The 57671-nt window shown below is 56.1% G+C and carries 41 protein-coding genes (2 of these 41 cut by a window edge); 17 read left to right on the forward strand and 24 right to left on the reverse strand.

The genetic code is table 11. The features are described from left to right. Positions 1 to 452, reverse strand: the 5' portion of a protein-coding gene (locus ABLQ08_RS29775; protein ID WP_352950128.1) for an MFS transporter. It extends 826 nt beyond the left edge of the window; the window shows 452 of its 1278 coding nt (coding positions 1–452); it begins with the start codon at positions 450 to 452; its stop codon lies off the left edge, out of view. Positions 453 to 890: 438 nt separating this feature from the next. On the opposite strand from ABLQ08_RS29775, the gene ABLQ08_RS29780 reads away from it, so the two are divergent. The 9 genes from ABLQ08_RS29780 (at position 891) to ABLQ08_RS29820 (ending at position 9928) form a co-directional block, all read left to right on the forward strand. Next, positions 891 to 1667: a helix-turn-helix transcriptional regulator gene (locus ABLQ08_RS29780; RefSeq protein ID WP_352950130.1), complete on the forward strand. Its 777-nt coding sequence runs from the start codon at positions 891 to 893 to the stop codon at positions 1665 to 1667. Positions 1668 to 1726: 59 nt separating this feature from the next. Then, entirely contained in the window at positions 1727 to 2296 is a 570-nt protein-coding gene (locus ABLQ08_RS29785; protein WP_417714969.1) for a YbhB/YbcL family Raf kinase inhibitor-like protein, read from the forward strand. Between the two features lie 288 nt (positions 2297 to 2584). Next, positions 2585 to 3781, forward strand: a complete 1197-nt coding sequence (locus ABLQ08_RS29790) for a CaiB/BaiF CoA transferase family protein (RefSeq protein ID WP_352950132.1) — start codon at positions 2585 to 2587, stop codon at positions 3779 to 3781. Between the two features lie 49 nt (positions 3782 to 3830). Then, positions 3831 to 5126 (forward strand): TRAP transporter large permease, encoded by a 1296-nt coding sequence (locus ABLQ08_RS29795; protein ID WP_352950134.1) that lies wholly within the window; start codon positions 3831 to 3833, stop codon positions 5124 to 5126. Between the two features lie 28 nt (positions 5127 to 5154). Further along, the gene (locus tag ABLQ08_RS29800; RefSeq protein WP_352950136.1) at positions 5155 to 6186 is read left to right on the forward strand and encodes a TRAP transporter substrate-binding protein; all 1032 of its coding nucleotides are present in this window, start codon (positions 5155 to 5157) and stop codon (positions 6184 to 6186) included. Positions 6187 to 6199: 13 nt separating this feature from the next. Continuing rightward, entirely contained in the window at positions 6200 to 6712 is a 513-nt protein-coding gene (locus tag ABLQ08_RS29805; RefSeq protein ID WP_352950138.1) for a TRAP transporter small permease, read from the forward strand. Between the two features lie 2 nt (positions 6713 to 6714). Then, complete coding sequence (locus ABLQ08_RS29810) at positions 6715 to 7626, forward strand: hydroxymethylglutaryl-CoA lyase (protein WP_352950140.1); 912 nt, start codon at positions 6715 to 6717, stop codon at positions 7624 to 7626. A 430-nt stretch (positions 7627 to 8056) separates the two neighbouring features. Further along, positions 8057 to 9181, forward strand: a complete 1125-nt coding sequence (locus ABLQ08_RS29815) for a helix-turn-helix transcriptional regulator (protein ID WP_352950142.1) — start codon at positions 8057 to 8059, stop codon at positions 9179 to 9181. 198 nt (positions 9182 to 9379) lie between these two features. Continuing rightward, positions 9380 to 9928 carry a peptidoglycan-binding domain-containing protein gene (locus tag ABLQ08_RS29820; RefSeq protein WP_352950144.1) on the forward strand — a complete coding sequence of 183 codons (549 nt, stop codon included), beginning with the start codon at positions 9380 to 9382 and terminating at the stop codon, positions 9926 to 9928. 63 nt (positions 9929 to 9991) lie between these two features. On the opposite strand, the gene ABLQ08_RS29825 is transcribed toward ABLQ08_RS29820, so the two are convergent. From ABLQ08_RS29825 to ABLQ08_RS29845, 5 genes are all read right to left on the reverse strand, one after another. Next, entirely contained in the window at positions 9992 to 11293 is a 1302-nt protein-coding gene (locus ABLQ08_RS29825; RefSeq protein ID WP_352950146.1) for an HlyD family type I secretion periplasmic adaptor subunit, read from the reverse strand. Then, the gene (locus ABLQ08_RS29830) at positions 11290 to 13107 is read right to left on the reverse strand and encodes a type I secretion system permease/ATPase (protein WP_352950148.1); all 1818 of its coding nucleotides are present in this window, start codon (positions 13105 to 13107) and stop codon (positions 11290 to 11292) included. Before ABLQ08_RS29830 ends, ABLQ08_RS29825 begins: the two co-directional genes overlap by 4 nt. A gap of 90 nt (positions 13108 to 13197) precedes the next feature. Then, the gene (locus ABLQ08_RS29835) at positions 13198 to 21051 is read right to left on the reverse strand and encodes a VCBS domain-containing protein (protein WP_352950149.1); all 7854 of its coding nucleotides are present in this window, start codon (positions 21049 to 21051) and stop codon (positions 13198 to 13200) included. A 1010-nt stretch (positions 21052 to 22061) separates the two neighbouring features. Next, a complete protein-coding gene (locus tag ABLQ08_RS29840; RefSeq protein ID WP_352950151.1) occupies positions 22062 to 22736 on the reverse strand; it encodes a cysteine hydrolase in 675 nt (224 codons plus the stop codon). A 374-nt stretch (positions 22737 to 23110) separates the two neighbouring features. Further along, positions 23111 to 27307, reverse strand: coding sequence for a beta strand repeat-containing protein (locus ABLQ08_RS29845; protein WP_352950152.1), 4197 nt, complete (start codon positions 27305 to 27307; stop codon positions 23111 to 23113). A gap of 420 nt (positions 27308 to 27727) precedes the next feature. Between ABLQ08_RS29845 and ABLQ08_RS29850 the strand changes: the two genes are divergently transcribed. Together ABLQ08_RS29850 and ABLQ08_RS29855 are read left to right on the forward strand one after the other, a co-directional pair. Next, positions 27728 to 28579, forward strand: coding sequence for an alpha/beta fold hydrolase (locus ABLQ08_RS29850; protein ID WP_352950154.1), 852 nt, complete (start codon positions 27728 to 27730; stop codon positions 28577 to 28579). Positions 28580 to 28861: 282 nt separating this feature from the next. Next, complete coding sequence (locus ABLQ08_RS29855) at positions 28862 to 30943, forward strand: S9 family peptidase (protein ID WP_352950155.1); 2082 nt, start codon at positions 28862 to 28864, stop codon at positions 30941 to 30943. A 110-nt stretch (positions 30944 to 31053) separates the two neighbouring features. Here the strand turns inward: ABLQ08_RS29855 and ABLQ08_RS29860 are convergent, their stop codons facing one another. From ABLQ08_RS29860 to ABLQ08_RS29885, 6 genes are all read right to left on the reverse strand, one after another. Further along, a complete protein-coding gene (locus ABLQ08_RS29860) occupies positions 31054 to 32802 on the reverse strand; it encodes an ABC transporter ATP-binding protein (protein WP_352950157.1) in 1749 nt (582 codons plus the stop codon). A gap of 6 nt (positions 32803 to 32808) precedes the next feature. Beyond that, on the reverse strand, positions 32809 to 33642 hold the full coding sequence (locus ABLQ08_RS29865) for an ABC transporter permease (RefSeq protein ID WP_352950159.1): 834 nt from the start codon (positions 33640 to 33642) through the stop codon (positions 32809 to 32811). Further along, positions 33639 to 34583, reverse strand: coding sequence for an ABC transporter permease (locus ABLQ08_RS29870; RefSeq protein ID WP_352950161.1), 945 nt, complete (start codon positions 34581 to 34583; stop codon positions 33639 to 33641). The genes ABLQ08_RS29865 and ABLQ08_RS29870 overlap by 4 nt, the downstream gene beginning before the upstream one ends. Positions 34584 to 34696: 113 nt before the next feature. Continuing rightward, a complete protein-coding gene (locus ABLQ08_RS29875; protein WP_352950163.1) occupies positions 34697 to 36247 on the reverse strand; it encodes an ABC transporter substrate-binding protein in 1551 nt (516 codons plus the stop codon). Positions 36248 to 36273: 26 nt separating this feature from the next. Continuing rightward, a complete protein-coding gene (locus ABLQ08_RS29880; protein WP_352950165.1) occupies positions 36274 to 37380 on the reverse strand; it encodes a C45 family peptidase in 1107 nt (368 codons plus the stop codon). Position 37381: 1 nt separating this feature from the next. Continuing rightward, a complete protein-coding gene (locus tag ABLQ08_RS29885; protein ID WP_352950167.1) occupies positions 37382 to 38242 on the reverse strand; it encodes an alpha/beta hydrolase in 861 nt (286 codons plus the stop codon). A 172-nt stretch (positions 38243 to 38414) separates the two neighbouring features. Here ABLQ08_RS29885 and ABLQ08_RS29890 point away from each other — a divergent pair, with 172 nt between their 5' ends. Next, positions 38415 to 39059, forward strand: a complete 645-nt coding sequence (locus tag ABLQ08_RS29890) for a GntR family transcriptional regulator (RefSeq protein ID WP_352950169.1) — start codon at positions 38415 to 38417, stop codon at positions 39057 to 39059. A 178-nt stretch (positions 39060 to 39237) separates the two neighbouring features. On the opposite strand, the gene ABLQ08_RS29895 is transcribed toward ABLQ08_RS29890, so the two are convergent. The 12 genes from ABLQ08_RS29895 to ABLQ08_RS29950 form a co-directional block, all read right to left on the reverse strand. Beyond that, positions 39238 to 39990 (reverse strand): DUF1028 domain-containing protein, encoded by a 753-nt coding sequence (locus tag ABLQ08_RS29895; RefSeq protein ID WP_352950171.1) that lies wholly within the window; start codon positions 39988 to 39990, stop codon positions 39238 to 39240. Between the two features lie 15 nt (positions 39991 to 40005). After that, positions 40006 to 41793 carry a gamma-glutamyltransferase family protein gene (locus tag ABLQ08_RS29900; RefSeq protein WP_352950172.1) on the reverse strand — a complete coding sequence of 596 codons (1788 nt, stop codon included), beginning with the start codon at positions 41791 to 41793 and terminating at the stop codon, positions 40006 to 40008. Between the two features lie 33 nt (positions 41794 to 41826). Continuing rightward, positions 41827 to 42690, reverse strand: a complete 864-nt coding sequence (locus ABLQ08_RS29905) for an ABC transporter permease (RefSeq protein WP_352950298.1) — start codon at positions 42688 to 42690, stop codon at positions 41827 to 41829. 14 nt (positions 42691 to 42704) lie between these two features. Beyond that, entirely contained in the window at positions 42705 to 43652 is a 948-nt protein-coding gene (locus ABLQ08_RS29910) for an ABC transporter permease (protein WP_352950174.1), read from the reverse strand. A gap of 60 nt (positions 43653 to 43712) precedes the next feature. Further along, positions 43713 to 45218 carry an ABC transporter substrate-binding protein gene (locus tag ABLQ08_RS29915; protein WP_352950176.1) on the reverse strand — a complete coding sequence of 502 codons (1506 nt, stop codon included), beginning with the start codon at positions 45216 to 45218 and terminating at the stop codon, positions 43713 to 43715. Beyond that, a complete protein-coding gene (locus ABLQ08_RS29920; protein ID WP_352950178.1) occupies positions 45211 to 46350 on the reverse strand; it encodes an ABC transporter ATP-binding protein in 1140 nt (379 codons plus the stop codon). Before ABLQ08_RS29920 ends, ABLQ08_RS29915 begins: the two co-directional genes overlap by 8 nt. Then, positions 46347 to 47372 (reverse strand): ABC transporter ATP-binding protein, encoded by a 1026-nt coding sequence (locus tag ABLQ08_RS29925; protein ID WP_352950180.1) that lies wholly within the window; start codon positions 47370 to 47372, stop codon positions 46347 to 46349. The genes ABLQ08_RS29920 and ABLQ08_RS29925 overlap by 4 nt, the downstream gene beginning before the upstream one ends. Then, positions 47365 to 48075, reverse strand: a complete 711-nt coding sequence (locus ABLQ08_RS29930; RefSeq protein ID WP_352950182.1) for a FadR/GntR family transcriptional regulator — start codon at positions 48073 to 48075, stop codon at positions 47365 to 47367. The genes ABLQ08_RS29925 and ABLQ08_RS29930 overlap by 8 nt, the downstream gene beginning before the upstream one ends. 411 nt (positions 48076 to 48486) lie before the next feature. Beyond that, on the reverse strand, positions 48487 to 50244 hold the full coding sequence (locus ABLQ08_RS29935; protein WP_352950184.1) for a SulP family inorganic anion transporter: 1758 nt from the start codon (positions 50242 to 50244) through the stop codon (positions 48487 to 48489). A gap of 21 nt (positions 50245 to 50265) precedes the next feature. Then, positions 50266 to 51438: a M20 aminoacylase family protein gene (locus tag ABLQ08_RS29940; protein WP_352950186.1), complete on the reverse strand. Its 1173-nt coding sequence runs from the start codon at positions 51436 to 51438 to the stop codon at positions 50266 to 50268. A 14-nt stretch (positions 51439 to 51452) separates the two neighbouring features. Next, entirely contained in the window at positions 51453 to 53069 is a 1617-nt protein-coding gene (locus tag ABLQ08_RS29945) for a sulfatase-like hydrolase/transferase (protein ID WP_352950188.1), read from the reverse strand. Positions 53070 to 53078: 9 nt separating this feature from the next. Continuing rightward, on the reverse strand, positions 53079 to 53912 hold the full coding sequence (locus ABLQ08_RS29950; protein WP_352950190.1) for a universal stress protein: 834 nt from the start codon (positions 53910 to 53912) through the stop codon (positions 53079 to 53081). 155 nt (positions 53913 to 54067) lie between these two features. On the opposite strand from ABLQ08_RS29950, the gene ABLQ08_RS29955 reads away from it, so the two are divergent. The 5 genes in view from ABLQ08_RS29955 to ABLQ08_RS29975 are tightly spaced (at most 59 nt apart) and all read left to right on the forward strand, a layout consistent with a single transcriptional unit that may run on beyond the window. Next, positions 54068 to 54616, forward strand: coding sequence for a MarR family winged helix-turn-helix transcriptional regulator (locus ABLQ08_RS29955; RefSeq protein ID WP_352950192.1), 549 nt, complete (start codon positions 54068 to 54070; stop codon positions 54614 to 54616). Continuing rightward, a complete protein-coding gene (locus tag ABLQ08_RS29960; RefSeq protein WP_352950194.1) occupies positions 54613 to 55560 on the forward strand; it encodes a tripartite tricarboxylate transporter substrate binding protein in 948 nt (315 codons plus the stop codon). The genes ABLQ08_RS29955 and ABLQ08_RS29960 overlap by 4 nt, the downstream gene beginning before the upstream one ends. 58 nt (positions 55561 to 55618) lie before the next feature. Continuing rightward, entirely contained in the window at positions 55619 to 56044 is a 426-nt protein-coding gene (locus tag ABLQ08_RS29965) for a tripartite tricarboxylate transporter TctB family protein (protein ID WP_352950196.1), read from the forward strand. 10 nt (positions 56045 to 56054) lie between these two features. Further along, on the forward strand, positions 56055 to 57581 hold the full coding sequence (locus ABLQ08_RS29970; RefSeq protein WP_352950198.1) for a tripartite tricarboxylate transporter permease: 1527 nt from the start codon (positions 56055 to 56057) through the stop codon (positions 57579 to 57581). 59 nt (positions 57582 to 57640) lie between these two features. Then, on the forward strand, positions 57641 to 57671 hold the start of the coding sequence (locus ABLQ08_RS29975) for an alpha-hydroxy acid oxidase (protein WP_352950200.1). It continues 1127 nt past the right edge of the window; 31 of the gene's 1158 nt are visible here — the first part of the coding sequence; its start codon is at positions 57641 to 57643; its stop codon lies off the right edge, out of view.

Genomic DNA, 57671 nt, shown 5'->3' on the forward strand with positions numbered 1-57671 from the left:
AAAGCACGGCGATTGCGCGGCGCGTATTCCACGATGAACGTCGTGGAACCGGTATATTCACCACCGACCGAGAAGCCTTGCAGGATCCTGAGCGCAATCAGAAACACTGCGGCCAACGGTCCGATCTGTCCGACGTCCGGCAGAAGTCCGATCGAAACCGTCGTAATGCCCATCAGCGAAACCGACAGTATCAGCACCAGCTTGCGCCCCACCTTGTCGCCGATGTGACCAAATACGAGTGCCCCCAGTGGCCGCGAAAGATAGCCGACTGCGAAGGTGCCATACGTGGCCAGGAGCGAGGTGAAGTCGTCGTTCGATGGAAAGAATAGCTGACCGATGACTGGCGCCATATAGGCATAGACGGCGAAGTCGTACCATTCCATGACGTTGCCGATCGCCCCGGCAAAAGCGTTCTTGCGCACCTTCCCGATCGACACATCGCTATCTGCCATCAAGACATCCTCCTAACACACACGCAGTGCTAACCGTCTCAGGCAGTAGACAGTAAACTTTATCGGGCGCTTGTGAAGTCGTGCCCCTATTGCGGGTGGTTGCCGGGTCGGCTGCAAGCAGCGGGTACTACCGAAGCAGACACGCGGCATAGACCTCGCATCAAGGGCCAGCCGTTCTAAAGCGATGTTGAATTTGTGCTTGAGGATAGCAGTCCGGGTTCCTTGCAAGACTTTGCTGAGGAAATCATGAGGCCTGTCTGCGACATGTCCTGACGTCAGCGGTGGGCGTAGCTGATCACCCAATATCCTGAAATGGGGCGCACTTTCAAAGACACGAACGGTCGAGAACGGGTTCGTTGATCTGCGGCAGCAGTGGCAGATTGTTCTCCGGCACCCTCGCGCAATGACTCTGAGTGCGATTTCGTTTAGCTTGCCACCATGACAAATGCCATCGCAACTCGCATTCATCAACGAACCGAGGCTGTCTTTCGTAGTCTGGTTACGACCTCTCCCATGGTGATCCTGGTGAGAGAGGGCGTAAAACACATGGCCACTCGTCACGGCACTTACACCGCGCGTACGGGAGAGGTCTTTTTGTTTCCCGAGCGCACACCGTACGAAATTCGTAACAAGCTCGGGCCGACAGGTCTCTACAACGCAACCGCGATCACGATCCCAAGAGCAGTTATTCCGATCACAGGGGAGCGAGCTTACCTGCGGGCGACCAATGACAGTCGCGTTGTCGGAGCTTTTGAAAGAGCTGTGATCGCGGCCTCCGACCCACTTGTTCCCGAACCGCTTCGTGCGCACTACGTCCAGGAAGTGCTGCTGTGGCTCTCGGAATTGGGCATCAGTTTTCCGTCTCAACAGAAGGAAAGCGTCGAGGACCGCGTTCGCGATCTGGTGTGCAAGTCGCTTGATCACCATTGGAAAGCTGAGAACGTGGCAAAGCAACTTGGGCTGTCGGAGGCTTCACTAAGACGGCATTTGGCGCGCTGCGGTACAAGTTTCAGTGCTGTGCTTTCCGATGCGCGGATGACCCGGGCCCTGGCATTGCTTCACTCCACCGATCTGTCGATCAATCGCATTGCACTTGAAGTGGGATATGCGTCTCCGTCTCAATTCGCGGCCCGTTTTCGCGACCGTTTTGAGGTGACACCGTCAGCCATTCGAGGCGGAGCTTTGATCGAATCCGGACAAGAATTGATCGAATGAGGTGCGAGGGAACTGAGCGCAAAGCCTAGCATCGTTTCATCTCAAAAAGGAGAAGAACGATGCCAAACGCTCTCAGGTATTTTGCCCTCACATCAGCCGCCTTTCTCGTCGCTGCACCGCTGACGGTTGGAACGGCCCGTGCAGAAATGTCGTTGCAATCAAGCGATATCGCCGATGGCCAGCTCATGGAGATGGAGCAAGTCTTTTCCGGGTTTGGCTGCGATGGTGCCAATCTGTCACCGGCATTGTCATGGTCGGGTGCGCCTGAAGGTACCAAAAGCTTTGTGGTGACTGCTTATGACCCTGACGCGCCGACAGGTTCCGGCTGGTGGCACTGGGCGCTCGTCAATCTCCCGGCCGACACGACCGAATTGCCCAAAAGCGCTGGCGCGATAGATTTCGATCTTCCGGGCAAAGCGTTCAATGCGCGCAATGATTATTCGCAAAACGCGTTTGGTGGTGCGTGTCCGCCACAAGGCGATGCACCTCATCGCTATGTATTCACAGTCTTTGCAATGCCTCAAGAAACCTTGCCAATTGACGAGACTGCATCAGGTGCACTTGTTGGGTTTTACGCCAACAACACGGCGCTCGACAGAGTTTCAATCACCGCAAAATACGGCCGGTAACAACGTCGGCATGGCCGAACTCGCAGGCCCGCCTGGATGATGGCTCTCTGGGATCCAGCTCTCCTGGATAGCGAGAAGCACCGAAGTGCTGCCTGCGGCTTTTACATGTTTCCAGGTGATGGGCCGCGTGGCCGGGGTCCGTCTTGTTGACGGGAGAGGGGATAGCTGCGCCTTGACGACCGCTTCGGATGACCGTGTCGGCCGGGCTGAGGCTCAGCATTAACTGCAAATGTCATTTCCCGGCATTTCCGCTTCATCGGCAAGTCTTTGAATTCAAAGGTTGAAAATATGACCGCTCCACTTTCATCCATTCGGGTCATTGAACTCGGTCAGCTTATCGCCGGTCCCTATTGCGGTCAGCTTCTGGCAGATTTCGGTGCTGAGGTAATCAAGGTGGAGCCGCCGAAGGTTGGCGATGCCATGCGTCAATGGGGACGGCCGGACGTCAATGGTGATCCCGTCTGGTGGGACGTGATTGCACGCGGAAAACGCTCGATTACAGTCGATTTGCGCTCGGGCGACGGACAGAGTGTCCTGCGTGACCTCGTCGCCGAGGCCGATGTGCTGATCGAAAATTTCCGGCCCGGAACGATGGAGCGTTGGGGCCTCGCATACGAAACGTTGTCAGAGATCAACCCGCGACTGATCATGGCTCGCGTATCAGGCTACGGTCAGGACGGCCCCTATTCAGGCCGTGCGGGATTTGCTTCGGTTTGCGAAGCAATGGGAGGGCTTCGGGCCATTTCGGGTTATCCCGACCGGCCACCCGTCCGGGTCGGTCTCTCCTTAGGCGACACAATGGCCGGCATCAATGCCGCAATGGGCGTTCTGCTGGCACTTGAGCACAGGCACAAGACCGGCAGAGGACAGGTCGTCGACAGCGCCATTTATGAAAGTGTGCTCTCGCTGACCGAGGCTCTTGTGTCCGAGTTTGACGCCGGAGGACACATTCGGCAGCGACACGGTTCAGCGTTGCCTGGCATTGCGCCGTCGAATGCCTATTCGACGGGTGACGGCCGGGAGATGATTATCGGAGCCAATCAGGACTCGGTGTTTCGACATTTCTGCAATGTCATCGGACAACCGGCTCTTGCTGACGATCCTCGCTTTGCAAACCATCGGTCACGTGGCGAAAACGCCCAGGAACTTGATGCGGTCATTACCGAATGGACGCGTCAAAGGCCCTCTTTGGAAATGCTGGATGAGCTTGCAGCCGCAGGTGTGCCGGCTGGCTTGGCATATACGGCCGAGGAAATGGTCGAGGACCCGCATTTTTCCGCGCGCGAGAGCGTCGTCCGCATCGTCGATCCCAAACGCGGCGGCACGCTCGCCATGCAGAATGTCTTTCCCCGCTTGTCTGAAAGTCCAGGCTTCGTTCGAGGTCTCGGCCCTGAGTTGGGCGAAGACACGCAGGACGTGCTTTCAGAAATCCTTGGATACGGAGCCACGCGGATCCGCGCGTTGAAAGAGGCGTGCGCGACCTGACGCACGTCGGGAGGAAAAACATGAACCAGAATTTTGAAGGAAGACCAGCGTGATAGAACCTATCATCGTCGTCTCCGTACTGATCTTCATGATCGGTGTCGGAGCACCGATATTTCTCGCGCTTGGCACGAGCGGCCTTGTCGGCCTGTGGATGGCACGGGGACCCCTTGCGTTCTTTTTTGCACCGACCTCGTTTTTCGGTCAGCTCAATTCGTTCGAACTGATCGCTCTGCCGCTCTTTATCCTCATGGGCAATCTGCTCGCCGCAACGCCGGTTGGCAAAAATCTGTTCCGGGCGGCGGCTCTCTGGCTGCAATGGTTGCGTGGCGGGCTTGCGATTGCAACCGTCGGCGCTTCCGCGATCTTCGGTGCTGTCTCGGGAGTTTCGGTTGCAGGGGTCGCGGCGGTGGGATCGATTGCGGTCCCGCAAATGCTGGAACGCGGTTACTCGAGAGGCCTGGCCGCCGGTTCGGTTGCCTCGTCGGGTGCGCTCGCCATGCTCATCCCGCCGTCTGTGCCGTTCATCATCTATGGCGCCGTTTCGGGTGTGAGCGTCGGCGCCTTGTTCATCGGCGGCATCCTTCCCGGAATAGCGCTGGCGCTGGCGCTGTCGATATACATTTCCATCCGCGTTTTCCTGAACCCGTCGGAAGCTCCGAAGGAAGAAGGTCCAACACCGCCCCTCACTGAACGCATCAGAGCCCTAGGCGGTGTCTGGCATGCGCTCTTGCTGGTGTTCATCGTTCTCGGTGCGATCTATTCCGGAATTGCCACCCCTTCCGAAGCGGCCGCGTTTGGTGCCGCCGGAGCGTTTCTGATCGCGGCACTCATTTTTCGAGTGCTGGATGTTCGAAAAACGATGCAGATCTTCGCGAGCTCCGTGAAGGTCTCCGGGGCGATCCTGCTTATCATCGGCTGTGCCAAGATCTTCGGCGACTATCTCAACCTCGTCCGTGTTCCCGAGACCGTCAGTACCATGTTGACGGCAACGGACCTGCCTCCCTGGGGAATTCTGGTCGTGCTGATGATCGCGCTGGTTCTTCTCGGAATGTTGGTCGACGCCGTTTCACTCATCGTGGTGACCACGCCGATCCTTTTACCGCTTGTTCAAACGCTTGGCTACGACCCGCTCTGGTTCGGCATCATCCTTGTAATGAACCTTGAAATCGCAGTTGTCACGCCACCGGTGGGGCTCAACCTCTACGCGCTCAGGGGCGTCTGTCCCATGCTGTCTGTCGAAGAGATCATCCGCTCTGTCATCCCCTTCGTCTTCGTACAGTTTCTCATGCTGATGATCTTCGTTTTGTTCCCCGAACTGAGCCTGTGGCTACCAAGCCTTGTTTAACCGTCATTATCTAAAGAGGAGTAGACCAATGACCCAGACCCGTCGCAGTTTTCTGCAATCAGCCGCCGCGCTTGCCGGATCGACAGCATTTCTTGGCTCGTATTCCGGTCTCGCACGGGCTGAAACCGCGATCACCGGCGTGAATTATCTTCCCCCCAGCTACAAGGCACTGTCCTTCGGGGCAGCCGGTTTTGTCGAGCGCCTGAACGCTGCAGATGCCGTTTCCGTCGACTACTACGACAGCGGCAAACTATTGAAGGCCGACGAACAGCTCCCAGCCCTTCGTGCGGGCACGATCGACTTCATGTTTCACACATCCAGCTATATCACCCGTTCGATCCCGATCCTCGGGATCACCGGAATGCCGGGGGTCGTTGAAGCGCTTCATAAAAATCCGGACCGGTTGAAAAAAGGCAGTCCTCTCTTCAACCTCATCAACGAGGAGCTGGCCAAAGAAGGCCTTCACATGGTCTCGATGATGGGGAATGTTCTCGAACCGGAATATATCTGGTCGACTGCAGCCGCCCCTGTGAAGTCGATCGCGGATATCGACGGCAAGAAGATACGTGTCGTGAGTTTTGAAGCGACACAGGTGATCGAGAATCTTGGTGGCGCAGCCGTTCGCATCCCGTCTTCGGAGCTTTATCTCGCGCTTCAACGCAACACTGTCGATGCCGCTGTGGCAAATATCTCAACGATTATCGGGCGTTCGCTCCAGGAACAGCTGGCCTATGTCTACAAGCTGCCGCTCACAGCTTACGGTATCGGGCTTTTTGTAACCACCAGCAGGTGGGCTGACATGGCCGACAATGAAAAGGTGGCCTTTGAGGACGCCAGCGCCTGGTTCGATGAAAATGGTGCCGCAGAGGCCAACAATAAGATCTATCCCGATGAGTTCTGGCCGGCAATCAAAGCGGCCGGGATCGAAGTGATCGAGCCCACCGCCGAAGACCTACTGGCGCTCGAGGAGGCATCGGTCAGCGTGCGCGATGAATGGATCGCACAAGTCGGACCGGAAGTTGGTGAACGTGCAATCGCGTTGGCGCTCGGCGCGAATTGACGGGGAGGGTGCCATGAGAACGATCCTGACGCGTCTGTTTCAGACCACCGAAACGATCGGGCAGCTCGTGCTCGGCTTCATGGTCGTGACGATCTGTTACGATGCGATGATGCGCTACGTTTTTATGGCGCCCACGTCCTGGTCTCTTGAGGTCAACACCTTCCTTATCGTCTATGTCGCAGTGATGACGGCGGCAAACGTTCAGCGCGATGACGGCCATATCCGGATCACTTTCTTTGCGGACATGGCAGGACCGGGCACCCAGCGGCTGTTGCGCATATTCACGGCTCTCGCCGGAATAGGCTTCTCTTCAATCATGGCCTGGCGCGGGTGGCTTATCGCCTATCAGGCCTGGGAGTATGGCGAGAGGGTCTCGTCGAGTTTCGGCACGCCAATGGTTGTTCCCTACGCTCTTCTGCCGCTCGGTTTTGGAACCCTGGCCATCCAGTTCCTGATCGATTTGTTCGATGCGCTCTTTTGGCCTGACCGGCACGGACCCCACAGCTCAACCATGCAGGAAATCTGACGATGACACCGCGCCGCCCTGTGATTTGCGAGGTTGCTCCTCGCGATGGATTTCAATCCATATCCAAACCGCTGCCGACGGCAGACAAAATCGCCATTATTCGTGAACTTTCGGACGCCGGATGCCCGCGGATCGAAATCGGCAGCTTTGTCAGCCCAAAAGCTGTCCCTCAGATGGCTGATATGAAAAAGATTGTTGCAGAGGTTCGCGATCTTCCCGCGCGGCTGTCCGTTCTTGTACCGAACGTGCGTGGCGCGGAGCTGGCGCTTGAAACCGGGATGGAAGAAGTCGTGTACGTTTTCTCCGTATCAGAGGCTCACAATCGCAGCAACGTTCAGCAAAGTGTGGCGGAATCACTGGACGGTCTCTCTCGAATTGCGCGTATTCTGCCACACGAAATACGTCTCCGGGTAGATCTCGCCACGGCTTTCGACTGCCCGTTTGAACACACAGTCCACGAAAACGCTATTCTTTCTGCCGTTCGCCGTGTTGGTGAGATCGTACCGACCGCGGAGATCGCGCTTTGCGACACTACCGGGCGTGCGCCTCCTTTCGTCGTTCGAAGCCGATTTTCCGCGGTGATGGCCGAGCCGATGGTTCAACAGAACGCCTGGGCGTTTCATGGACACGATACGTTCGGGCAGGGCATCGCAAACGCGCTTGCGGCATGGGGCGCCGGTGTGGATGTTTTCGACACTGCCGCCGCAGGACTTGGTGGATGTCCTTTCGCTCCCGGCGCGACCGGAAACACAGCGACAGAAGATCTTGTCTATGCGTTCAACTCCGGTGGGGCCGCGACCGGCATCAATCTGATGGCGCTACTGAACGTAGCTGATCGGATCGCTGATCTCCCTGAGGCAGTGTCCGAGAGCCACATTCGGCGTGTTCCCCGAAAGAGTTTGCGAGCGGCCTGACCGGCATCACGAGTGACTGGAAATCAATACCAGGAAGGAAAACATTGGGCGAGATTGCGCGTCCAAATATGCAACATCCCGTGTAAGTATTATCGAAACCGAATGCCGCATCCCGCATTGGGTTGCGGACCGCCGGCTCAGGAAACCGTAATTTCCATGAGCAGAATTCCGCTCCGGCACCAACAAGAAAACGGATCACTCGGCCGGGGCGGATCAACTGATCAGCCAAAGAGGTGTGTTGCACGCCTTTCCGATGCCAGCCTGCTCTGCCCCAGTCTTCACGCTCTAAACGAGAACAAGAGGATGTATCGCGCTCGAATTGATAGATTCAACAAGTGCGAGAAGTAAATGCAAGCTGAACTGCTCGCAAAAATTGAATAAATATGTCACTATTTGAGTGCAACCTTACGTCATTTTGATCGAGGTAGGGATGAAAAATATCAGTATTGCTCAACATGTCTCGGATTCAACTCGTTATTTGGAAAATGAATTTGGTGATGTCGACTTCTGGCCGGGCGCTTGTGACATCATTTCGGATGTCGTTTCAGGAACCGGGGCGGTGCTCCTTCCTCTTGATCCAAATATCAGAGATACGAATATCATTACGTCGCCAAGAATGGAGGAGCTTACACGCGTCTATCTGAAGGACGGGTGGTTCAAGCGTGATCTCAGGCAGGCATCAATCCCGCTGCTTCTGACGCGCGGGTATGCCCAGGACGGAGAGTTTATTGATCCGTCGGTCGTTCGCAAGGCGCCCTACTATCAGGAACTGCTGGCTCCATTCGACGTCGGAAACGCGCTGATACTCCTTTTGTCGATTTGCGGGAGACGCTGGGCGCTTTCAATCCAGAGGGATGGTCGCAAAGGGGAGTTTACCACCGAGCAAATTCGAGGGGTAATGCAGTTGAAGGCACTGATCGAGCGCGCGGCGGCGATCACGGCTCAAAACACGGTCCTTAGCATTTCAAGTCATTTCAGTGCGTTTCATGCTCCCGACGAATTCATGGTCTGTCTGAGCCGCGACAACTCGGTGCTAAAAACAGAAGGCTGCCCCGAACTGCTGAAGCGGTGGAATGCACAAATTATTGCAGATCGTCTTGTGTTCGACAGCACGGACATCAGTCGAAGATGGAAAGCGTTCCTTGAACGGACAAAGCCGAACATGCGGTTTGTGTGGGAGCTTCAGCGCGCACCGGCCTGTATCGCCAGATCGAAACACGTCAGGCTCTTCGCGAAGTCCTCGAAGTTGTACCGGGACGATTACGGATTGATCTTGGCGGACCGGATCATTTCCTTCAAGGAGACGACTTCCGACAAGAGTTTTCACGGCTTGATCGCCAATACCCTCAAAGTGTCAGAACGTCAGGGTGAAATCGCCTATCTGATTGCAGGCGGCCTGTCGACGCTTGAGATTGCAAAGATGCTGGGCATATCTGCCGAAACAGTCCGTCATCACGTCAAGTACATCTCGGCAAGAACCGGCCTTAGATCAATGGTTCGTATTGCCGTCGCCGTAAACGAGATTGTTCCGGTTGATGCGCCGGACATCAACTGAAAGGCGCTCGACGGTTCAATTGATTCCAGAGCATTCCAGTCGTTGCTCCTGAAAGCGGTATCCCTTGATCGTGGGATGCGGGCAAAGCGCATTTGTTCTTAGATGTTCACGCAAAAACACAATGCAATTCAGTTGAAGAGCGCTTCTGCGCCGGACTGCATTTCCCTTCCACAGTCTGTAGAAATATTGAGGGACATTATGAAACAGCGAGTTTTCAGTATTGCGGCCTTTTCCATTTTCACATTGTTATGTGCCGGGGCGGCTCACGCGGATGTCGCCTGTGTTCAGTCCGAGCTGAAGTCGGCCGGTTACAATCCGGGACCAGTCGATGGGGCTCTGGGCAAGAGAACCGTAAGTGCTTCTCAGCAGATGGGAACCGACTACGGTATGCCTTTGCCGACGCTTGATGACGCCAGCTCGGCAAAGTGGTGCACGGCTCTGAAGGAAACAAATGCGGCCGCTCGCATAGATACGAAAGAAAAGCTTCTGAGCGAAATCGCCGGACGAAAGCTCACACTTGACGGTAACTGGGTAGTGATCAATGCCGACGGCACGCTCGAAGGGGTTTTCGGAAAGAAAACCGTGAAGGGAACCTGGGAAGTCAAGGACGGCTACTGGTGCCGGACGCTTACATCCCCCGCCAGTAACACCGATTGCCAGGTCTACAGGCTCACACCCAAGGGCCTCGTCATCACGCGCAAGAAGGGCAAAGGCAAGTCAGTCACATACCAGGTCGCGGGTTCATAAGCCGATCTCAGACAGTTGCGGGTCGCATATTGATGCCGACGGCCTGCGCTTCGCACAGACGCACTATTCCTCGCGCATGCTGGTGCGGAGCGCCTGGGTGAGCGGATCGATCAGATATTCCGCGACGGTGCGCTCGGTGGTTGGAATGATGACTTCGGCGGGCATTCCAGGCGACAAACGTTTGCGTTTGCTTTCCGATATTGCTCCTTCGGCGACGATGACACGGACAAGATAGTAGGGTTCTTCTTCAGCTTCCGGCTCGATGGTATCAGGCGACAGAAACGCCACCTTGCCGGAGACGACCGGCATCTCACGGTGCGGAAAAGCCGGAAAGCGAACCTGGGCCGCCATACCGGGCATCAGACTATCGATATCGATCGGGCGGACACGGGCGTTGATGATGAGATTATCGTGCAGCGGCACCAGCTCCATGATCGGATCACCGGAACGAACGATCCCGCCAACAGTGTGAACGGCCAGATTCTGAACAGTGCCGTCAATGGGTGCACGGATTTCGGTGCGGGTGAGGACATCGGCAGCGACTGCGACGCGTTCCTCGATCTCGGTGATGTCGTCTCGCACCCCCTTCAACTCGGAGACCGCACGTTCGCGGAACCGGTTGGCAACCTGGATGATTTCAAGTTCCGTTTCCGCGCGCATCTGCCCGACACGCGCAATTTCCGATACGGTCGCGCCGATCTCGCCGGCCAGCCGCGCGCCTTCGCGTTCCATGGCCGCAAGGCGGTTGATGGCCACTGCGCCGAGTTCCCTGCCTTCGCGCAGCCTCTTGATCTCTTCGCTCATGAAAATCCGTTGCAGCTTAAGTGAAGATGCGCGCTCCTGCTGACCTTCGATCTGCTTGTCGATCTGGTCCAGGCGGCGTTCGAGAATCCGCGTCTGACTTGCGAAGACGGCACGGCGGTCGGAAAAAAGATCGATCTGCCCCTGAACCGATCTGACGAGATCAGTGTCGCTTTCGTTCGCAACGGCTGGCGGGAATACGATTTCGGTTTCGTCGAGTTGCTCTGCTATCAGTCTGGCCTCCGCCGCCTTGGCGATCAGAAGCTGCTTGCGGAGAATTTCCAGATTGGCAATCGCCTCGACGGTCTTCAGCGTCACGAGAACATCACCTTTCCTGACGCGTTGTGCTTCCTTCACACGAATGCGCTCGATGATGCCGCCCTCCAGATGCTGGATCGCCTTGCGATGACTTTCGACCGCCACAGAGGCCGGAGCGACGATCGCGCTCGCAAGAGGTGCAGTCAACGCCCATCCGCCAATGGCGCCAAAGGTAGCCAGGATGGTCGCCATGCCGGCAATGACGAAAGGTTTCGGGGAGTATCTGCGGGAACACTGAGTTTTCATGACGTTTCCGATCGAAACGTTCCTGGGGTGCCGTTTCCAACATGAGCCGGCGACGACGCTTTTGCATCAGGTCCTGAAGCGGCTGTCTTGCGAAGGGTGCTTGCACCGCCGTTTACAGCGGGCTTTGCCGGGTCGGGTGCGATCGAAGGCGCCATCAGTTCGGATGCCGGACCAAATCCTTGCTGCCGCCCCTCATTCAGCACCAACGCCTTGTCGGCCAGCGCCAACAGGTTCGGTTTGTGGGTGACGAAAACAACCGTCTGCTTGCTTTTCTTGGCCCGCCGGATCGCGGTTGCCAGGGCTTCGTCACCGGCACTGTCGAGGTTGGAGTTCGGCTCGTCGAGCACGATCAGCACCGGATTGCCATAAAGCGCGCGCGCCAATGCAACGCGCTGTCGCTGCCCGGCAGACAGATGGCGCCCGGCTTCGCCGATCTGAGTGTCGTAACCCTCCGGAAATGACTGGATGAGTCCGTGCACGCCTGCCTGCCTGGCCGCATCCTGGATCATCTCGGCGTGCTGTTCGCCGAAGCGGGCAATGTTCTCGGCAACCGTACCCTCGAATAACTCGACGTCCTGAGGCACATAGCCAAGCAGCTTGCCGAGCCGCTCCCGGTCCCAGTGTCGGAATTCAGAACCGTCGAAACGCACGTAACCGGCGCGCGGGCGCCAGACGCCGATCAGATGGCGCACAAGGCTCGACTTGCCTGCGCCACTCGGCCCGACGACCGCGCAGACTTCTCCCGCATCGAGTGCGAAGTTGAGACCTGCGAGCACCGTCGTCTCGCTGCCCGGAACCCGCCCGACGAGACCTTCGACAGATATCCGTCCCGACGGACGCGACAGAGGCATGCGTTCGGGGATCTCGGGCATGTCTTCAAACAGCGCCTTCAGCCGACCATAGGCATCTCGCGCAGCAACAAAGGCCTTCCAGTGGGCGACCGATTGTTCGACCGGCGCAAGTGCCCGGCCCATCATGATCGAGGCTGTGATCATGACGCCCGGGGTGATCGCGTCGTGAAGCACGAGCCAGGCACCTGTACCCAGAATGCCGACCTGAAGGGCGGTGCGCAGGAACTTTGACAGCGACAGGATGGCGCTGCCCCTGTCGCTCGCTGCCGTGTGCCGGTCGAGCAGGTGGCTGCGGCGCTCCAGCCAGCGTTCGCAGATCGCTCGTTCCATGCCGAGCGCCTGGACGACTTCGGCATTGACCAGTGTCCCGCTGGCATAATCATTCGTCTCGCGCGCCGCCTGCGAGGCGGAACGGAGCGCCTTGCGCGTCAGAAGCTCGTTCATCAGAGCGAGGAAAAACAGGAGCACCGCACCGGAGGTGGCGACCATTCCAAGCAGGGGGTGAAACAGAAAACAGATGGCGAGAAACACCGGCACCCAGGGCGCGTCGCAGAAGGTCAGCAGGCCTTGCCCGGCAAGAAACTCGCGCAGGCGGTCGACATCCACCAGTGCCATGCGGCTTTGCGCTTGCGGCACATGAGGAGCCCTGTCCACCACACGGCGGAACAGAGGTTGCGCAAGATCGGTGTCGAAGCGCATCCCCGCCCGTGCCAGCACGCGCGAGCGGATGAATTCCATCGTGCCGTAGAGCGCCAGCAGACCGCCGGCGATCAGGGTAAGCATCAGCAGCGTGGTCTCGTTCCGACTCTGCAAAACGCGGTCGTATATCTGCAGCATGTAGAGCGGACCGACGAACAGCAGCACATTCGTGAAAAAGCTGAAGAACACCGTCATCAGCAGGGCGGGCCTGTAACGGGCAAAAGCTGTCTGAAATGGCTGGTCCGTGGCCTTCACGATGTGCACTCACCTGTTCTAACTAGAAACTGACATCGTTTTCTCCATCCCCGCCGGCCTGCGCATTGACGGGAAATGCGCAGGGCCAGCCTGGTGATTTCACACGACCTGAAGATCGTTCGGATCGGTGATGCCGTTGACATCCTCCAGCACGATTTCATCGCCGGAGGACAGCTGCACGACCGTGTCGAGGTCCGCGTCGCCGCTGCGGTTCTCCTCACTGGTCCCGGTGATGGTCACACCGCCCATCAACACCAGACCATCGACACCGACTTCGAAGTCGGTGATCGTGTCGTCGCCGTCTCCTGCGTTGAAGACGTAGCGATCAGCCCCGGAACCACCGGTCAGAAAATCGTTGCCCTGCAGGCCTTCGATGGTGTCGTTACCCGCAGCGCCGTCGATGGTGTCGTCCAGATTGCTGCCGATGAGACTGTCATTGCCGTCGGTGCCGGTGATCGTCTTGGCCGCAACCGATCCAGTTCCGAAGTCGGTAATGATCTTCTGTTCGATGCGGTTGTTGTCAGCGACCCATGCGACGACGAGTGCGCCGTCGTCGCGTAAAGCGATGGAAGGCTCATATTCGTTTGAGAACGAGTTCTCCGGAACTACGAACTCACCACCGATCTTGTTGCCGCTGGCATCGAACCGCTGGCCGGAGATTGTGTAGTTCGACCCATCCAGACCATAGCTTTGCCAGACGATGACGAAGCTGCCATCCGATAGTGCCTCGACCTTGGAGTATTGTTGGGCGTTGTGAGAATAAGTATTGACCTGGAAGTCGTTGCCAACAGCATCGCCATCCTTGTCATAGACCCGTGCGAATACGCCCCAGCCGCTACCGTCGGTGGCGTTGGGGTCCGACCAGGTGACAACAAAACCGGCATTTGTGCCTTGAAGCGCACCAACAGAAACGTAACGCTGATCGTTATCGGTGTTTGTTGCGGCGGTGTTGACCTGCATCTCGCCGGTTCGGGCGGTGCCGTCGGCATTGAAAATGCGCATATAGGCATCCCAGCGTTCGCTGGCGACGTTACCGTCATAAGAGGCCCAGCTGACCACGAAACCACCATCATCCAGCGTCGTGATTGTTTCGGCGTTCCAGCCTTCTGTTTCCTGGTTATTGAGCGTTGTCTGATTGACCTGAGTTTCGCTACCTGCAGCGGTCCCATCAGCGTTGAAGATTTTCAGGAACACGCCGCTTCCGCTACCGTCGGCACCACCCTGATCCGTCCAGGTCACAGCAAACTTGCCATCGGCAAGCGCGGTGACGGTCGGGTAGATTTGGTGACTTGAAGTAGTTGTGTTGACGAGGATCTCGCCACCAACCGCGCTGCCTCCGGCATCATACCGCTGCGCATAGACGCCATAACCGCTGCCATCTTGCAGATAGGATTGCCAGACAACCACAAAACCGCCGTCGAGAATTCCACCACTTATGCCTGTAACACTCGGATCGAATTGAGTGTTCGAGGTGGTCGAATTGACCAGAAACTCACCGCCATCCTTGTCGCCATTGGCGTCATACCGTTGTGCGAACACACCATAGTTGTCATTATCTGGCGCCTGATTGTAAGAGGACCAGACAACGATGTGACCGCCGCCTGTGAGAGCTGCGACCTCCGGGTTGTCTTTCGTCGTGCCGAACGAACTCACCTGTCCGTCGTCAACGATCGTGTCGATATCCCGGACGTCGGTTGCAAAGTCGGTGATGATCTTCTGCTCGATGCGATGGTTGTCAGCCTTCCATACGACAACGAGCGCCCCGTCATCGCGAAGAGCGATGGAAGGCTCATATTCGTTTGAGAACGAGTTCTCCGGAACTACGAACTCACCACCGATCTTGTTGCCGCTGGCATCGAACCGCTGACCGGAGATCGTGGCGTTGGGTCCATTTACACCATGGCTTTGCCAAACGACGATGAAGCTGCCATCCGACAATCCCTCGACCTTGGAGAGATATTGCGTGCTGTAAAAATATGTATTGACCTGGAAGTCGTTTCCAACGGCATTGCCGTCCTTGTCATAGACCCGGGCGAATACACCGTAACCACTACCGTCGGTATTGATGCGGTCCGACCAGGTGACAACAAAACCGGCATTTGTGCCTTGAAGCGCACCAACAGAAACGTAACGCTGATCGTTATCGGTGTTTGTTGCGGCGGTGTTGACCTGAAACTCGCCAGTGCGGGCGGTGCCATCGGCGTTGAAGACACGTATATAAGCGTCCCAACGCTCGCTGGAGCTGCCGTCATAAGAGGCCCAGCTGACAACGAAGCCACCATCGTCAAGCGTGGTGATCGTCTCGGCGTTCCAGCCTTCTGTTTCTTGGCTATTCAGTGTTGTCTGATTGACCTGGATTTCACCGCTTGCAGCGGTCCCATCAACGTTGAAGATTTTCAGAAACACGCCGCTTCCGCTGCTGTCGGCACCACCCTGATCCGTCCAGGTTACTGCAAACTTGCCATCGGCAAGCGCGGTAACCGTCGGGTAGATTTGATTGCTTGAGGTAGTTGTGTTGACGAGGATTTCGCCACCAACCGCGCTGCCTCCGGCATCATACCGCTGCGCATAGACGCCATAACCGCTGCCATCTTGCAGATAGGATTGCCAAACGACGACAAAGCCGCCATCAAGAGCTCCGCCACTAATGCCGGCAACACTCGGATCGTATTGAGCATTCGAAGTGGTTGTGTTGACCAGAAACTCGCCGCCAATCTTGTCGCCATTGGCATCATACCGTTGTGCGAACACACCATAGTTGTCACTATCCGGCGCTTGGTTTAAAGACGACCAGACGACGATGTGACCACCGTCTGTAAGCGCCGCGACCTCCGGATTGTCTTTCGACGTGCCGAACGAACTCACCTGTCCGTCGTCAAAGATCGTGTCGATATCCCGGACGTCGGTTGCAAAGTCGGTGATGATCTTCTGCTCGATTCGATGGTTGTCAGCCTCCCATACCACAACGAGCGCCCCGTCATCGCGCAGAGCAATCGAAGGCTCGGTTTCGTTTGAGAAAGAACTTTCCGGAACAATGAACTCACCACCGATCTTGTTGCCGCCGGCATCGAACCGCTGACCGGAGATCGTAGCGTTAGGTCCATATACACCATGGCTTTGCCAAACGACGACGAAGCTGCCATCCGACAGTCCCTCGACCTTGGAGAGATATTGTGTGCTGTTGACATAGGTATTGACCTGGAAATCACTTCCAACGGCATTGCCGTCCTTGTCATAGATCCGGGCGAATACACCGTAACCACTGCCGTCGGTACCATTGAAGTCCGTCCAGGTGACAACAAAACCGGCATTTGTACCCTGAAGCGCGCCAACGGAAACATGGCGCTGATCGTAATTGGTGTTTGTTGCGGCGGTGTTGACCTGCATTTCGCCGGTGCGGGCTGTGCCATCTGCGTTGAAGATGCGCATATAAGCGTCCCAACGCTCGCTGGAGCTGCCGTCATAAGAGGCCCAGCTGACCACGAAACCACCATCATCCAGCGTGGTGATCGTCTCGGCGTTCCAGCCTTCTGTTTCTTGGCTATTCAGCGTTGTCTGATTGATCTGGATTTCTCCACTTGCGGCAGTTCCATCAGCGTTGAAGATTTTCAGGAACACGCCGCTTCCGCTACCGTCGGCACCACCTTGATCAGTCCAGGTCACAGCAAACTTGTCACCGGTAAGCGCGGTGACGGCCGGGTAGATCTGGTTATTTGAAGTGGTTGTATTGACGAGGATCTCGCCGCCGACGGTGTTGCCCCCGGCATCATACCGCTGCGCATAGATGCCATAACTGCTACCGTCTTGTGGAGACTGCCAAACGACGACAAAGCCGCCATCAAGAGCTCCGCCACTAATGCCGGCAACACTCGGATCGTATTGAGCATTCGAAGTGGTTGTGTTGACCAGAAACTCGCCGCCAATCTTGTCGCCATTGGCATCATACCGCTGCGCGAACACGCCCCAGCTGTCACCATCCGGCGCTTGGTTTGAGGAAGACCAGACGACGATGTGACCACCGCCTGTAAGCGCCGCGACTTCCGGATTGTCCTTCGAAGTGCCGAACGAACTGACCTGTTCGTCGTCGTCAAAAAGGTCATCGACATAGCGCACCTGGCCGGCGCCGACTGAGGCAATGTCGACGATTACCGTTCCCTGCACAGGTGTCCCGGATCCGTCATCCACGAGGAACGTGAAGCTGTCCTGACCGCTGAAACCCGCATCTGGTGTGTATGTGTAGCTGCCATCGGGCAAAATGGTGACGGTGCCGTTGGATGGGCCGGTGTCAAGTGAGAACGTCAGCGTGTCGGCAACATCGACATCCGAAGCCGTCAACATGCCGGAGATCGCCTGTCCACTGTTCGTTGCTGCAATGCTGTCGGTTACGATCGGATCATCGTCAGTTCCTGTAATCGTGATCTCAACTGTCTGCACGGCGGTTCCGCCATTGCCGTCATCGACTGTGACGTCATAGGACTGGACCAGCGTCTCACCGGCCGCCAGATAGTCGATATCGGCATCGTCGATGGAGAAATTCCAGCCGACGGAGTCCGCCCCTTGATCCACCGGATCGAGGCTGAACGTACCGAGATAGCCGCCTGCCTGGGGAACAAAGCCCGCCGAATGCGTGTCGGCGAGGTCGACATCGGCAAAGGTCACCGCGCCGTTGGCACTATGGCTGTCGACAGTCTCACCCGGCGCGCCGTCGGCAATCTCCGTGACCAGACCAGACTGGGCCCCGGAAGTGATTGTCGGAGTATCGTTTGTGCCGGTGATGGTGATCTCGACCGTCTGCATGGCCGTGCCGCCATTGCCGTCGTCAACGGTGACATCATAGGACTGGATCAGCGTCTCACCGGCAGCCAGGTAATCGATATCGGCATCGTCGATGGAGAAGCTCCAGCTGACAGAGTCCGCCCCTTGGTTGACCGGGTCGAGGTTGAACGTGCCGAGATAGCCACCTGCCTGCGGAACAAAGCCCGCCGAATGCGTGTCGTTGAGATCGACATCGGCAAAGGTCACCGCGCCATTGGCGCTGTGGCTGTCGGTATTCTCACCGGTGGCACCGTCGGCAATCTCCGTGATCAGACCGGACTGGGTACCGGAGGTGATCGTCGGTGCATCATTGGTGCCGGTGATAGTGACCTCCACGGTCTGAATGGCAGTACCGCCATTGCCGTCGTCAATGGCGACATCATAGGACTGCACCAGCGTCTCGCCAGCGGCCAGATAGTCGATATCGGCGTCGTCGACAGAGAAACTCCAGCCGACGGAGTCCGCCCCTTGATCCACTGGATCGAGGCTGAAGGTACCGAGATAGCCGCCCGCCTGCGGAACAAATCCGGCCGAATGCGTGTCGGCGAGGTCGACATCCGCAAAGGTCACCGTGCCGTTGGCGCCGTGGCTGTCGGTATTTTCGCCGGTAGCACCATCCGCAATCTCCGTGATCAGAGCGGACTGGGTACCTGAGGTGATCGTCGGTGCATCATTTGTGCCGGTGATAGTGATCTCGACCGTCTGCATGGCAGTACCGCCATTGCCGTCGTCGACGGTGACGTCATAGGACTGGACCAGTGTCTCGCCTGCGGCGAGGTAATCGATATCGGCATCATCGATGGAGAAGTTCCAGTCGACAGAATCCGCCCCCTGGTCGACCGGGTCGAGGCTGAAGGTGCCGAGATAGCCGCCCGCCTGCGGAACAAATCCGGCCGAATGCGTGTCGGCCAAATCGACATCGGCAAAGGTCACCGTGCCGTTGGCGCTGTGACTGTCGGTATTTTCCCCCGCGGCACCGTCCGCAATCTCCGTGATCAATCCTGACTGGGTACCTGAGGTTATCGTCGGCGCGTCGTTGGTACCGGTGAGGGTGATCTCGACCGTCTGCATGGCGGTACCGCCATTGCCGTCATCGACGGTGACGTCATAGAACTGCACCAGCGTCTCGCCAGCGGCCAGATAGTCGATGTCGGCATCATCGATGGAGAAGTTCCAGTAGACAGAATCCGCCCCTTGATCCACCGGATCGAGGCTGAAGGTGCCGAGATAGCCGCCCGCCTGCGGAACAAATCCGGCCGAATGCGTGTCGGCGAGGTCGACATCGGCAAAGGTCACCGTGCCGTTGGCGCTGTGACTGTCGGTATTTTCCCCAGCGGCACCGTCCGCAATCTCCGTGATCAATCCGGACTGGCCCCCGGAAGTGATTGTCGGAGAATCGTTTGTACCGGTGAGGGTGATCTCGACCGTCTGCATGGCGGTGCCGCCATTGCCGTCGTCAACGGTGACGTCATAGGACTGAATCAGCGTCTCTCCGACGGCCAGATAGTCGATATCGGCATCATCGATAGAGAAAGTCCAGTCAACAGAGTCCGCCCCTTGATCCACCGGATCGAGGCTGAACGTGCCGAGATAGCCGCCCGCCTGAGGCAGGAAGGAAGCCGAATGGGTATCGGCGAGATCGGCATCGGCAAAGGTCACCGCGCCGTTTGCGTCGTGGCTGTCGGTATTTTCGCCCGGCGCGCCGTCCGCAATCTCCGTGATCAGTCCGGACTGGGTTCCTGAGGTGATCGTCGGTGCATCGTTGGTGCCCATAATCGTGACGGTTACGGTCTGCATGGCAGTACCGCCGTTGCCGTCGTCGACGGTGACGTCATAGGATTGCACCAGCGTCTCGCCTGCAGCGAGGTAATCGATATCGGCATCATCGATGGAGAAGTTCCAGCCGACAGAGTCCGCCCCTTGATCCACCGGATCAAGGCTGAACGTGCCGAGATAGCCGCCCGCCTGCGGAACAAATCCGGCCGAATGCATGTCGGCCAAATCGACATCGGCAAAGGTCACCGCGCCGTTGGCGTCGTGGCTGTCGACAGTCTCGCCCGGCGCGCCGTCGGCAATCTCCGTGATCAGTCCGGGCTGGGTTCCTGAGGTGATCGTCGGTGCATCGTTGGTGCCGGTGATGGTGATCGTGACGGTCGCCACGTCCTCAAACCCCTGATCATCAGCAACCGTGTAGGCAAATGTGATCTCGATCTGCTCGCCCTCGGCCAGTTCCTGGAATGCGGTGCCCGGGTCGAAGGAAAAAGTGTTGTCGGGATTGAGCGTCAGGCTTGCGCCGGCCGGAATGCCGGAATCGTCGAAGCCGGTCACGGTCAGCGCGCTGTTGTCCGGTGCAAGAAGGTCCTCGTCATTGGACAGGACATCAATCGTGATCGCGGAACCGTCTTCTTCGGCTTCTGCTTCATCGTCAGCTGCACTGACAGGCGCAATTATCTCGATTTTCTCGAAATCGCTTATCACGAGATCAATCGACGAGAAGCAGAAGGGGCTGTTGCTGCCTGAGGCAACATGCGCTTCGAACGCCGCGAGATCGGCCAGGATAGCGGGATCCTGTGCCTGCTCTTCGGTGAGAATGATCCGGAACGTGTCACAACCGCTCTGACCGTAATAGGAGCTCGAGGAGTTGGTGTTTTCGGACCAGGTGAAATTGACGGTGTCATTGCCGGCACCAAGATAGGCCGTGTCATTGCCGCCGCCGAGTGAAACTTCGTCGTCCCCACTCCCGGCAATCACCAGATCGTCGCCCGATCCGGTTGTAACCGTGTCGTCACCCTTTCCTGCAATGACGGTGTTGTCACCATCACCTGCGTCAATCGTGTCATCACCGGTGCCTGCGTTGACAAAATCATCGCCATCACCGGTGGTCACGTTATCGTCGCCTTTGCCGGCAAGGATGACATTGTCTCCATCGCCCGCGTCAATCGTGTCGTCGCCCTTGCCCGAAACAATCAGGTCGTCGCCGTCGCCCGAGGTCACCGTATCGTCGCCCTTGCCGGAAACGACGATGTTGTTTCCGTCGCCTGCGTCGATCGTATCATCACCCCCGCCCGAGATGATCAGATCATTCTTGTCGCCGGTCTCGATATTGTCGTCACCGCTACCTTTGATTACCAAGGACATGTCATACTCCCATCGGTTAGCACTACGCGGCCAGTGGGCAAGCGCAGAGAAATCGCCATCCGGGGCAGTTAAAGAAAAGAGTGCTAACTGCTCCCGCTTATTGTATGTAAAACTAAATAAATAAAATTGAATACAGATAGCATTCATGCAAAATTGAGCATGAGATGTGTCTATTCTGGTTGTATAAGATTGATCGCTAGATTTGATATCTGGAAATTCAATCTTTTTTGGTTTTAACGAAACTAAATGTCTTATTGGTTCTCTGTTTCAGGTGAGAAACCTTTGTTCATCGCCTGCGATATTTGAATATTAGTTCATGAATTGAACTTTGTTGCCGTATGATTTGCGGCTTAGATTGTCACTCAATCCCTTGACATTCCGCAGAACGACTTTGTTTCCGGACCAAAACTCAATGATCGTTCCAAGAGCCCTATCTCAGCCGGCATATGCTTCCGTGAGAAACGACTTTGAATGCCCTGAATAAAAAAGCCATGCCAGCCTCCGAAATTGGCCCACAAGGCATGATCTGATGAAAAATTGGACGCCACATCCCCCATTTAAGGGATAGCAAGTAGATTCTAAGCAATCCTTGCCGGGAAAGTAGTTTGTAATCAATTAGCTAGAGGAAAAATCAAGAATACCGTATTTCTTCTCGGAATAATCGATTTACTTATATTTTTCTAAGTAAGCATATATCTTAGTAAGCAATTCGATTGAGAGTGTGAATGAAACCCGCAGCCTGTAAATGCCTCAGGTGGAAAAGAAGCGACTTGAAAAACTTGGGCTGCAATCTCGGCTTCGCAATTCAACATTGAACGGTATTTTGCCGACTAAGTCTCGCAAAGCAACGTTGCATATAGAAGCGCGCCATAAGAGGCTGACACTTGGTCAGTTCGACAAACATATTGCGAAGCCGGCTTGATAAGCCGGGAAGCAAGAATCTCATTGGTGAGTTCATTACCGTCTCGAAGGATCGCTGCATTGGCGGTTCGTTCGTGTGGTCGCAAAATTCACTTCAAGCTTTTTGCAACAAGCTGCTCGATCTCGTCGGTCGTCATTACGTCAGCGAAGTACAGCGCCAGATTTATGAGCGATGCCATGTGTTCCTCGTCGGTGCGCGTTCCGTTCGCGTCGGACACGAAGATGCTGTTGTAGTTGAGCTGCATTGCATCGCGAGTGGTGGTCTCGCAGCAGACATTGGTGAGTGTGCCTGTCACGATCAGAGTGTCTCGGCCGGCTGCCTGCAGCCTTTCGTGCAGTGACGACCCGGCAAACGCGCTGTGGCGCTGCTTGGTGATGCGCGTATCCGTCGCTTCGACATCGAGGGACTCATGCAGCTGAAAGCCATAGGAGCCTTCTGCCGTCTGTTCGATGATTTGTTCGAGCGTTTCTTGCGAGGCGACGTTTCGGGCCCACGAACGCCATTCCTTGCTCGCCTTGTGTTGTGTCCACACGACCATGGCGCCGTTGTTGCGACACAAATGCGTCAGCCGGTTGATGTTGGGTACGATCTCCAGCAACCCCGGGATTTCCATCGGCGAATGGCCAAGTGTCAGGAACACATTCTGCATATCGATGACCAATAGCGCCGTGCGGGTCAGATCGATCTCTTCAAACATATGCAATCGGCCGCGCCGCGCAATGATCCGCTCGGTGTATTTGGCAGGAATGTCGGTCGGATGCATGGTACTGAATCCAATTCGTCGCTGGAACGTCTATCTTGTAGCTCGTTGACCATAATGCAATTTTCAAGCTGGTCGAAATTTGCAGGACCATGACCACTCTTGCTCGATCCTGCTTCCTCCAACCAACGCTGAAATGCGCTAGTGCGTTTGCAGCCTTTTCAGCGAGAAATCTTGCGCCAAGACGCTAGAGTTTTCACGCATGTCTGCCGCAATTGTCTCAAAGTAATTCGTGTGCAGCATACCACGATCAATTAGACCAAGGGCTCTGTCGATGTCGGAGAACATCATCCAAGGCGCTCTTGTCCGATCCCAGGATCGGTCTTTCGTGTGACGCAATTTGGTGCCGATTTGAACATCGGGCATCTTGTTACTGATCAGAAACGCCATTGGTAGGATGCCCACAATGCCTGTGTGGACACATCGGCACCCAAGTTCGACCTGGCTTCGAGAAGAAGATTGCCTCCATGGTCAAACTCTTTCTCAAAGCTGAGACCGGCTTCACCAAACGTGTCTGTTTCACCGCCGCCGGACGCCAGAGCGAGCGTGTTTCCAAAGATGGCAACGTCGACAAATGAAGGAACGTGGGCGTCTCTATGGACCGCCGCAAGTGATGCGGAAAAACTGCCACCCGCGACTGCCGTTGAGTAGGCTGCGCCGATGCGGGTTTCACTGAACGAGATATCCCTTTCGCCGACGGTTGCATTGGCACTGCTCCCGGTTTCCGTATAGCTGTCCAGGTATTGTTCGCCGTACAGAAAGCTGGCCCGGGGCGTAAAGGTCGCTCCATTTGGAAGAGCAAAGTCCCGTTGCGCAGCTACCAGCGCCGTGATCATGTTGCTGGAGTAATCAGCATTTGAATTGACGGTTCCGCTGGTGCGAGATTCGCTGTGGTTCAACAGTCCATAACCCAGACCCAGGCTCAGATCGGCAATACCAAAATCCTGCGCGGCAATGGCACTTAGATACGCCCCGGAAGTGTCGAACGATGTGGAGTCAAATGTGCCGTTATTTTCAAGATAACTCGCCCCAAATCCGTATCGCAGCCCGGTTCCAAGGTCGTGGATCAAGCCTGCGCTGGCACTCCACATCGTTGATGACAGTGCTTTGGAAGTGCTTCCGGTGGTTCCTTCGCTTCGGCTGCCACTGATGAGGAAGTATGGTCTGAGCTCGTCAACGGTGGCATCTCCATGCGTACTCAGCAGGGCTTCGTCGACATTGATATCGTTTCCTCCGATGTCATCCAGCTGGCGCACCAAATCGTAAGAAAGGTTTGCAATCTCGAAGGATTGGTTTGTGTTGGGTTGAAGCTCTTGGCCATTGAAGGAGGCGTAGACCGGTGCAGAGCCACCTTCGTTTTCCACGTACCAGCCCAGAGACGGTGAGGACGTTGACGTGCTGAACACACCATTGGACGTATCGTCGTCCTGGAAGCGATAGATGACCCGGCCACCGACATTGGCCAGATTTACATCGTGATCGCTCACCCGCAGAAGACCATCGATATTGGCAGTCGTTTCCACGTTTAGCGTACCGCCACCATCTCCAAGATAGACGGCATAGCTTTTGCCGGAGGATTGCGCACTTATGTCTCCGGTAATGTTGACCAGACCCTGCGCTGACTGCAGATACAAACCGTAAGCTTCTGCGTCTGCACTGCCATAGGCAGACGCCGCGATCAAACCGCTGTGGTTCAAAACGCCATTCGCACTTAACGCAGCACTGGTCAAACCGTGAGCACGCACCAATGTGTCACCCTGTGCAGACGCGATAATTGCACCGGAGTTGCTAACGTTCCCGTCAATGTTGCCAAATCCAAGGCCAATTGCAGCAGCGGTTGCCACGTTCTTGCTGTTGACCGTCACCTGAACAGAGCCCGAATTGGACATCCGGGCTGCGCTCAAAACACTGCCGGCAAAGAAACCGGAAGCAAAAGCTGACGACCCTTGTGAGTTTTCGACCGTTACCGTGATGTCACCGCTATTGGACGTCTGCCCGTCAATCCTGGAAACTTGGATCCCGTTTGCATATGCGTAATTCATCCTGTCGCCCTTTACGGCGACGGAGATGTTTCCGGAGTTTGTGTATCGACCGGTTGCACCAACTACCCTCGCACTCATCCCCAACGCGGAGACACTCGATCCGTTTGCGGCGGTGGCTGCGACCGTTATGTTGCCCGAGTTTGAGAAGTCACCGTTCAGTGGAAAGAAGTTGTTGGAGATGATGCCAAACGCACCGGCAGTCGTCCCTCCGGAAGCTGCGACTGTGATGGTGCCCGTGTTGACAAAGGTGCCGTCGACCGCGTCGAATTCGATTCCGCGCGCAAAGCCCGAGCCTCCTTGAGCCATAACAGCAATTGAACCGGTGTTTCTGAAGGTTCCGTTGATACTTCCGCTGCGAATTCCGGTGGCTTCCGCCGTCTCGCCTTGCGCAGTCGCCATTATCGAACCGCTGTTAATGAGCTGCCCGTCGACATTGGACAAATTCAAACCGTATACGCTTGCGGTGGAGACGTCGGATTTGGCTTGAACGGTCAGGTTGCCGCTATTGTTCAGTGTACCTGCGACCAGGCCGGTCGATACCCCATTGGCGATTGCCTGGGATCCCTGTGAGTCGGCAATGACAGAAATCGTGCCTGTGTTATTCAGTGCAGCACCGTCAGCAACACTACTCGTCCTGATGCCTTCCGCTGATACATAAGACCCTTTGGCCGCAACGGAGATGTTCCCGCTGTTGGCGAATGTGCCTGTGACAGTGGAAGATCTTATGCCAATGGCTTCCACGCTCGTACCATTGATTGCATGAACGGAAATCGAGCCAGAGTTGGTCAGTGAGCCATTCACTTCACCCACATCAATGCCATAAGCCGAGGCATGATTGACAGCATCGGCGTGAACGGCAATGCTTCCTGAGTTCTGGAGCTGCCCATTCAGTCTTCCGGTCTCGATGCCCGTGGCCAGTGCCGAAAATGACGATGCGATCGCACTGAGCATAAGCGCGTTGGTGTTGATCAGGGTGCCGTCGACACTTCTGGTCTCGACCCCTAGCGCACGAGAACTGCTCCCTTGGCCGGTCGCCGTTATTTCACCGTTGTTGGTCAGCGTTCCTTGAACAAGATCGGCTGAAATTCCTATTGCAGCCCCGTTTTGCGTCCCCGTGCCGGCGACCACCAGCGGTCCGTCATTGGTAAGCTGATTGCGGACCTCTCCGACCTGGATGCCATATGCCGTAGCCGAACCATTACTGGCCCTTGCATCCGCAAAGAGCCGTGCGTTGTTGTCGAAGACACCGGATATGTTCCCGCCTCGGACTCCTCTTGCCGTCGCAGAGGTGATGCCACCGGCGATGACGTTCACTTGCCCGGTGTTAGAAACGGTCCCGTCAAAAATACCGAAATCCAAACCATCCGCATTTACAGTCGATGACGTGGCAAAAGCCCACAAGTTCACGATGCCCGAGTTGTCGAATTGGCCGTTGGTCTGCAGATCTGAAATATCAACACCGTCGACAAAGACACTGCCGCCCAACGCTTGCCCATCAATGGAACCTGAGTTGGTGAGCGTTCCGGTGAGATTTAAAATTTCGATGACGTCAAAATAAGCCGAGCCGGTGCTGGCAGCCGTCATGGAGACCGTCAGGGAACCGCTGTTTTGCAGATGGCCTGATACGTTAGAAATCTCAATGGCATCACCTGCCGCTCGGGTTCCTCCATTGGCAGCAACGTTTATGGTTCCGGTATTGTTCAGATCGCCCGACAGATCGCCGATGCCAATGCCGTCTGCACTGGCACCAATCGCACCGGCAACTGAAACAGTGACGGGACCGGAATTCTCAACGGTTCCGTTGATTGTGGTAACAGAAATGCCATCTGAAAGGGCCTGACCGCCAGAGCTGGAAACGTCAATGACAATGCCGCCGCTGTTGCGTAGGGTCCCATTCACTGTCGCTACGGCTAATCCGTTTGCTTCAGCTCTGCTGCTGTTACTCCCCAGCAGGCTGATCGTGCCGGTGTTGGACAATGTACCGTCCACCTGGTTGGCAAGTATCCCCACGGATGTAGCGAGAGTCAGGGCGGAATTGGCTATTTCAATGACACCGGTGTTCTGAACGGCCCCGCTCACAATGCCTGAAACATCAATGCCGTACATCACAGCGCTGTCGCCAAGCGACGCCCCCATCGAAATGGTGCCGGAGTTCAGTACGGTGCCGGATAAATCGCCGTTGATGTCAATCGCAGCACGGGTCCTCAAATTCGCTTCGGGAGCGGAAAGCCGTCCGGCGTTGGTCAGCGTGCTGGAATAGTCCGGCACATTTATTTGGACCAGCGCCGGCCCAAGTAGGCGATTTATGTCGATTGACCCTGCGGCCGTGATGGTGTGGTCTTCGACCACAGTACTGACAAGAGGTGTGGTTTGCGGGCCGTTGACAACTTCACCGAACGAGGAGCCTGCCGAAGTCGCCAGAACAGAGACCGAGCACAAAAACAGCGAAGGCGCGACGCTTGCTACCTGACCCTTCCATTTGGTCAAACGCCCGCCGCGCGCAAAAGCGCGTGCTCCTTGCTCGATCTGCATGTGTATCTGCCCCACTCGGCCCAGTTTCGTTAGGTATCCGTGATGCGGGATGCTTCCCAATCGTCACCACTCATCAGGTGCTTCTTTGCACACTCAGAAACGGGCTTGAAAGGGAGTGGAATTAGGATAAGCGTTTATAACCAATAGTTTATGACTTAGGTTTACCCAGATAATCCATAAGTTTATATGGTTCAGGGGCGGTTTATGCAGACCTGAGGCCGTCTGATTTGAAGCTTGGGCAGGTCTTATAAACTGCGATGTGCCAGCGCATTCCGACATGTAAAAGTCTGAACTCGTTTGCACGTTAATTGAGCTTTGTGGGACTGGGTGAATGTCTGCCCTGTTGACGATTGAGCAACCCTTGATCAACGGTTGCACATCTGTCGCGTCCTATTCAGTAGATTCTTGCGAGACACATCCATGACATCGATGAAAAGAAAATCACTGCGAATAAAGGATGGCACCGAGCTCAGCTATCTCGAGGGTGGAACCGGCCTTCCGCTTGTAATGGTGCATGGCTGGTCGCAATCCGCCCGGGTATTTGCCGGTCAGTTCGAGGCTCTCAGCAAGGTTCGCAGGGTTATTGCCTTGGATTGGCGAGGGCATGGTGAATCGGAAAAAACAGAAAACGGCTATCGCATATGCCGTTTTGCGAAGGACCTGTTTGATTTTGTCACAGGCCTAGAACTCGCCGAGTTTGATATTTTGTGCCATTCCCTCGGCACATCGGTTCTCTGGTCCTATCTGGCAATGTTCGGCGATGAACGGTCCCCACGAAAACTGATTTTCGTTGATGAACCAGCTGCGCTCCTCGCCAGACCGAACTGGAGTGTTCAGACTTGCCTGGACGCCGGTGCGATTATTGATTCCCTTGAAAGCCTGTCGAACTTTACCGACAGTGTCCGGCAAGCGGATACCGCGACCGCTCACGCTGACATCATGCGGCCAATGTTCACTTCAGCTTTTCCTGACGACAAGTTGATTTCCATCGCCGCCGAAAATCTCAAACTACCGCGCCGGTACGCCGCAACCCTGCTTGAGGACAACTGCCTTCAGGACTGGCGCAATGTTGTGAAGCAGATCCGGAATCCGGTTCTTGTGGTTGCTGCGGAAGGTAGTCCTCATCCGTTGCAATCACAGCAATGGATAACCTCGCAAATTCCAGGGGCCAAACTTGAGATCCTCTCCGAAAACGACGGAGGAAGTCATTTCATGTTTGTCGAGAACCCGGAACGCTTCAACGATTATGTTTTGAGATTTTTGGCAATTTGAACGTGATCACAACTCAGGGGTTTCTGACTCTTCCAATTGTGCTTTGAGGCTCGGTGAAGACGCAATTGCGTGGCGAGAGATGCGTAGTGGGTGGATTGTGTTGCGACGCCAAACTGTCTGCAAGAATTTGGTGGTGAGCGGTTGCCGGTGAACATCGATAACTCTCGCACACCGGAGCCGCATTCTTGGGAAATCAGGTGCATGCGCACGTAAGCTCAAGATAGGCCTTCTTCACACGTGCTACGTGCGGACCACCCATGTTAACCTTCTCAAGAGGAAATCATGGCGTGGCACGACCATGCCTCTTTCAACACAAGTGGAGCGCGCGCGATGCTGTGTTTTCAGAAATTGGTCCTTTCGGTTTTTTCAGCCATCTGTCTCGTGATGTGCTCTCCTCAACTTGCCAATGCCCAAGAGAAGCAACGATGGACGCCGGAAAGAAGCCTTGAGGTTAAGCGCCTGTCAGACCTCGCGTTTTCACCCGACGGCACTCAGCTGCTTTATGGTATCAACAGCGTTGATCTGGCTCGCGACAGCTATCTGACTGAATACGTTGTCTCTGATCTCAAGGGTGAGAGTGTACGATCAATCCTTGCCGCCTCGCCGGAAGTCTCTGGTGCGCAATGGTCTCCCGACGGCGCGCGCATTGCCTATCTTTCCACCGCCAGTGGTGCGAGCAATATCTGGGTGATCCCCTCCGAGGGCGGTATTGGCAGGCCCATTACTGCTGAAAAGACGGATGTTGAAAGTTTCAAATGGTCTCCCGACGGATCGTCCATTGCATTCGTGATGGCTGACCCGGCCTATGTCGTCCCTCCGGTCAACAATTCCGACGAATATGTTAAGTACCACCTATGGCAGGTTAAACTTGTTGATGGCGCCCAAAGTGGTGCAATCGTGAACCTGACGCCGGACTCCGATTTTTCCGTCAGCACCTGGGGCGGTAGCTGGTCTTATGACTGGGCACCGGACAGTTCGAAACTGGTTTTCGCACACCAGGAACGGCCAGGGCTCGACTATTGGACCAAGGCACAGCTCTCTGTCACCGACATTGCGACCCGCATGGTCACTCCCATTGCGATGGCCAACAACCGCTGGAAATTTTTCCCGCGGTATTCGCCTGACGGCAAATGGATCGCCTTCATCAACGCGCCTGGTGACTTCATGTGGTCTTTCCTGTGGGACATCAAACTCTGGCCCACAGATGGCGGTGATCTGGTCGAACCTGGGCTATCCAGGAACCGGCTTCCATTTGTCTGGCAATGGGCCCCGGATTCTCAAAGTGTCTATTATCTCGAGAACGACCGTGTGAGCTATTCCTTCTACCAGATGCCGATAGACGGCGGTGATTTTACAAAGGTCTTTGGTGCTCCCGAAGACGTGAATGCGCCTGGCCTGAACGCCTACCTGACTTCTTCTTACGTCCATGTCAGTCCGGACAATCGCAAAATCGCCTTTATCGGCCAAACCTCCTCGACACCGCCGGCGATTTACATCAGTGAATTGGACAACTTCGCTGCTCGAAAAATCAGCACCATCAACGACCAGTACCTGGATGTGCCGTTGGGAAAAACCGAACTTGTGCAATGGACTTCGCTGGACGGGACCGAGGTCGAGGGGGTGTTGAGCTACCCGCAGGAATTTCAGGAAGGACAGCGCTATCCGTTGGTCGTGCAGATTCATGGCGGACCGAACGGTGTTGATTTCAATGAATATCTGCCACTCATGAAATTCTTCGCGACGGCGGCCTACACCGCTCAAGACTATATTGTGTTGCGTGTGAACTATCGCGGTACCCTGGGTTATGGCCGCAAATTTCGAGAAGATCTGATTGGAAACTTTGGCGGGCCTGACTATGAGGACATCCTCACCGGCGTCGACCATATCATCGATCTCGGTCTCGCCGATCCTGAACAGCTTTTCGTCCTTGGGCAAAGCAATGGCGGCACGCTGACCGGTTGGATCGTCACTCAGACGGATCGGTTCAAGGCTGCCTGTCCAATTGCGGGCGAGACCGATTACATCAGTCTTGAGGGGACCAACGGATATTTCCAGACCAGTTGGTATCTCGGTGGCAGCTTTATCGACAACCTGCAGATGTTTCTCGATCGCTCGCCGATCTTTCATGTGAAAAACGTCAAGACGCCGATCCTCATCCAGGGCGGGTTACTGGACGACAATGTGCCCCATACCCAACTGGAAGAGTTCTACCGGGCTCTGAAGCGCGTCGGTGCCGACGCACAGCTGGTCGGCTATCCTGGTGCCGATCACGACAGCTATCCCCCTAAACTTTACCTTCAGCTGCTGCGCTCCTGTCTCGACTGGACGAACCGTCACCGAGACAATGCGGCCAATCAAGAGTGACGCTCCAAATAAGGGTAAGAGAATTGCTGAAAGAAGCAGACCCCTTAACGGGGGCTGCGGGTTGTCGCACAGGATGTTTTCAGGGTCTTCAAATCATGCGGTTGCCGGACCTAATGCTGCACGGCGACCCAATGAGTTTTGCCTACCTGAAGGTAGGCCGGGTTCTTGTTGCCCACATCTCCAGTAAAAAATGTACCGGACATGTCAGCCGTAGCCTGGCGTTTGGTGTGCTGAACCTCGTATCCGGAGTTTGTCTTAACCAGCATCGGAACAGCATTTAACAATTGGCAGGTATAGGGGTGTTGGGGTCGTTCAAACAGGGAAACAGTGTCAGCGTTTTCAAGGACATGGCCGTGATACATCACCAAGACCCTGTCGCAGATACTCTCTACGACACCCAGGTCGTGCGAAATGAACAAGCAGGCAAACCCCATCTGATCACGCAGGGTTCGCAGCAGTTCCAGAATTTGGGCTTGTACAGTTACATCCAGAGCGGAAACCGGTTCGTCCGCAATCACCAGCTTTGGCTTTGAAATCAAGGCGCGTGCGATAGCGATACGCTGTCTCTGTCCGCCAGAAAGCTCATGAGGCAAGCGCTCGGCATAATCTGCATCGAGCGCAACGGCTTTCAGCATTGAATGTACTCGCTTGTCTCTATCGGATTTTGACAATCCGGGAACGTGACGCAATCCTTCTCCAACAAGCGCACCAATTTTCATGCGGGGGTTAAGCGAGGAGAACGGATCCTGAAAGATCACCTGCATGTCTGTTCGCAACTTGCGCAGAGCTTTTCCCTTGGCAGCCAGGACATTTGTGCCTCGGAAATGAATTTCACCGGATTTCGTATCCAGAAGGCGCACAATGGCTCGGCCAAGCGTCGTCTTGCCGCTACCCGACTCGCCAACGACACCGATCATTTCGCCTTCTGAAATATCCAGTGAGACGGTATCAACTGCCCTTTTGATGCTGGGTTTTCCGAAAGGCCATCGTGACGGGATCTGGAAATCTACGGCGAGATTCCGTACCTGGAGCAGGGGAGTGCGTTCACGATCATCCTGTTCCTGATCTGGACAGCCACTAGGGAGCGATTTCAGCAGCTTTTGAGTGTATACATGGTTCGGAGATCGAATTATCTGGTCAGCCTTTCCGTGTTCCACCACTTTACCCTTGCTCATCACGGTGATGGTGTCAGCGTAGTGTGCGACCGCGCCCAGGTTGTGACTGACCAGCAGAACCGCGGTGCCATACGAGTTGGCAATCTCCTTCATGATGTCCAGCACTTCCTTTTGAACCACCGCATCCAAAGCGGTTGTCGGTTCATCTGCAATCAGAAGCCTGGGTCGTAACATCATGACAGAGGCGATCATGATGCGCTGGCGCATTCCTCCTGAAAACTCGTGTGGGAACCGTTCCAGGCACCTGGCGGGATCTGGAATCTTCACCCGCTCCAGCATGTCCATGGCGGATTGCCTGATTTCTTCCATGGATCTTGAACTATGAAGTTTCATAGCCTCGAACATCTGCACGCCGATCCGTAAGGACGGGTTCAGCGAAACGAGTGGTTCCTGGAATATCATGCCAATCTTAGCGCCGCGGATAGCCCGCATTGCCTTTTCACCTGCCGTGGTGAGGTCATTTCCTTGAAAATGGATCGAACCAGACGAGATAATGCCTGGTTGTGGCAGTAGGTCGAGGATGGAACGACCGATCATTGTCTTGCCACTTCCGGACTCGCCAACTATCGCCGCTACTTCACCTTCGCCGATTGTCATGTCCACGTTGCGGACCGCGTGTACAGTCGTATGGCTTAGCGGAAAACTAACATTGAGACCGCGAATTTCTAAAAGAGACTTTGCCATTCTTTTCTACTTTTTGTTCACGGAACGTGGGTCGAGCTTGTCGCGCAGGGCATCACCAAAGAAATTGACGCCCAAGAGTGTGATGGCGATACAGATGCCGGGTAATACGCCTAGCCATGGAAAGCGGATGAGATACGTGCGCGCTTCCGCCAGCATGTTGCCCCATGTCGGAGCAGGGGGCGGAACACCTAACCCAAGAAAACTGAGCGCACTTTCGGCAAGCAGCACCCAGCCGAACATGGCAGAGCCAAAGACAATCAGCGGGGCCACGCAGTTGGGTAGAATGTGACGGAACAGCGTGTAAATCATGCTGTTTCCAAGGGCGATCGAAGCTTCGACATATTCCTTTTCGCGAATAGACATGACGGTACCGCGAACGAGTCTCGTGACCGAAGGCAGATAGGCAAGACTTAGCGCAAAGATCACTCCGTACTTGTTGGGGCCGATGATAGTCATCAGCGCGAGGGCGAGAAGGAGGCCAGGGAACGCCATCAAGGTTTCAAGGACCATCATCACACCCCGGTCAAACCATCCTCGAAGCAAGCCGCAGATGGAGCCGAGCAGGACCCCGAACGTGATTGTGAGAATGACCGTCAGCAAGCTCACCAGAACAGAGCTGCTGGCTCCTACGAGAATCCGTGACAATAGATCGCGGCCGAACATGTCTGTACCGAGAAGATGTTTTTCACCGGGGCTCAAAAACCGTTCGCTGAAATTGGTTGCGATCGGGTCATAAGGAGGGTGGATCGCTCCAAACAGGGCTGCCAAAAAGACGATTGCAAGGAGACCAAATCCAATTTGCCCATTTGTTCGGGACAAAATTCCAATGATGTTTTTCATTTGAGGCGAACCCTTGGATCGAAGTAGGCATAGCTCAAATCGATCAGCAGGTTGATCGACACATAAATGGCAGTGATCAATAACAAGCAGCCCTGCAGGACCGGGTAATCGCGCGCGAAAATGCTGTCGACCATCAGTTTTCCAAGTCCAGGTAGGCTGAACACGGTTTCTGTCACTGCTGCACCTCCAAGCAGAGAGGCAGAAATCAAGCCGATGACTGTCAACGTCGGGGTGAATGCGTTTTTGAATACGTGCCTGAACAAAACCGATTGTTCAGAAAGCCCCTTCGCTCTCGCGTGGGTCACATATTCCAGTCGCAATACTTCCAGCGTTCCTGCCCGCATCATTCTGGTAAGAATGGCAATCTCTGTCAGGGCGAGAGAGACGACTGGCAGGATGAGATACAGGGCCCCAATTCTAAAATTCTCTGTTATCGGCACGAACCCAACTGTCGGGAGCCACTGCAACGTCACTCCAAACAGCAAGAGAAGCATCAGACCGACCCAGAAGCTGGGAAGTGACAGTTTGATGATCGAGAGAAATACAATCGAGAAGTCAAGTGGGCTGTTTTGTTTCCACGCTGCAACCAGCCCGGCCGGAATGGAAACCAGTACGGCCAGGAGCATAGCCAGGCCAACCATTGTGGCGGTTACCGAAAATCGATCGAGAATTGCAGTCAGAACCGGTTCCTGCGTCCTGATCGAAGTACCCAAATCACCATGAGACAGTTTCTCCAACCAGATCAGAAACTGCATCGGAATGGGTTTGTTCAATCCGAGTTCGTTCCGCATTTGCTCGATTGCGAGCGGATCGTCCAGATCGCTCAGCATCAGCTCAGCCGGATCCCCTGGGATCAGGCGCATGAGGGTAAAAATCAGAACCGAAGCAAGAAAAAGCGTCGGTATCGCCATCGATACCCGTTTTACGACATAGGGCCACATATTGGTTCCTTGGTCGGTATGATGTGATCTCTTTTGAAAACAGCGTCGAAGAGAGTGAATGGGGGCTATGGACAATCATACCCCCCTGCTAGGTTCGCAAAGTCAGACGCTACCTAGTCAATCTTCACTCCCCAGTAGCGAGCCTTGCCGGCACCCCATCCCTGGAATCCGGAAACATTGTCGCGAACTGCATAGAACGATGTTCTGTGACCAAGCCCGACTGCGGGTACCTGATCGATGAACTTGCGGTGAAGGTCGTTGATGAGTGCTTGGCGCTTTTCGCGATCGCTGATCGCTAGAGCCTGACTTAGATCAGTCATTGCATCTTCATCTTTCCAGACCTTTCGAGATGCATCTCCAGTGATCATCTCAAAACTCAGGGCAGGATCAAGACGCGGGGAATAGGAGAAGGACTGAAGCTGGTAGGTCCCTTTCTTGTATGCATCCAGCTGCGTCCCCCACTCCAACACCTTCAGCTGCGCGTTGATGCCAACCTGCGAAAGCATGGACTGAATGATCAGGGCCCGTTGATAATAAGAGCCAGATCTTTTGCTGGCGACAATCTCCAGTGGTTCACCCGCGTACCCGGTTTCCTTGAGCAGAGCCTTCGCTTTTTCGGGGTCGTATTCGAGGCTTTCCCAGAGTGTATCTGAAAAAAAGGATGAAACCGGAGGTACAGGAGACGGATTGGCGCGGCCTCTGCCCTCTGTAATGACGTCGATAACCTGTTCCCGCGAAATTGCATGTGCAATTGCCTGTCGCATTTTCTTGTCTTTGAGGAGTGGATCTCGCGAGTTGATGAGCAACGTGTCCCAGATGGCCGTTTCGGCAACATCCAGTCTTGTGTTGGGGGCACCTTCAAGTTCGACGACATCAGATGGTTCGATTCCCGCGACATCGATATCGCCAGCCAGATAAGCCGCCTTGACGATCGAAGCTTCGCTTAAGACAAACACGCGCAACCGATCGAACAGTACTTCCTTTTTACCACCGTAGCCGGACCGAGGTATATCAAGGGAGCTGTAGTTTTCGAATTTCACGAGCTCAAGCATGCTGCCGGGCTTGTGTTTGTCGAGAATGAATGGACCCGTTCCAACAGGTTTAAGCCAGTTTCCATCTGCGTCCACTGAATCGGGGTGAAGGATTGCCGTCGAACCACAATCAAATCGAGCAAGATTTCCCAGGAAGATTGCGCTTGGTTCGGCCAGCTTGAACTGGACTGTGTAGTCATCGATCACATCTACGCTGGTGACTTCCACACCGCGCTTGCCTGTGAAGTAGTTTCTGCATCTCCAGTTTGTTTCAGGCTTCATGTAGCGGTCCCAGGACCACTTTACGTGTTCAGCCTTCATTGTTTCATTGTTATGAAAACTAACGTCCTGGCGCAGTTTGAAGGTGTAAGTAAGGCCATCGTCAGATTGTTCGACACTTTCTGCGAGCATGGGGACAATCGAGAAGTCTTCGCCGTAGGCGACCAGTCCTTCCACAAGGTGCATATGGATGGTGTCTGTGGTTCCATCCCGATTTACACCTGGGTTTGTTCCCCGAATGTCTGCTCCGATGGCAACATTGAGCACTTGCTCTTCTGTCTCTGCAAACGCTACCGATATGATCGGCGTTAGCATTGCACTTGATATCATCAATGCTGATATTGCTTTTTTCATTACTTCCTCCCGAAAAGTAAACTGACCTACAACGTGTAGGTTTCGTAGTGTGTGGAATGATATGGAGATTGGCAGACAGCGAGATGTTTCACTTCTGCATCCATCAACAGAGTTGCAACCGTTGCGGAGATCCTGTCTCCGTTCATGTGTTGAGGTGTTCTCAAAACGCCATTCGGGGCACTGAAGTCATCGCGAAACGCGGACTTGAAGTGGTCAAGTTCAAGCGGGTCGCCAACTTCAGTCAAACGTTTCCGCAGCCTGTGGTCCCGAAACAGGGTATCTGCATGGCTGCGGTAGCCCAGATCCGTAACTTTCGCTCTGCCGATTGCGCTGGTGAAGTGATTGGCATGGGTGATGACACCGGCCTCCGGATGTGACCAAAAGACATCCTTAGGCGTCGTTTCAAGATTTATTGCCTGTCCACCATCCGTTGCGCAGCTGATTGTCATGTTGTTGGAGATTGTCCGAGGACTGGCGCAAACAGCCTTCAAGGCATCGGCAAATGTTGGGGCCTCGAGGATCAATCGCCGGATGACTGATATTGGTGTTCCAACTCCATGTTTACCGTCATCGTCACACGACAAATTGTTTCCGGTCACAGCAATTCCCGCCGAATTCAGACCTGCCCTGGCAAGCCCACCTGCTTCGACATAGGTCAATATGTCAGGTCCGGTTTCTCGCCGGACAGCCAGTACAACCGTGGTTTCAGCGCATTCCGGGCGCCAATCCCAATTCTGGCCGTGAAGAAGTCGTCCTGTTTTTGTTTTTTCCGGCAGAGCCAGCGCAGACGTGCAACCGTCATCCAGTTCATCAATTGCGCTTCTGCCCAACTCAATGAGATTAAGAACCTCGCTTCGGCTGTTCAGAAGCAGGATTTCTCCAGGATGCACCTGGGCTCCTCGCGCAATTCCTTCGATTTCAGCGATGTGCAGCGGATAGGTTCGCTTGAGCTTGTTCCCAAGCTTTTGGGCAACTTCCAAAACTCGGGGCCAATCCAGACCTCTCTTGAGCAGCAATTTTTCATAAATGCCGAGGCCAGCACGAATTCTCGTATCAGCTGCCCGGCCATATTGCTCTCCACGTGCCGGAGCAGGGCCAGATACTTCGATCAATGGAGCGATTGGGGCTGTCATGTCAGCTGGCACCCCGGCTTTCAGTTCGTAGAACGTCGAGAAAGAAATCCTGAGCGAACGGCACAATACCCGACATTGAATGGGAAATGCCCGGTGCCAGATCCAACCTGGTATCCATTCCGTGCTCGGAGAGTGACGCGATCAGGCTTTGGGCTCTCTCAATGCGATTGGAACCCGCGTCATTCGCGCCCTCCATGTAGTGTGGTCCTCCGGGTTTATGAGTAATTTCCCAGGTCTCCCGATCAGCATGACCGACAACACAGTGAGCCTTCACGTTCCCAAGAGCTGTGAAATTGATGTCCTTCCCGAATTTTTCACGAACGTCTCGAATGCCTACCCACCAGTCTTTGGTGTCGTCCAGTAGCGTGACCGATCCCGGAGCGCCAATTGAAACGGCTTTCAGTCTTTCGGGATGGAGGTAGAGAAATCGGTGGGTGAAATGCCCGCCTCCGGAAAAGCCGAACATCATGAATTTCGGAAATGCCCGCCTTAAGCGACGCTCGACCTCTTCTACCATCTCCAGCAAAACCAGATCGTATCGGATCTCGCCTTCCAAGAGGTATTTGTATCCATCTGCAGCATCGTCACCCCGAACACCTACGGGAAAGAGCGGCGCCAGGACGACACAGTTGTTGTACCTGCCAAACTCGGAAAATGCGTCACGGTAACTGGTTTGCTTGCGCAATGTTCCGTGGACCGAAACGATCAGGTTCGGTTGATCTTCCCGGGTTGCCATGTCTGGCGGAACATAAAGCCCGTAGGAAAAACGAGGGTCGGCCTTGCAGGCGTACAAAGTCGTTTTTCCGGTGTCATACAGCCCGGCACGGCGTTCGGTCGGATCTTCAGAGACAAATGGCAACATCAAATAACTCCATAGTTTCGCGATTAAATGCGCAGCAAATTTATGGAGTCAATATAAAAACATAAATTGGCGCCAATTTATTTTGCGATATTGGTGATATGTGAAGTTTATGAAATTGGTGGTATGAGAGATTTTGCAATCGATCCGCTGATGAACAAACGACGGTTCTGAAATGGCGAAACCTGATAAAGAACAAGAAGATAATCAATCACTGGCAGAGCGAATCGCCCTTGATATCAATATTGGTGTCCTGCGCCATGGAGAGTGGCTGAAGCAGTCTGACCTGGAGCGCCGTTACGGCTCCAACAGGTTTTCGCTGCGCCGCGCCCTGGATGAGTTAGCGACAAAACGGATAGTGGAGTATCGACCGAACCGGGGTTATCAGGTTTTCGAACCCGATCCGGAACAGAGGGCTGAAATCCGTGAAGTGCGCACGCTTCTGGAGTGTCACGCCGCGCCATCAATGGTTGAAAACGTATCGGATGAGGATTTGGCGGACCTCCAGAAACTCGCTGAGCGATTTCAGGAGGCCATATACAATGGAACAGTCCTTGAGCAGAACGAGGCCAACGTCGCTTTTCACATGGCTTTGCTGGAGCTTTGCAGCAACAAGGCGCTTGCAGAACTTATCAAGGAATATCGTCAAAGAGGTCCAGCGGCACTCGTTAGTCGTTGGCAAACATTTACGCAGCTGGAAAAGGCAAACAGGGACCATTTCCTGATGATTGAGGCGCTTAAGAATCGCGATGCATCCCGGTTACGCCTTATTATTGAAGCTCACATCAACCAGAACGAGGTTCCCGAGCAACCAAACTGAGAAACTTTAAGTTTGAACAAGTTTGTACCTCGTGGTGCCCGCCGACTGTGTGATCGGCCCGTCGATCTCGGGTTGTCCGAAATAGCTGGAGCTCGGACTTGATCTCAGAGCGGTCCGGCAGCTTCTGCCTATTCGTTTGACTGAATTTGTGTCAACGGCGATAGCGACGCGAAAGAACTCAGTCGACGGACGTTGCAAACGATGCGCTGGCGCGCCCGGTTTTCTTTCGTTCGGCTTCCAGATCGGCGATTTTCCGGTCGATTTCCGTGCGGTCCAGGAGACCGTGAATGTTCTCGCGGGTCGGCATCAGCTCGGCAAAATGCAGATAACGCTCCTGTGCGACGGCGTGCAAGCGGCGCAGCTCCGCGAGAGGGTCACCGTGATCATCGGCGCGGATGTCGAGCCAGGGGTGGTCCTGGTCGTGAACGATCTTGAGAGCCGCGGATTGGCGCCCGCGCTTGTCTCCTCCGGCAGCCTCTGCGGCTTCCATCGCGGCCAGGAGTCTCTCTTCAAAGGGCAAAGCCGTGTTCGCCTGGTAGGTCTCCATCGCAGCGTCCAGCACTTGCGGTCCGGCAAGCATGTTCCCTGCGACTGTGACGTGATCGCCGACAAGGTGTCCGCACCAGTCGATACATTTTTCACCGGTGAAGGCCGCGGCACGACCTTCGGCGTCAATGAGATGGATCTGGCGGGAGTGGCTTCCTTCGTCACGGGCAACGACGGTATCGATGACGTCTTGCGCAGACGTTCCAGTTCGAAGAAGGGCCAATCCGTCCGTTCCATAGATAGGGCTGACAAGCGCCTGTGTGGCGATCGCTCCGACACCGCCTGCTAGGTGCGGCACGACCGCACCGGCTGCAAAGAAACGGCTGGCCACGGCAACGCCATAGTGTCCCGACTCTTTGTCACGAGCGACAATTGAATATGTCATGTTGCGTCCCTTCGCTTATCTGCCTGCCGCGTAGGCCTGCATCAGTCGGGGAGTGGCACCTGCGCGAAGCAGTCCACCGGGATCTCGAGCTGCCACTGTCAACCTGCCGATCGTCCATTCATCAGCCACCTCAACCGAATGTCCCTGGTTTCTGAGGGTCGCAAGTGTGTCAACGCCGAAACTCTCTTCCGCCATGATGTGCCCAGGCTGTCTTTGCCGTGGGTGGAATGAAGCCGGAAAATGGGTTGTGTGGAAGAGCGGCATGTCGAGTGCTGCCTGAAGATTTCGTTCGTGATGCGCCAGGCGCAGGAACAGCGCCAGTTGCCACTGGTCCTGCTGATCGCCACCCGGGGTGCCGAAAGCAAGCGCGGTACCGTCCTCGTGAAACGCGATACTGGGCGTGAGCGTTGTGCGCGGGCGTTTTCCCGGAGCGAGAGAACCCGGCAGCCCATCCTGAAGCCAGAACATCTGGGCGCGGGAATTGAGCGCAAATCCGAGACCGGGAATGACCGGAGACGATTGCAGCCAGCCGCCGGACGGAGTTGCGGATACCATGTTGCCCCACCGGTCAATCACATCGATGTGGACGGTGTCGCCGCGCTTTTCCGACAAATGCGCCATTGTCGGTTCATAAACGCCTGTCTCAGAGATGCCGGTGCTCTCGATCACTGCCATCGTGCGTTCAATCTGGCTTTCGAAGCCGGGAATGATGCCCGGAAGCAGATCGGTGGATGCTGTCTCGCGGATGAGCGATCGCCGCTCCGCGTTGTAAGTTTCAGACAAAAGCACATTCAGGGGGACGTCGCAGAAATTGGGGTCACCGTAATAGGCCTCCCTGTCCGCATAGGCGAGTTTCATCGCCTCCGTCACAAGATGCACAAATTGAGGCCCGCACGGGTCAAGAGAATCCAGGTCGAAGCCGCGCAACAGGGAAAGCGACTGCAGCAGGACGGGGCCCTGACCCCAGGGACCGGTTTTCAGTATCGTCCAGCCGTTGTAGGCAGCGCTCACCGGGTCCTCGTAAGTGGCCGAATAGCTTGCCAGGTCATCAGAAGTGAGCACGCCCTTATGGCGGGATCCGGATCCGTCCAGAACCTCGGCAGTCTCCAGATATCTGCCGATCGCTTCGGCGATGAAGCCGCGATAAAAACAGTCTCGAGCCGCATTGATCTGTTCTTCCCGCCCGGTCGCAGCTTCGGCTTCCTGCAACAGCCTGGACCAGGTTTCGGCAAGGACGGGGTTCTTGAAACTCGAGTCTGCTGCCGGCACGGCGCCGCCTGGAACCCAGGTCTGATAGGAGGTCGGCCACTCTGTTTCGAAAAAGTCTTTCAGTCCGGCGATGGTCGCGCTGACCCTTGGCAGAAGGGGATGCCCCTGCTTCGCGTAGTGGATAGCCGGTTCCAGAACGGTTCTTAGGGGCAAGCTGCCATGATCGCGCAAAAGCAGCATCCAACCGTCAAAGGCACCTGGAATGACGGTCGCGAGCAAGCCGTTTCCTGGAATGAGATCCATGTTCTCGGACTTGTAGTGACTGATCGTGGCGGCCGCCGGGGCCGGACCTTGCGCGCACAAGACCTTGGTCTCGTTCTGGCTTGCGTTGTGCAGCAGGACTGGCAGGTCGCCTCCTGGCCCGTTTAGATGCGGTTCGACAACCTGAAGGACCAGGCCTGTGGCAACTGCAGCGTCGAACGCATTGCCACCAAATTCCAGCATGCGCATTCCCACTGCGGTGGCAATCCAGTGTGTCGACGTAACGACACCAAAGGTGCCTTTGATCTCGGGTCTGGTGGTAAAAACTGTCATTTGGAAATCCGGGTTTGAGCGTTTCCAGGGTTTTTATGTTTCTCGGGGATCGAGCGCATCTCGCAAGCCGTCGCCCAGAAGGTTGAAGCCAAGGACAACCAGAAAGATTGCAATGCCTGGCCACATTGCCATCCAGGGAGCCTGGGTCATGAAGTTCTTGGCAACGTTCAGCATTGATCCCCAACTGGGCGCAGGTGGCTGCTGGCCGAGCCCGAGAAACGACAGGCTGGCTTCAGCGATGATTGCCGTTGCGATGGTCAGGGTCGCCTGGACGAGAATTGGGGCGAACACATTCGGCAGGATGTAGCGCGCCAAAATGATCGGGGTGGACAGGCCGATCGCGTGGGCTCCTTCGACATAGTCTTCCGTTTTGACGGCCAGGACTTCGCCGCGGGTCAGACGGATGAATATGGGCATTGCCGACAGACCGATCGCAATCATCGCGTTGGTCAGGCTGGGACCCAGGAAGGCAGCAAGCGCGATTGCCAGAATAAGGAACGGCGTGGCCAGCAGAGCATCGGTCGCACGAGATATGATCTGGTCGATCCAACCGCCGAAATATCCCGATATCAGGCCGAACGGCACTCCGACGGAGACGGCGATCAGCACCGAAACAACGCCGGCCAGAAGCGATGCCTGTGCACCCCAGATCATCCGGGAGAGAATGTCACGACCGAGCTCGTCGGTCCCAAGCCAATGCGCTGCGGAAGGAGCCTTGCGTATGGCACCCCAATTGGTCGCGGTCGGATCGGCGATCGGCAGCAGCGGCGCAAGAATGGCGATCGCGATGAAAAACACGACCAGTAGAAAACCGACAAAAGCGCTCTTGTTGGCTTTGAGCTTCTTCCAGGCACGGCTTCCGGACCTCGGCTGCTCGTCAGCTCCGGAGACAGGGATATCGGCGGCGGCGGTCAAAGCGCAGTCCTCATGCGTGGATTAAGAAAGAAATAAAGGACATCGGCGACGAGGTTCATGAGAATGAAGCCGATGGCGGTGCACATGACCACACCCTGAACAACGGCGTAGTCCCGCGTGAAAACCGCATCGACGATCAACTTGCCGAAGCCGGGAATGGTGAAGATCTGTTCGGTGAGGACAGCGCCGGCGAGCAACTCTCCAAACAAGAGAGCGCTCACGGTGACGATCGGCAGCAGCGCATTCCGGAAAGCGTGTTTGAGCACCACAACCCGTTCCTGCAATCCTTTCGCCCTGGCGGTGCGGACATAGTCCGCTCTCAGAATTCCAAGCATCGCCGAGCGCGTGTGACGCATCAGCGTAGCTGCCAATGCGGTGCCGAGCACAAAGGCGGGCATGATCATTGTCTCAAGAGACCGGAGAGGATCGACGAATGGAGATTCATAGCCTGACGCCGGCAGCCAGCCGAGATGGACCGACACAAGCATGATCAACATGATGCCAAGCCAGAAATTCGGAATGGACAGGCCGGATAGTGCAACGATGTTGGCGATGTAATCGACGGCTGTGCCTTTTTTGACAGCGGACATGATGCCGGCTGGAATGCCGATGATCATCGCAATGACCATGGCCATGACAGCCAGTTGGATGGTCACAGGCAACTTGTCACCAATAAGTTCCAGAACGGGCTGATTGGTTCTAAGCGATATGCCGAAATGTCCCTGCAGCATGCCGCCAACCCAATAAAAATACTGCGTCAGAATTGGTTCGTTGAGGTGATATTTTTCCCGGATGAATGCCAATGTCTCAGGGTCGCGCTCCTCGCCCGCAAGAACCAGTGCCGGATCGCCGGGAAGAAGTTTCTGCAGGAAAAAGACGAATACCGAGACCAGGATGATGGTCGGTATGGCTATTGCGAGTCGTCTTGCGATGAAAGACAGCATCTTTGGGTTCCGCCGGTGGCGGACCCCGGCGAGAGTGCCGGGGCCCGTAATTTTCTGGACTTACTTGAACTTCACGTTTTCCAGACGGATCATGCCGTCGGGATAGGGCGTGAAGCCTTCGAGCTTGTCCGAAAGCGCCCAGATCCAGGTGACGTGATAGAGATAGATGAGCGGCATATCCGCGTTCAGGATGTCACGGGCTGCATCATATTTCGCCTTGCGGATTTCCAGATCCGTTGAGGTCCGGGCGGCGTCAAGCAATGCATCGATTTCCGGATTGCAATACTTGCTGTCATTGATGCCGCCCTCACAGGTGACGAACTGATGGATGTTGCCGTCCGGATCTACGCGTCCCGACCAACCGATCTGGCTGGCCTGATAGTTGCCTGCGGACTGGTCGGAGAGAAGGCTGGCAAACTCCATCGACTTCAGCTTGACGTTGAAGCCGGCTTCGGCTGCCATGGACTGAACAACCTGCATGAGCTGCGTTTGAACCGGGTTGTTGGCGACCTGCACTTCCACATCGAGGCTGTCAAAACCGGCCTCTTTCAAGAGTGCCTTCGCTTTTTCGACGTCTCTTGCCGGAACGGGATGGTCCTTGTCATACCAGGGGCTTGTCGGAGGATACGGCTGATTGCCGGGCGCAAATGCGCCTTCAAAGACAACCTGGTTGATCGCATCGCGGTCAAGGGCAAGGCTGAAAGCTTCCCTGATCTTGGCGTCCTGTCCGATGGGATTGTTGGCGCGATCCCCATTGCCGACATTGATGGTAATGCCCTGATAGCCAAGGCTCACGGCCTCTTCGTACTGAAGGGATCCATCGCCTTTGACCGAAGCTGCGTCCGTTGCCGCCAGACGCTCCAGCATATCGAGATCACCTGAACGCAGGTTCGCCAGCCGCACGGTCGTATCCGGAATGGGCAGGAAAGTGACCTTGTCGAAATTGATGGCGTCCGCGTTCCAGTAATCGCTGAATTTCTCCAGCACAATCCTGTCCTGCGCGACCCTTTCCGTAAATTTGAACGGACCGGAACAGATTGGTTTCGCTCCGAAGTCGACACCGGCGGCAGCTGCAGCGGTCGGCGAAAGCATCATTCCGGAGCGGTCGGCAAATTGAGCCAGCAGCGTTGCGTCCGGACCGTTCAGCTTGAACTGCACCTGATGAGGTCCGGTGACTTCAACGGACTGAATGGTTTTGACTTCACTTTTACGCCGGCTTTCCGGCAGGTTCTTGGAGCGGTCGATATTGGCTTTGACTGCCTCTGCATCAAACGGCGTGCCGTCATGAAAGGTGACGTCGTCCCGCAGATCCATCGTCAGGGTCAGGCCATCGCCGGACCATGACCAGCCAGTTGCAAGCTGAGGAATGATTTCCAGATCCGGTGTGATGTCGACAAGCTTGTCACACAAGGAAGCATAGACGATACGGCCGACAAACGTCCGCGACTGGTCCGGGTCGAGAACGTCCGGATCCTCCTGAAGGCCGATGCGAAGGTCAGCCGCCATTGCTGGTGTGATTACCGACGAAGCACTGAGAAGCAGCGCTGCTAGGAGAGATTTACGCATTATTGTCTTTCCTCTGGATGGTAGTGACACCGGGGGAGGAGGATGGGCCTTTCGACTTGTTTTTGCGGCTCCACTCCCGGTAAAGGGAAAAGCGTTTTTCAGTGGCCGCACTTCGGAGCGGCTCTTGTTTTTGTCGGGTCTCGTTTTCGGCGATCTTTTGCCAGTGGTGGCAGGCCACCTGATGCGTTCCATTCGTTGCTTCAAGCGCTGGGCGCTCGGTTCCGCAATGGTCATCTGCATGGCGGCAACGGGTATGGAACCGGCAGCCTGACGGCGGGTTCAGTGGCGAGGGAATGTCACCGGGAAGGTCCGCGTGCATCGAACGCATACCAGGGGAAGGCATGGGGATCGCGCGCATCAGCGCCTGGGTATAGGGATGCCGGGGTGCGCTGTAGACGGTTTCCGTATCGCCAATCTCGACAACCTCACCGAGATACATCACAGCGACGCGGTCACTCATGTGACGGATGACGGCAAGATCATGAGCGATCAGAATGAGCGTCAGATTGAACTCGGTTTTCAGGTCCTCCAACAGGTTGATCACCTGGGCCTGAACGGAAACGTCGAGCGCCGAGACCGGCTCGTCGGCAACGATCACGCTCGGATCGCTTGCCAGGGCACGGGCAATCCCGATGCGCTGCCGCTGACCACCGGAAAACTCGTGCGGATACCTGTCCGCCATGCTCGGGCGCAGGCCGACGCGTTGCAGCAGGCTTGCAACCTTCGCCCGCCGGATCGATTTGCTGTCGCTCGTGTGAACGCTCAAGGGTTCTTCGACGATGGCGCCGACGGTCATTCTTGGATTGAGAGATGAAAACGGATCCTGGAAGACGAATTGCAGATCCTTGCGCAAGCGGCGCATGTCGCGTGCGGGGAGGTGGGCTATGTCGCTGCCCTCGTAAAGAACCTGGCCTTTTGTCGGCTCGAGGAGGCGAACCAGGGTTCTGGCAAGCGTGGATTTTCCACATCCGCTTTCACCCACGATGGCAAGGGTCTCGCCACGCCGGACCGTCAGGTCGACGCCGTCGACGGCTCTGACAACTGTCTTTTGCTGGAAGAGACCTCCACCGCGGGTGAAGTTCTTTCCGACACCGCGTGCTTCCAGAATGGCGTCTTGCGTGAAGTGTTTCATACCGCTTCCGCCATGTGGTTTTCGAGCGGCGCGAGGTGGCAGGCCGCCAGATGCGTGTCCGACATTGGTGTCAGTGCGGGAGCCTGAGCCTCACAGGTATCGGTCGCGAACGGACAGCGTGGCGCGAAACGGCAACCGGAAGGCATCGTGTCGATTGTCGGAACCATGCCGGAGATTGTCGTCAGACGGCTCTGCCTCTGTCCGAGGGAGGGCAGGGAACTCATCAGGCCGATGGTGTAGGGATGCTGCGGGTCATCGAAGATGGCCTGAACCGGTCCCTGTTCGACGATCTTTCCGGCATACATCACCGCCACCTGATCGGCGATTTCGGCGACCACGCCAAGATCATGGGTGATCATGATCAGGGCTGTTCCCGTTTCCTCCTGAAGAGTTCGCATGAGGTCGAGGATCTGGGCCTGAATGGTTACGTCGAGGGCAGTCGTCGGTTCGTCCGCGATCAGAAGGTCCGGGTCATTGGCGAGTGCCATCGCGATCATGACCCTCTGGCGCATTCCACCGGAAAGCTGGTGCGGATAATCATCGAGCCGTTCAGCCGCAGCGGGTATTTTCACCCGGTCCAGCATTTCCAGAGCTCTACGGCGGGCATCCGAGGGGGTGATCGCCCGGTGGCGCAGCACGCCTTCCGCGATCTGGTCTCCGATGCGAAAGGCCGGGTTCAGCGACGTCATCGGTTCCTGAAAGATCATCGCCATGCGATCGCCGCGTAGATCCGCGCGGGTTTTCGCAGGAAGAGTCAACAAATCTCTTTGATCGAAGGAAATACGACCTGCCGCAATCTGGGCGGGCGGCATAGGCAACAGGCCCATCAGCGCCAATGCGGAAATGGATTTACCACAACCGCTCTCGCCGACGATGCACAGCGTTTCGCCCCGGTCGACACCAAATGAGATTCCATCGACCGTGTTGGCCGGTGCGTTCTTGAAGCGGATTGAAAGATCCTCGACGGTCAGCAGCGGCGAGCCGTCAGTTACGTTCGAACGCTTGTTCGGGCCCTCAACCATTTTCGATGCTTTCCGAGGTCTGGAAGAGCAGCCGTTCCTGGAGTGTCAACAAATGCTGACGCATCAGGCGTTCTGCGGAAACCGGGTCGTGACGTTCGATGGCATCCACGATGTCGGTATGTTGAGCCTTGTACTGCGAGACTGTTTCGCGGGTCCGCAAGGCTTCGCGAACGTGACGCCAGCTTTCGTTCTGCCGCATGCGGTCGACGACGTCGAAAAGCGCCAGAAACAACGTATTGCCGGCTGCCTTGGCGATTGCTCGGTGGAGAGCGCCGTCCCACAATTCGCGGCCGTCCATATCGTCGGCTTCGCCGACCTTGTCCGCCAGGTGCCGCATCTGGACGATGTCCTGCGGGGTGGCACGAATGGCCGCCAGTTGAGCCAGAGCCGGTTCAAGGCGCAGGCGCACTTCCATGACTTCAAGCATGTTGCTCATTTCAGGAAGCTTGCTGAGTTGCTGCTCCCCCTCGCTCGGCCTGGAGCCGATGAAGGTTCCCGCGCCCTGACGTCGCCAGATGAAGCCCTCCGTTTCAAGGACCTCCAGCGCCCTGCGAACAGCCCGGCGACCGACACCAATTTGCTCGGAAAGGTCCCGTTCCGTCGGGAGCTGCCGAACTCCGTCCAAAACCAGCTGATCAACGAGTATACGCAAGCGTTCCAGGGCGAGGCTGGAGTTGCGTCGTGTTGGACGGTCTTCTGTCATAGCGGGATCTTTTTATGAAACCAATCTAGAATGGTTACATCATTTGTCCCTTTTCGGATTTTTGCAACAACTTCGACTGCAAATTTTCGAGATGAGGTCTTCGCTCCAGCCAGAATCTATCGTTTCTCATTGATTTAATGAGTTTTTTAAGAATGATCTTTTTTGACCGATGGTGACCGTTGAGCTTGCGATTTAACCAAATTCGATGTTGCGGATGATCGAATAGTCACGCTGGTGGGATTGGTTACACTTCGTCTGCCGCAAGCTGACAGGCGGCTTTTAGGTGGGAACACGAAACCCGGCAAAAGATGCGACCGGGAAAAAATCTCTCTGAAAGTCGACAGTCTCAGCGCAGTCTCCGACAAACGAAGTGCATGCGGGGCGGCAAATCCAATGCATTTTTGCTCTGCGCTAGGACGGCTTCACCTTGCATTCGTTGAAAAGTCTCAAAGTACAGGTTGCGCAAACATCTGCCTCCGCACGGTTCACCGCAGCGGCGACAGCTTCCCCTTTGTGCGGAAAGATGTTGCCATTACCCAATTCCTCCAGAACGTGAAAACGCTCAAGCAGCCGGATAACCTGGGGATTGGCAACCAGGAGAAACGTATCCTTGCCTTGCGCCCGCGACTTGCGGATTTCCTTCATCAGAAAGGCGGCGCCTGAAAGATCGATCCTGCCGACGCCGACAATGTTGATCATCCGGATGCGATGTTTGCCGCCGAGAGGTTCAAGCCGTTGAAATTCGGCGGAGACATGTTCGACCGAGGCAAAAAACAGCGGGCCGTCCAGGCGCATTGCCACAATCTGCGGGCATTGCGCCAGGCCATAGGCTTCGGCATTCATGAAGACCCGCCGCCCGTCGACGGTTGTCGGCGCGCCTACGGAGACGATGGGATTGGCGCTCTTGTGCAGGAAAACGGAAAGGGAAACCAGCACGCCAACCAGGATCGCAAAATCAAGGTCGGTCAGGATGCCGGTGGCAAAGGTCGACCCCAAAATCAGCGTCTCGCTGCGGCTGTCGCGGATGATGTGACGAATTTCGGCGAAATCGATCAGTTTCCAGGCGACATAGATGATAATGGCAGCCATGGCGGGAACCGGTACCAGATGCACAAACGGGGCAACGGCAATCAGCAGGCACGCAAGAAAGCCAGCAGCAAATACCGATGACAGCGGCGTCCTGGCGCCACTGTCTGCATTCAGTCCGGAGCGGGTAAACGACCCGGAGCCGGCGTAGGACTGAAAGAAACTTCCGACAAGATTGCCGAGGCCCTGGCCCATGATCTCCTGGTTGGAGCTGTAGTGTTCGTCCCGCCGCAGGGCAAATCCCTTGCCGATCGAAATGGCCTCGAGCAAACCGACGAAGGCGACTGTCGCGGCGCTTGGCAACAGCTCCCTCAGGCGTGCCGGGTCCAGGTTCGGCAGATGGAAAGTCGGCAGCACCGCAGTTAATGGCTGAAACATGTGAACGCCATGGTCCGGAGCGCCCAGAAAATATCCGGCGATGGAGCCGGCAAGCAGTGCGATGATATAGGCAGGAAGGCGTTTGTTGATCCTGGTGACTGTTAGCAGGCTCGCCAGCGTGATCAGCGAGATCGATATCGCGGTCACATTCGCCCCTTCGGCTGCGGTCCAGACATTGTGCAGCCGTTCCAGAACGCCTCCGCCGCGCTCGGTTTCGATCCCAAGCGTGCCGCCAAGCTGGGAGGCGCCGATCAGTAGGGCGGCGGCGGCGGTGAAGCCGGTGATTACGGAGTGAGATATGAAGGAAATCAACCCCCCAAGTCTCAGGAGGCCTGCGGAGAACTGCAGAACGCCGACAAGAAAGGTCAGCGTGATCGCAAGACTGGCGTAAAGCGCAGTTGCCGGTGTTGCGATTTCCGAAAGTGTTGCAAACAGGATCGCCGAAATTGCGGTTGTCGGTCCCGACACCATGACCATGGACGATCCCCACAGACCAGCAACCACCGTAACAACCATCGCGGTGAACAAGCCGTATTCCGGAGGCAGCCCGGCGATAATGGCAAAGGCCACGCCCTGTGGCAGAACAATTGCAGCGTTTGTCAGGCCAGCCATCGCGTCGGCCTTGACCGTCTTGCGGGTGATCAGGCCAAACCAGGGGCGGACTGGAGACAGGTTTTCCGCCAGGTTTTGTGTCATCTGGAGCATGAGAGCCGTGTTCTTTTGAGGTCAGGCAGCGGAAAGGTCCGCCAGGACACGTTCTGCAAGCCGGACCCAGTAACTGATCCCGGCGGGTATGATGTCGTCGTTGAAGTCATAGGCAGGGTGGTGGAGATTGGCGCTTTCTCCATTGCCGATGAAAATCATGGCGCCCGGACGCGCGTTCAGCATGAAAGCGAAATCCTCTGATGCCATTAAGGGCGCAATGCCCGTAGCGACCTGCTCGTCACCTGATACGGTCCGTGCTGTTTCGATGGCGAGTTCGGTTTCAACAAGATGATTGATCGTTGGCGGATAGTTGCGCATGAACTCGAGATCGGCCTGTACGTCATGGGCCTGTGCCAGGCCACCTATGATTTCGGTCAGTCGTCGCTCTGCCAGATCGGTCGTGTCGGAGGAAAGCGTACGGACTGTTCCGGCAAATTCAGCCGTCCCCGGGATGACCGAGATGCCTTCGCCGCCGCCGATTTTGCCCACCGAGACCACAAGCGGTTCCAGCGGGTCAACATTGCGGGAAACGATGGTCTGCATCTCCAGAACCATTGCGCAGATTGCGACAATGGGGTCCTTGGTCGTGTGAGGCAGGGCACCGTGTCCACCTTTGCCGGTCACTTTCAGCTTCAGCCTGGAGGCAGAGGCCATTATCGGGCCAGGCTTTATCGCAAAGTGCCCGACCGAAATCCCGGGCATGTTGTGCATGGCAAAGACACGGTCGACACCGAAACGTTCCATGAGACCGTCTTCGACCATTTCACGGCCGCCGCCCGCACCTTCTTCGGCGGGTTGAAATATCAGGACAACTTTGCCTGAGAAACGCCGTTCCTCGGCAAGTATTCTGGCTGCCCCCAGGAGCATTGCCGTGTGGCCATCATGCCCGCAGGCATGCATGCATCCCGGAAAGTTCGATGCCCAGTCTGCTCCCGTCTCTTCATGTATCGGCAAGGCGTCCATGTCGGCCCGCAGACCGACGACAGATCCCGTGCTATCACCTTGCCCGTGAATGACGCCGACGACGCCGGTCCTGCCAATTCCCGTCACCACCTCATCGCATCCGAACGACCTCAGTTTCTCGGATACGAAATCTGCCGTGTTGTGGACGTTGAAACCAAGTTCCGGGTAGCGGTGAAGCTGACGCCGCCATTGTCGAACCTTGTCGTGGAGTTCTCTGGCTCTCTCAAGCATTTTTGGTTTTCACCCTAGTCCTTGCGGTCCTTCCGGGACTGCCACGCCTGCAGGTCCTCTTCGCTCCAGAAACCCAGATAGACGCCGAAATCCGCATCGTCCCGGCAAAGCACCGTGTCGATCTCTTCGTCGGAAATCGCGACCCGATTGTGTTGCCGGCGGGCCCAGGCGAACATCAATTCCTTGAGGCGTTCGATCTCATCGGCGTGTGCCTCTGAAGCGCCGATATCTGTCAGTTCCTTCGGGTCGCTCAACAGGTCGTACAGCATCGGACGATGCCCCTCGACCCAGATGAATTTCCAGCGACCGTCGAAGATCATGGTCAGATTGCAATTCTTGGTATCCGGGCTCAGGTGACGCAGATGCGGCCGGGCCGAGTAATCGTATTCGGACACGACAAAGGTACGTTCGGGAACGGATTTTCCGTGCAAGGCAGGCAGAAGCGACCTGCCTTCGAGTACGTGATCGGGTACCTGACCGCCGAAAAACTCGACGAATGTCGGTGCTAGGTCGATTGCTTCGATCAGGCCCGTATTGACTTGTCCGCGAGTGGTGTCGGCTTCGGGAGACGGGTCGACGACAATCATCGGAATGCGTGATGATGCATCGTGGAAGAGTTCCTTTTCTCCAAGCCAGTGGTCACCCAGATAGTCGCCGTGATCGGAAGTGAAAACGATCAGCGTTTCCTTCGCCTGACCGCTTTTTTCCAGGTAGTCTACGAGCCGTCCGATCTGGTCATCGATCTGAGTGATCAGGCCCATATAGGCCGGAATGACGGTTTCACGGACGTCATCACGGCTGAACGCGTGGCTATAGCGGTGGTTGAAGTAACCGGCCAGCAGCGGGTGAGGATCAATGCGTTCTGCTTGGCTTCTGTTCACGGGCAGAATATCGTCCGGCCCGTACATATCGTGATAAGGCGGCGGTACGATATAGGGCCAGTGAGGCTTGATGAAACTGAGGTGGAGGCACCAGTTTTCGTCCCTGGCGGTCTCCATGAACTCGATGGCCCTGGTCGTCGTGTAGGGCGATTCAGAATCTTCTTCGGCAACGGCGGCTGGTTCCGATGCGTGCTTCAAAAGCCAGCCGGACAGGATTTCACCGTCGTTGCCCCGGCCCGAATTGGCCCACTGGTGCCATGGGTTCGGTCCGTCGTAACCCAGGGCGCTCAGATGCTTGTTGTAATGGCTGGGTTGTTTTTTGGCGCCGTCGGGTACGACGCCATCATTGCGGTCCCAGACTTCAAATCCGCATTCCGCAACCAGGGCGCCAATGCCTGTGGAAGCATCGATACCAAGGCGTGCCATGCCTTCCGCATCGGCGGTCATATGGGTCTTGCCGCAAAGAACCGTGCGTACACCAAGAGGACGGAGATGGTCGCCAAGCGTCATCTCGCCGACCCGTAACGGGTGCTCGTTCCACAGCGAACCGTGGCTGCGGACATAGCGTCCGGTGTAGAAACTCATCCGGCTCGGGCCGCAGATCGGAGACTGGACATAAGTCCGGTCGAAGCGGACGCCGCGCGCGGCAAGCGCATCTATGTTCGGTGTGCGGATGCTGGGATGGCCGCTGCATCCCAGGTAGTCGAACCGCAATTGGTCGCACATTATGAAAAGAACTTTTCTGGGCATTATTTTCTCTTAGTGGGACATCAAAATCGGAACGCGAAGCGATTGCATCATTTCATGCGTGACGCCGCCAACGAGATCCTCAGACCATCTGGAATGCTCATAGGCTCCCATCACGATAGGGGAGGCGCCTTCCTCCTGGCAAAGCTTCACCAGCGTGGCAGCGGTCGAGCCGATCGGGTCAATGGTCCGGTATTCGATATTGATGTCGTGCCGGCTGAGGATGCGGGTCAGATTCTCAGCGCTCATCAATTCGTCTTTTCTGCCACCCTGACTTACCGTCGCGACGATTACGCGATTGCGGTTCCGCAGGATCGGCATGGCATCGAAAAACGCCCGTGCCGCTCGGCGACCTCCATCCCAGGCGACAATTGCGGTGTCCGCACTTAGCTTGGTCATGTCCAGAGCGCGGGGGATGAGCAATGTCGGACGTCCGCTGGCATAGGCGATGCGGTCCGGATGAAGCACCAGTTCGTCCGCGCCGAGCAGATTTTCGTACTGTCCGACAACTGTCAGGTCATAGAGCCTTGCGTATTTCGCGACGGCCTGGTCGGGTTCGTCGCGCACATCCAGCCAATGCAACCGGTCAGCCGGAAGGCGCCCGCGTGTGGCTTCATGAAACGAGTCCGTCAGCTCCGCAATACGCTCTTCCATGATGTCGGTCAGGGAGGATTTGAGTGACTTGGTGAGCCAGTTGGGAATTCGCTGAGTAAACTGAGACGCGCCATGGGCCAGGATGCCTGTCAGGTGTGCGTCGTGCAGCTTGGCAAGCCACACCGCAAATTCCAGCGCCGACTGGGATCCCTGTCCTCCGTTATATGCGATCAGGACGTTTCTGAACGGCACTTTGCTCCCTCCCGTGTTTGCATTTCAAGTGACCCGGATCGCCGCAGTGTCTGTCGAATTCCGGTGGCCTTGCTCATTAAATATATGACTGATCATAAATTTGTATTGCATGCAAAACAAGGTTTGATTTATAAAACGAGCGGGAGGTGCTCGAGATGCGGGCAAGAAAACGCTTGAAAGGGATGGATCTGAGTGAGGTTCCAAGGGGTGTAAGCCTCTTGGCTGTTGCGGTTTTCCGTCTGACCCGTGCGTTGAAATCGCACGTCACCAGAGCTGTTTCTCACGATGGAGCCCTGGGACTCGTCGGATGGCGAGTGCTGATGGGATTGTCGCTGGTCGAGGGAGCTACGCAGCGCGAACTGGTGGACTTCACCAGAGCAGAACAGGCTCAGGTCAGCCGGGTTCTCAAGGAGATGACCTATCAGGGTTTGATCGATGTGCAGCCGTCCGAACTGGACGGCCGGACGCGCATCTTCCGTTTGACGGAAAAGGGGCGGCAAAAGCACGCGGCGTTACTGCCCAAGGTGACCAGGCTGACCGAGACAATCGACGCTGCGTTGTCTCCGGATGAACAGCTGCTGTTTCTGGACATGTGCGCCCGGATCGAAAGGGCGGCTCAACTTGGTGGCGAAAGTGGGCCGGAAGGGAAAAGTACCGGCCGAAAATCCGAACGAAAAACTGTTTCTGAGGAGGAGTTAACATGAAACTCAAGTCAATGATTGCCGGCGCCGTCGCCGGCGCCTTCATCGCGCTTGGAAGTGCAGCGCAGGCCAGTGACTGGAAGCCGAGCGGTACGCTGAAGCTTCAGATCGGTTTCGGCGCAGGTGGTGCGACCGACACGATGGGCCGGGTGATTGCCAAAGTGATGAAAGAGCAGACCGGCTGGAACATCATCGCGGAAAACAAGACCGGCGGCGGCGGTGTCGCCATGTTCACCGGCATTTCCAAGATGCCGCCGAAAGGCAACGTCATCGGCATGGGCGTGAACATGCCGATCATCGTCAATCTGGTGAACAGGGGCGACCAACTCCCTTTCAACCTGGACAGCTTTGATTATCTCGGCACTGTTGCGCAGGCACAGCTGGCATTGGTCGCGCTTGCGGACGCTCCGTTTGACACGTTGCCGGAGATGATCGAATACGCCAAGGCCAACGAAGGCATGCCGGTCGCATTCGATGCTCCGCCACAGAAGCTGATGATGGAATTCGTGGACGGACAGGCAGAGGCGGGGTTCCGGCTTGTTTCGACAAAAGGGGCTGCCGAGTCGGAAAAACTGATCCTCGGCGGACAGGTGCTGGCCGGATTCTCAGCCGGGTCTCACAAGAAGTATCTTGAATCCGGTGACATGAAGATGATCGCCAGCGCCAATGAAGGGCGGCACAATTATGCGCCTGACGTGGAGACCTTCCGCGAAGCGGGTTACGACATCTACGTCGATCCCTATTTCTTCTTTGCCACCGGTGCGGGAACGGAACCTGAAGCACGGGAAGCACTGGTCAGTGCCCTGGCGAACGCAATCGCCTCGGAAGAGGTTGCGGAAGTCGTCCGGAATGTCGTGACGTCCAACCCGGTTAATCTGGGGCCGGATGCGACCAAGAAGATGATGGAATACGGCGTTCTCAACGGCAAGGTTCTGTTTGGCAAGTGACGCGATTTGCCCGCCGGCAGACTTGCCGGCGGGTCCTTGATCAAGGGAGGGACAGATCATGGCACGCAACGTCGACCGGGCGACCGGCGCATTTTTCCTGGTATTCGGGCTCCTGCTCTATTTCGTGATCATTCCCGTCCACGTTGAATTTATCGAGGGCGGCTGGATCCTTCCGGAAACGATCCCCAATGCGGTTGCCATCGTCCTGGGTATTTGCGGGGCGCTGTTGATGGGCAAGCCGACAATCCAGCGGGTGCAGAGTTCGACCGAGTTTCTGAACGCCTGTCTCTATTTCGGGCTTCTCGCCGTCGGGCTTTTCCTTATGTCCCATGTCGGCTTCGTCTACGCGGCTCCCTTGATCGCGCTTGTGCTGATGCTTCTCATCGGCGAGCGGCGGCCTCTCTGGATCGGGATGGGCGTTGTTGTTGTTCCAGCCGTGATCTGGGTGATGGTCGTCCAGGTGCTTGACCGTCCGCTGCCCTAAAGGATGCATAATGGTTGATTTTGCTACCATAATTGCCGGCTTCGGGGACGCATTTACGCTTTGGAACCTGGCTTTCGTCGTATTCGGTGTCGTTGTAGGTCAGTTCGTCGGAGCCGTGCCGGGCATCGGCCCGGTGATGGCCATGGCGATTGCCATTCCCTTCACCTTTGGTCTGGATCCCCTGCCGGCGATTGCGTTTCTCGTCGGCGTGAACAAGGGCGGACTTGTCGGAGGTGCGGTTCCCGCCGTTCTCATGAACACGCCCGGGACACCGGATGCCGCGGCCACCGCGATGGATGGCTATCCCCTGGCGCGCCAGGGCAAACCGCTCAAAGCGACGAAGATGGCACTGTTTTCCTCCGTTACCGGAGACACTTTCAGCGATCTGGTACTGATCACCGTTTCCGCGCCGCTCGCCATTCTGGCCTTGCGCATGGGACCGGTCGAGGTTTTCGCGCTGATGATCTTCGCCTTTTCCGTATTGACGGGCCTGATCGGCAAATCCCTGATCAAGGGCGTCATAGCAGCCGCGTTCGGACTGCTGTGCGCATCCATCGGCAGCGATCCGGAAAACTATACGCCAAGGTTGATCTTCGGCTATTTCGAGCTCTTTGATGGACTACCCCTGGCCTCCGTCGCCATCGGCATGCTGGCAATTTCGGAGATCCTGCGCCGGTTGTCGCAGATCCGCGGTGACATGAAGTCGGCGATCGAAGTCAAGGACACGGGCAATCCGGAGGATCGTCGGGTGACTTTCGCGGAATATTGGGCCTGCCGTTTCACCATGCTGCGTGGCGCGGTGATCGGCACCGTGTTGGGGGCATTGCCGGGGATCGGTTCGACCGCTGCTGCCTTCATGTCCTATGCGACCGCCAAAAGCACGTCAAAGGAACCGGAGACCTTCGGCAAGGGCAACCTTCAGGGGATTGCGGCAGCCGAATCCGCCAATTCGGCGGTCGTCGGGTCGAACCTTATTCCGCTGCTGACCCTGGGCATTCCCGGAAGTGTCGGTGCAGCTCTGATCATCAGTGCGTTCATGATCCACGGCATCCAGCCGGGGCCGTTGCTGTTCCAGGACCAGGGACGGCTGATCTATGGTCTCTTCGGCGCGATGATCATGGCCAACGTCCTGAACCTTTGGGTCGGACAAATTGGACTGAGGTTCTGGGTGAAGGTTGTCTCGGCGCCCGAATCCATAATTTTTTCTGCTGCGCTGCTCCTGTGCATCGTCGGTGTGTCCATGGCAACGGGTGGTCTCTTCGGAGTAGCCGTCATGCTCGTCTTCGCCGGGATCGGCTACCTGATGACAAGCTTCGGCTATTCAGTGGTGATCTTCATCATCGCCTTTTTCCTGGGACCTCGGTTCGAGATCTCGCTGTCGCAAAGCCTGGCCCTGATGAACGGCGACTGGATGCGCATCATCGACTATCCGATTGCCGTGGCGCTTCTGGGGCTTTCGGTCGTGTCTGTCATCTGGTTCCTGACGCGCAACGCCCCGGACGAAACCACGGCGGGCACGGTCAGTATCGAGGATTGACAATGGAGCAGGACGGCGATCTGAATTGACCCTTTGATCTTGAGGCCGTGATTTAGAAAATGACCCTGTCAAACCGGTATCCGAGCGTTG

The organism is Roseibium sp. SCP14 (assembly GCF_040329475.1).
Taxonomy (GTDB): Bacteria; Pseudomonadota; Alphaproteobacteria; order Rhizobiales; family Stappiaceae; genus Roseibium.

What these genes read in the sequence shown, in the direction of transcription:
- ABLQ08_RS29780 (WP_352950130.1), top strand. Translation starts at nt 891, where the DNA reads ATGACAAATGCCATCGCAACTCGCATTCATCAACGAACCGAGGCTGTC.
- ABLQ08_RS29785 (WP_417714969.1), top strand. Translation starts at nt 1,727, where the DNA reads ATGCCAAACGCTCTCAGGTATTTTGCCCTCACATCAGCCGCCTTTCTC.
- ABLQ08_RS29790 (WP_352950132.1), top strand. Translation starts at nt 2,585, where the DNA reads ATGACCGCTCCACTTTCATCCATTCGGGTCATTGAACTCGGTCAGCTT.
- ABLQ08_RS29800 (WP_352950136.1), top strand. Translation starts at nt 5,155, where the DNA reads ATGACCCAGACCCGTCGCAGTTTTCTGCAATCAGCCGCCGCGCTTGCC.
- ABLQ08_RS29805 (WP_352950138.1), top strand. Translation starts at nt 6,200, where the DNA reads ATGAGAACGATCCTGACGCGTCTGTTTCAGACCACCGAAACGATCGGG.
- ABLQ08_RS29810 (WP_352950140.1), top strand. Translation starts at nt 6,715, where the DNA reads ATGACACCGCGCCGCCCTGTGATTTGCGAGGTTGCTCCTCGCGATGGA.
- ABLQ08_RS29815 (WP_352950142.1), top strand. Translation starts at nt 8,057, where the DNA reads ATGAAAAATATCAGTATTGCTCAACATGTCTCGGATTCAACTCGTTAT.
- ABLQ08_RS29820 (WP_352950144.1), top strand. Translation starts at nt 9,380, where the DNA reads ATGAAACAGCGAGTTTTCAGTATTGCGGCCTTTTCCATTTTCACATTG.
- ABLQ08_RS29825 (WP_352950146.1), bottom strand. Translation starts at nt 11,293, where the DNA reads ATGAAAACTCAGTGTTCCCGCAGATACTCCCCGAAACCTTTCGTCATT.
- ABLQ08_RS29835 (WP_352950149.1), bottom strand. Translation starts at nt 21,051, where the DNA reads ATGTCCTTGGTAATCAAAGGTAGCGGTGACGACAATATCGAGACCGGC.
- ABLQ08_RS29840 (WP_352950151.1), bottom strand. Translation starts at nt 22,736, where the DNA reads ATGCATCCGACCGACATTCCTGCCAAATACACCGAGCGGATCATTGCG.
- ABLQ08_RS29845 (WP_352950152.1), bottom strand. Translation starts at nt 27,307, where the DNA reads ATGCAGATCGAGCAAGGAGCACGCGCTTTTGCGCGCGGCGGGCGTTTG.
- ABLQ08_RS29850 (WP_352950154.1), top strand. Translation starts at nt 27,728, where the DNA reads ATGACATCGATGAAAAGAAAATCACTGCGAATAAAGGATGGCACCGAG.
- ABLQ08_RS29855 (WP_352950155.1), top strand. Translation starts at nt 28,862, where the DNA reads ATGGCGTGGCACGACCATGCCTCTTTCAACACAAGTGGAGCGCGCGCG.
- ABLQ08_RS29860 (WP_352950157.1), bottom strand. Translation starts at nt 32,802, where the DNA reads ATGGCAAAGTCTCTTTTAGAAATTCGCGGTCTCAATGTTAGTTTTCCG.
- ABLQ08_RS29865 (WP_352950159.1), bottom strand. Translation starts at nt 33,642, where the DNA reads ATGAAAAACATCATTGGAATTTTGTCCCGAACAAATGGGCAAATTGGA.
- ABLQ08_RS29870 (WP_352950161.1), bottom strand. Translation starts at nt 34,583, where the DNA reads ATGTGGCCCTATGTCGTAAAACGGGTATCGATGGCGATACCGACGCTT.
- ABLQ08_RS29875 (WP_352950163.1), bottom strand. Translation starts at nt 36,247, where the DNA reads ATGAAAAAAGCAATATCAGCATTGATGATATCAAGTGCAATGCTAACG.
- ABLQ08_RS29880 (WP_352950165.1), bottom strand. Translation starts at nt 37,380, where the DNA reads ATGACAGCCCCAATCGCTCCATTGATCGAAGTATCTGGCCCTGCTCCG.
- ABLQ08_RS29885 (WP_352950167.1), bottom strand. Translation starts at nt 38,242, where the DNA reads ATGTTGCCATTTGTCTCTGAAGATCCGACCGAACGCCGTGCCGGGCTG.
- ABLQ08_RS29890 (WP_352950169.1), top strand. Translation starts at nt 38,415, where the DNA reads ATGGCGAAACCTGATAAAGAACAAGAAGATAATCAATCACTGGCAGAG.
- ABLQ08_RS29895 (WP_352950171.1), bottom strand. Translation starts at nt 39,990, where the DNA reads ATGACATATTCAATTGTCGCTCGTGACAAAGAGTCGGGACACTATGGC.
- ABLQ08_RS29900 (WP_352950172.1), bottom strand. Translation starts at nt 41,793, where the DNA reads ATGACAGTTTTTACCACCAGACCCGAGATCAAAGGCACCTTTGGTGTC.
- ABLQ08_RS29910 (WP_352950174.1), bottom strand. Translation starts at nt 43,652, where the DNA reads ATGCTGTCTTTCATCGCAAGACGACTCGCAATAGCCATACCGACCATC.
- ABLQ08_RS29915 (WP_352950176.1), bottom strand. Translation starts at nt 45,218, where the DNA reads ATGCGTAAATCTCTCCTAGCAGCGCTGCTTCTCAGTGCTTCGTCGGTA.
- ABLQ08_RS29920 (WP_352950178.1), bottom strand. Translation starts at nt 46,350, where the DNA reads ATGAAACACTTCACGCAAGACGCCATTCTGGAAGCACGCGGTGTCGGA.
- ABLQ08_RS29925 (WP_352950180.1), bottom strand. Translation starts at nt 47,372, where the DNA reads ATGGTTGAGGGCCCGAACAAGCGTTCGAACGTAACTGACGGCTCGCCG.
- ABLQ08_RS29930 (WP_352950182.1), bottom strand. Translation starts at nt 48,075, where the DNA reads ATGACAGAAGACCGTCCAACACGACGCAACTCCAGCCTCGCCCTGGAA.
- ABLQ08_RS29935 (WP_352950184.1), bottom strand. Translation starts at nt 50,244, where the DNA reads ATGCTCCAGATGACACAAAACCTGGCGGAAAACCTGTCTCCAGTCCGC.
- ABLQ08_RS29940 (WP_352950186.1), bottom strand. Translation starts at nt 51,438, where the DNA reads ATGCTTGAGAGAGCCAGAGAACTCCACGACAAGGTTCGACAATGGCGG.
- ABLQ08_RS29945 (WP_352950188.1), bottom strand. Translation starts at nt 53,069, where the DNA reads ATGCCCAGAAAAGTTCTTTTCATAATGTGCGACCAATTGCGGTTCGAC.
- ABLQ08_RS29955 (WP_352950192.1), top strand. Translation starts at nt 54,068, where the DNA reads ATGCGGGCAAGAAAACGCTTGAAAGGGATGGATCTGAGTGAGGTTCCA.
- ABLQ08_RS29960 (WP_352950194.1), top strand. Translation starts at nt 54,613, where the DNA reads ATGAAACTCAAGTCAATGATTGCCGGCGCCGTCGCCGGCGCCTTCATC.
- ABLQ08_RS29965 (WP_352950196.1), top strand. Translation starts at nt 55,619, where the DNA reads ATGGCACGCAACGTCGACCGGGCGACCGGCGCATTTTTCCTGGTATTC.
- ABLQ08_RS29970 (WP_352950198.1), top strand. Translation starts at nt 56,055, where the DNA reads ATGGTTGATTTTGCTACCATAATTGCCGGCTTCGGGGACGCATTTACG.